The 56150-nt window shown below is 59.3% G+C and carries 54 protein-coding genes and 3 tRNA genes (2 of these 57 running past the window's edge); 24 read left to right on the forward strand and 33 right to left on the reverse strand.

The features are described 5' to 3' along the window. From IFT59_RS08965 to IFT59_RS08985, 5 genes are all read right to left on the reverse strand, one after another. Nucleotides 1-1209: the 5' portion of an OmpP1/FadL family transporter gene (locus tag IFT59_RS08965; protein WP_092662102.1), read on the reverse strand. Its footprint begins 27 nt before the window's first position; only the first 1209 of its 1236 coding nucleotides appear in the window; the start codon lies at nucleotides 1207-1209; its stop codon lies beyond the left edge, outside the window. A gap of 376 nt (nucleotides 1210-1585) precedes the next feature. Further along, nucleotides 1586-4501 (reverse strand): valine--tRNA ligase, encoded by a 2916-nt coding sequence (locus IFT59_RS08970; protein ID WP_192086658.1) that lies wholly within the window; start codon nucleotides 4499-4501, stop codon nucleotides 1586-1588. A gap of 120 nt (nucleotides 4502-4621) precedes the next feature. Then, the gene (locus tag IFT59_RS08975) at nucleotides 4622-5572 is read right to left on the reverse strand and encodes a DUF2497 domain-containing protein (RefSeq protein ID WP_192086659.1); all 951 of its coding nucleotides are present in this window, start codon (nucleotides 5570-5572) and stop codon (nucleotides 4622-4624) included. A gap of 241 nt (nucleotides 5573-5813) precedes the next feature. Next, on the reverse strand, nucleotides 5814-6461 hold the full coding sequence (locus IFT59_RS08980) for a protein-L-isoaspartate O-methyltransferase family protein (protein WP_192086660.1): 648 nt from the start codon (nucleotides 6459-6461) through the stop codon (nucleotides 5814-5816). 132 nt (nucleotides 6462-6593) lie between these two features. After that, complete coding sequence (locus tag IFT59_RS08985; RefSeq protein ID WP_062457584.1) at nucleotides 6594-6791, reverse strand: hypothetical protein; 198 nt, start codon at nucleotides 6789-6791, stop codon at nucleotides 6594-6596. Between the two features lie 307 nt (nucleotides 6792-7098). Here IFT59_RS08985 and IFT59_RS08990 point away from each other — a divergent pair. Beyond that, nucleotides 7099-7172, forward strand: a tRNA-Cys gene (locus IFT59_RS08990). A gap of 194 nt (nucleotides 7173-7366) precedes the next feature. Here the strand turns inward: IFT59_RS08990 and IFT59_RS08995 are convergent. Both IFT59_RS08995 and IFT59_RS09000 read right to left on the reverse strand, forming a co-directional pair. Beyond that, the gene (locus IFT59_RS08995; protein ID WP_062580327.1) at nucleotides 7367-7555 is read right to left on the reverse strand and encodes a hypothetical protein; all 189 of its coding nucleotides are present in this window, start codon (nucleotides 7553-7555) and stop codon (nucleotides 7367-7369) included. A gap of 139 nt (nucleotides 7556-7694) precedes the next feature. Further along, on the reverse strand, nucleotides 7695-8390 hold the full coding sequence (locus IFT59_RS09000) for a hypothetical protein (RefSeq protein ID WP_139283852.1): 696 nt from the start codon (nucleotides 8388-8390) through the stop codon (nucleotides 7695-7697). A 308-nt stretch (nucleotides 8391-8698) separates the two neighbouring features. Here IFT59_RS09000 and IFT59_RS09005 point away from each other — a divergent pair, with 308 nt between their 5' ends. After that, entirely contained in the window at nucleotides 8699-8875 is a 177-nt protein-coding gene (locus tag IFT59_RS09005; protein ID WP_192086661.1) for a hypothetical protein, read from the forward strand. Nucleotides 8876-9683: 808 nt separating this feature from the next. Continuing rightward, the gene (locus tag IFT59_RS09010) at nucleotides 9684-10325 is read left to right on the forward strand and encodes an exopolysaccharide biosynthesis protein (RefSeq protein WP_062580325.1); all 642 of its coding nucleotides are present in this window, start codon (nucleotides 9684-9686) and stop codon (nucleotides 10323-10325) included. 63 nt (nucleotides 10326-10388) lie between these two features. Here the strand turns inward: IFT59_RS09010 and IFT59_RS09015 are convergent, their stop codons facing one another. Next, nucleotides 10389-10652: a PGPGW domain-containing protein gene (locus tag IFT59_RS09015; protein WP_062457597.1), complete on the reverse strand. Its 264-nt coding sequence runs from the start codon at nucleotides 10650-10652 to the stop codon at nucleotides 10389-10391. Nucleotides 10653-10833: 181 nt separating this feature from the next. On the opposite strand from IFT59_RS09015, the gene IFT59_RS09020 reads away from it, so the two are divergent. Next, nucleotides 10834-10908 (forward strand) — tRNA-Asn (locus IFT59_RS09020). A 230-nt stretch (nucleotides 10909-11138) separates the two neighbouring features. On the opposite strand, the gene IFT59_RS09025 is transcribed toward IFT59_RS09020, so the two are convergent. After that, nucleotides 11139-11423, reverse strand: coding sequence for a hypothetical protein (locus IFT59_RS09025; RefSeq protein ID WP_156461830.1), 285 nt, complete (start codon nucleotides 11421-11423; stop codon nucleotides 11139-11141). Between the two features lie 330 nt (nucleotides 11424-11753). Here IFT59_RS09025 and IFT59_RS09030 point away from each other — a divergent pair, with 330 nt between their 5' ends. Further along, nucleotides 11754-11996 carry a DUF982 domain-containing protein gene (locus tag IFT59_RS09030; protein WP_062457603.1) on the forward strand — a complete coding sequence of 81 codons (243 nt, stop codon included), beginning with the start codon at nucleotides 11754-11756 and terminating at the stop codon, nucleotides 11994-11996. Nucleotides 11997-12079: 83 nt separating this feature from the next. Here IFT59_RS09030 and IFT59_RS09035 read toward each other — a convergent pair whose 3' ends face one another. Next, complete coding sequence (locus IFT59_RS09035; RefSeq protein ID WP_245341494.1) at nucleotides 12080-12631, reverse strand: cupin domain-containing protein; 552 nt, start codon at nucleotides 12629-12631, stop codon at nucleotides 12080-12082. A 401-nt stretch (nucleotides 12632-13032) separates the two neighbouring features. On the opposite strand from IFT59_RS09035, the gene IFT59_RS09040 reads away from it, so the two are divergent. The 5 genes from IFT59_RS09040 to IFT59_RS09060 all read left to right on the forward strand — a co-directional run bounded on the left by IFT59_RS09040 (nucleotide 13033) and on the right by IFT59_RS09060 (nucleotide 16875). Next, entirely contained in the window at nucleotides 13033-14070 is a 1038-nt protein-coding gene (locus tag IFT59_RS09040) for a cysteine synthase A (RefSeq protein ID WP_192086663.1), read from the forward strand. A 24-nt stretch (nucleotides 14071-14094) separates the two neighbouring features. Beyond that, the gene (locus IFT59_RS09045) at nucleotides 14095-14832 is read left to right on the forward strand and encodes an alanyl-tRNA editing protein (protein ID WP_192086664.1); all 738 of its coding nucleotides are present in this window, start codon (nucleotides 14095-14097) and stop codon (nucleotides 14830-14832) included. A gap of 66 nt (nucleotides 14833-14898) precedes the next feature. Continuing rightward, nucleotides 14899-15780, forward strand: a complete 882-nt coding sequence (sseA, locus tag IFT59_RS09050; protein WP_192086665.1) for a 3-mercaptopyruvate sulfurtransferase — start codon at nucleotides 14899-14901, stop codon at nucleotides 15778-15780. A gap of 2 nt (nucleotides 15781-15782) precedes the next feature. Beyond that, the gene (locus IFT59_RS09055; protein ID WP_192086666.1) at nucleotides 15783-16340 is read left to right on the forward strand and encodes a GNAT family N-acetyltransferase; all 558 of its coding nucleotides are present in this window, start codon (nucleotides 15783-15785) and stop codon (nucleotides 16338-16340) included. Between the two features lie 70 nt (nucleotides 16341-16410). Beyond that, nucleotides 16411-16875 (forward strand): DUF1203 domain-containing protein, encoded by a 465-nt coding sequence (locus IFT59_RS09060; RefSeq protein WP_192086667.1) that lies wholly within the window; start codon nucleotides 16411-16413, stop codon nucleotides 16873-16875. Nucleotides 16876-16885: 10 nt separating this feature from the next. Here the strand turns inward: IFT59_RS09060 and IFT59_RS09065 are convergent, their stop codons facing one another. After that, complete coding sequence (locus IFT59_RS09065; RefSeq protein WP_192086668.1) at nucleotides 16886-17587, reverse strand: PadR family transcriptional regulator; 702 nt, start codon at nucleotides 17585-17587, stop codon at nucleotides 16886-16888. Nucleotides 17588-17859: 272 nt separating this feature from the next. Here IFT59_RS09065 and IFT59_RS09070 point away from each other — a divergent pair, with 272 nt between their 5' ends. Then, nucleotides 17860-19860 carry a bifunctional 2',3'-cyclic-nucleotide 2'-phosphodiesterase/3'-nucleotidase gene (locus tag IFT59_RS09070; RefSeq protein ID WP_192086669.1) on the forward strand — a complete coding sequence of 667 codons (2001 nt, stop codon included), beginning with the start codon at nucleotides 17860-17862 and terminating at the stop codon, nucleotides 19858-19860. Between the two features lie 35 nt (nucleotides 19861-19895). Here the strand turns inward: IFT59_RS09070 and IFT59_RS09075 are convergent, their stop codons facing one another. Continuing rightward, entirely contained in the window at nucleotides 19896-20864 is a 969-nt protein-coding gene (locus IFT59_RS09075) for a LysR family transcriptional regulator (RefSeq protein WP_062457631.1), read from the reverse strand. Nucleotides 20865-20998: 134 nt separating this feature from the next. Between IFT59_RS09075 and IFT59_RS09080 the strand changes: the two genes are divergently transcribed. Beyond that, the gene (locus IFT59_RS09080; RefSeq protein WP_062458121.1) at nucleotides 20999-21616 is read left to right on the forward strand and encodes an FMN-dependent NADH-azoreductase; all 618 of its coding nucleotides are present in this window, start codon (nucleotides 20999-21001) and stop codon (nucleotides 21614-21616) included. A 2-nt stretch (nucleotides 21617-21618) separates the two neighbouring features. Here the strand turns inward: IFT59_RS09080 and IFT59_RS09085 are convergent, their stop codons facing one another. The 6 genes from IFT59_RS09085 to wrbA form a co-directional block, all read right to left on the reverse strand. Then, on the reverse strand, nucleotides 21619-22905 hold the full coding sequence (locus IFT59_RS09085; RefSeq protein WP_192086670.1) for a GGDEF domain-containing protein: 1287 nt from the start codon (nucleotides 22903-22905) through the stop codon (nucleotides 21619-21621). 129 nt (nucleotides 22906-23034) lie between these two features. Next, nucleotides 23035-23355: an HlyU family transcriptional regulator gene (locus IFT59_RS09090; protein ID WP_092662072.1), complete on the reverse strand. Its 321-nt coding sequence runs from the start codon at nucleotides 23353-23355 to the stop codon at nucleotides 23035-23037. Nucleotides 23356-23423: 68 nt separating this feature from the next. Next, nucleotides 23424-24674: a threonine ammonia-lyase gene (gene ilvA / locus IFT59_RS09095; RefSeq protein WP_371816176.1), complete on the reverse strand. Its 1251-nt coding sequence runs from the start codon at nucleotides 24672-24674 to the stop codon at nucleotides 23424-23426. 159 nt (nucleotides 24675-24833) lie between these two features. After that, nucleotides 24834-25733 carry an alpha/beta hydrolase gene (locus tag IFT59_RS09100; protein WP_192086671.1) on the reverse strand — a complete coding sequence of 300 codons (900 nt, stop codon included), beginning with the start codon at nucleotides 25731-25733 and terminating at the stop codon, nucleotides 24834-24836. Between the two features lie 74 nt (nucleotides 25734-25807). Then, nucleotides 25808-25893: transfer RNA gene (locus tag IFT59_RS09105), tRNA-Leu, on the reverse strand. A gap of 121 nt (nucleotides 25894-26014) precedes the next feature. Then, nucleotides 26015-26614: an NAD(P)H:quinone oxidoreductase type IV gene (gene wrbA, locus IFT59_RS09110; RefSeq protein WP_192086672.1), complete on the reverse strand. Its 600-nt coding sequence runs from the start codon at nucleotides 26612-26614 to the stop codon at nucleotides 26015-26017. Between the two features lie 284 nt (nucleotides 26615-26898). On the opposite strand from wrbA, the gene IFT59_RS09115 reads away from it, so the two are divergent. From IFT59_RS09115 to gpt, 3 genes are all read left to right on the forward strand, one after another. After that, nucleotides 26899-27687: a competence/damage-inducible protein A gene (locus IFT59_RS09115; RefSeq protein WP_192086673.1), complete on the forward strand. Its 789-nt coding sequence runs from the start codon at nucleotides 26899-26901 to the stop codon at nucleotides 27685-27687. Nucleotides 27688-27807: 120 nt separating this feature from the next. After that, entirely contained in the window at nucleotides 27808-28647 is an 840-nt protein-coding gene (locus tag IFT59_RS09120; RefSeq protein ID WP_062457648.1) for a universal stress protein, read from the forward strand. 94 nt (nucleotides 28648-28741) lie between these two features. Beyond that, complete coding sequence (gpt, locus tag IFT59_RS09125; protein ID WP_092662062.1) at nucleotides 28742-29239, forward strand: xanthine phosphoribosyltransferase; 498 nt, start codon at nucleotides 28742-28744, stop codon at nucleotides 29237-29239. A 59-nt stretch (nucleotides 29240-29298) separates the two neighbouring features. On the opposite strand, the gene IFT59_RS09130 is transcribed toward gpt, so the two are convergent. Then, entirely contained in the window at nucleotides 29299-30939 is a 1641-nt protein-coding gene (locus IFT59_RS09130; RefSeq protein ID WP_192086674.1) for a M10 family metallopeptidase C-terminal domain-containing protein, read from the reverse strand. 1248 nt (nucleotides 30940-32187) lie between these two features. Here IFT59_RS09130 and IFT59_RS09135 point away from each other — a divergent pair. Together IFT59_RS09135 and IFT59_RS09140 are read left to right on the forward strand one after the other, a co-directional pair. Next, a complete protein-coding gene (locus tag IFT59_RS09135) occupies nucleotides 32188-36012 on the forward strand; it encodes a vitamin B12-dependent ribonucleotide reductase (protein ID WP_113110991.1) in 3825 nt (1274 codons plus the stop codon). A 401-nt stretch (nucleotides 36013-36413) separates the two neighbouring features. Then, nucleotides 36414-37814: a DUF882 domain-containing protein gene (locus IFT59_RS09140; RefSeq protein WP_342366083.1), complete on the forward strand. Its 1401-nt coding sequence runs from the start codon at nucleotides 36414-36416 to the stop codon at nucleotides 37812-37814. 223 nt (nucleotides 37815-38037) lie between these two features. On the opposite strand, the gene IFT59_RS09145 is transcribed toward IFT59_RS09140, so the two are convergent. Further along, nucleotides 38038-38664 (reverse strand): outer membrane protein, encoded by a 627-nt coding sequence (locus IFT59_RS09145; protein ID WP_062457663.1) that lies wholly within the window; start codon nucleotides 38662-38664, stop codon nucleotides 38038-38040. A 302-nt stretch (nucleotides 38665-38966) separates the two neighbouring features. On the opposite strand from IFT59_RS09145, the gene IFT59_RS09150 reads away from it, so the two are divergent. The 3 genes from IFT59_RS09150 (at nucleotide 38967) to IFT59_RS09160 (ending at nucleotide 40907) form a co-directional block, all read left to right on the forward strand. Continuing rightward, nucleotides 38967-39185, forward strand: coding sequence for a hypothetical protein (locus tag IFT59_RS09150; protein WP_062457666.1), 219 nt, complete (start codon nucleotides 38967-38969; stop codon nucleotides 39183-39185). Between the two features lie 82 nt (nucleotides 39186-39267). Continuing rightward, entirely contained in the window at nucleotides 39268-40272 is a 1005-nt protein-coding gene (locus tag IFT59_RS09155; protein ID WP_192086675.1) for a ketopantoate reductase family protein, read from the forward strand. Nucleotides 40273-40586: 314 nt separating this feature from the next. Continuing rightward, nucleotides 40587-40907, forward strand: a complete 321-nt coding sequence (locus IFT59_RS09160; RefSeq protein WP_062457672.1) for a DUF1883 domain-containing protein — start codon at nucleotides 40587-40589, stop codon at nucleotides 40905-40907. Nucleotides 40908-40910: 3 nt separating this feature from the next. Here IFT59_RS09160 and IFT59_RS09165 read toward each other — a convergent pair whose 3' ends face one another. Then, nucleotides 40911-42227: a replication-associated recombination protein A gene (locus tag IFT59_RS09165; RefSeq protein WP_062457675.1), complete on the reverse strand. Its 1317-nt coding sequence runs from the start codon at nucleotides 42225-42227 to the stop codon at nucleotides 40911-40913. A 13-nt stretch (nucleotides 42228-42240) separates the two neighbouring features. Further along, nucleotides 42241-43668, reverse strand: coding sequence for a DegQ family serine endoprotease (locus IFT59_RS09170; protein ID WP_192086676.1), 1428 nt, complete (start codon nucleotides 43666-43668; stop codon nucleotides 42241-42243). Between the two features lie 314 nt (nucleotides 43669-43982). Here IFT59_RS09170 and IFT59_RS09175 point away from each other — a divergent pair, with 314 nt between their 5' ends. Continuing rightward, the gene (locus IFT59_RS09175) at nucleotides 43983-44348 is read left to right on the forward strand and encodes a lysozyme inhibitor LprI family protein (protein ID WP_062580282.1); all 366 of its coding nucleotides are present in this window, start codon (nucleotides 43983-43985) and stop codon (nucleotides 44346-44348) included. Between the two features lie 110 nt (nucleotides 44349-44458). Here the strand turns inward: IFT59_RS09175 and ilvD are convergent, their stop codons facing one another. Both ilvD and IFT59_RS09185 read right to left on the reverse strand, forming a co-directional pair. After that, a complete protein-coding gene (gene ilvD / locus IFT59_RS09180) occupies nucleotides 44459-46294 on the reverse strand; it encodes a dihydroxy-acid dehydratase (protein ID WP_192086677.1) in 1836 nt (611 codons plus the stop codon). A 269-nt stretch (nucleotides 46295-46563) separates the two neighbouring features. Further along, nucleotides 46564-46986, reverse strand: a complete 423-nt coding sequence (locus IFT59_RS09185; RefSeq protein ID WP_062457688.1) for a DUF4112 domain-containing protein — start codon at nucleotides 46984-46986, stop codon at nucleotides 46564-46566. Nucleotides 46987-47176: 190 nt separating this feature from the next. Between IFT59_RS09185 and msrP the strand changes: the two genes are divergently transcribed. Together msrP and msrQ are read left to right on the forward strand one after the other, a co-directional pair. Further along, a complete protein-coding gene (gene msrP / locus IFT59_RS09190; protein ID WP_062580278.1) occupies nucleotides 47177-48124 on the forward strand; it encodes a protein-methionine-sulfoxide reductase catalytic subunit MsrP in 948 nt (315 codons plus the stop codon). Between the two features lie 2 nt (nucleotides 48125-48126). Further along, nucleotides 48127-48774 (forward strand): protein-methionine-sulfoxide reductase heme-binding subunit MsrQ, encoded by a 648-nt coding sequence (msrQ, locus tag IFT59_RS09195; RefSeq protein ID WP_192086678.1) that lies wholly within the window; start codon nucleotides 48127-48129, stop codon nucleotides 48772-48774. 9 nt (nucleotides 48775-48783) lie between these two features. Here msrQ and IFT59_RS09200 read toward each other — a convergent pair whose 3' ends face one another. From IFT59_RS09200 to IFT59_RS09210, 3 genes are all read right to left on the reverse strand, one after another. Continuing rightward, a complete protein-coding gene (locus IFT59_RS09200; RefSeq protein WP_192086679.1) occupies nucleotides 48784-49164 on the reverse strand; it encodes a DUF779 domain-containing protein in 381 nt (126 codons plus the stop codon). A gap of 79 nt (nucleotides 49165-49243) precedes the next feature. Beyond that, a complete protein-coding gene (adh, locus tag IFT59_RS09205) occupies nucleotides 49244-50752 on the reverse strand; it encodes an aldehyde dehydrogenase (protein WP_062580275.1) in 1509 nt (502 codons plus the stop codon). Nucleotides 50753-50884: 132 nt separating this feature from the next. Continuing rightward, on the reverse strand, nucleotides 50885-51838 hold the full coding sequence (locus IFT59_RS09210; RefSeq protein WP_192086680.1) for a helix-turn-helix domain-containing protein: 954 nt from the start codon (nucleotides 51836-51838) through the stop codon (nucleotides 50885-50887). A gap of 170 nt (nucleotides 51839-52008) precedes the next feature. On the opposite strand from IFT59_RS09210, the gene IFT59_RS09215 reads away from it, so the two are divergent. Next, on the forward strand, nucleotides 52009-52881 hold the full coding sequence (locus IFT59_RS09215) for a DUF817 domain-containing protein (RefSeq protein ID WP_192086681.1): 873 nt from the start codon (nucleotides 52009-52011) through the stop codon (nucleotides 52879-52881). Here IFT59_RS09215 and IFT59_RS09220 read toward each other — a convergent pair. The 6 genes from IFT59_RS09220 to IFT59_RS09245 all read right to left on the reverse strand — a co-directional run. Further along, nucleotides 52853-53266: a ribosomal maturation YjgA family protein gene (locus tag IFT59_RS09220; protein ID WP_249407521.1), complete on the reverse strand. Its 414-nt coding sequence runs from the start codon at nucleotides 53264-53266 to the stop codon at nucleotides 52853-52855. The genes IFT59_RS09215 and IFT59_RS09220 overlap by 29 nt on opposite strands. 87 nt (nucleotides 53267-53353) lie before the next feature. Beyond that, entirely contained in the window at nucleotides 53354-53779 is a 426-nt protein-coding gene (rplQ, locus tag IFT59_RS09225; protein WP_062457711.1) for a 50S ribosomal protein L17, read from the reverse strand. A 46-nt stretch (nucleotides 53780-53825) separates the two neighbouring features. Beyond that, nucleotides 53826-54836: a DNA-directed RNA polymerase subunit alpha gene (locus tag IFT59_RS09230; protein WP_062457714.1), complete on the reverse strand. Its 1011-nt coding sequence runs from the start codon at nucleotides 54834-54836 to the stop codon at nucleotides 53826-53828. A 174-nt stretch (nucleotides 54837-55010) separates the two neighbouring features. After that, a complete protein-coding gene (rpsK, locus tag IFT59_RS09235) occupies nucleotides 55011-55400 on the reverse strand; it encodes a 30S ribosomal protein S11 (protein ID WP_007766864.1) in 390 nt (129 codons plus the stop codon). A gap of 115 nt (nucleotides 55401-55515) precedes the next feature. Next, nucleotides 55516-55884, reverse strand: a complete 369-nt coding sequence (gene rpsM, locus IFT59_RS09240; RefSeq protein ID WP_062457717.1) for a 30S ribosomal protein S13 — start codon at nucleotides 55882-55884, stop codon at nucleotides 55516-55518. 242 nt (nucleotides 55885-56126) lie between these two features. Then, nucleotides 56127-56150: the 3' end of an adenylate kinase gene (locus tag IFT59_RS09245; protein WP_062580269.1), read on the reverse strand. Its footprint extends 627 nt past the window's final position; 24 of the gene's 651 nt are visible here — the last part of the coding sequence; the start codon falls outside the window, past its right edge; the stop codon is at nucleotides 56127-56129.

Here is a 56150-nt window from a genome sequence, read left to right on the forward strand (position 1 = left end):
AAGTGCTGCAACCAGGTCGCTATCGTATTCGTAGCTCGCTTCGTCGCCGACGGGGATGCCGTCAATGGACGATGCGCTGGACTCGCCACCCGTCAGGATGCCGAGCACGCCGCCAAGGCGAATCTCGACGTGCTGGGTCGGGGCATAGGAAACGCCGGCGCTGAATAGCCAGGTATCTGTCTGCGTTCCGAATTCCTGCGATGTGCCACGATCCCAGGTGAGGCTCAGGGCCCCACTCCACTGTTCGTTGAACTTGTGACCGATGCCGCCGGTGATCGTCCAGCCGTCGCGATAGCCGAGATCGAGCGATGTGATCTCAACACCGTTGTTGTAGAAGGGAATGCGCTGCAACTGGCTCCAGTCGGTCCACTTGACCGAACCGAAAGCAAGCCAGTCCGGTGCGATACCCGACTGAAGCTTCAGCTCGAGGGCATCCGGCATAGCAGTCGAGCCTTCAACCGGCACGACGGTACCGGCGTAGACGCTGCCGACCGGGACCTGCGTCAGATCGACCGTACCGGTGACCTCGTCGAGCTTCACCTGGCTATAATACATCAGGCTCGCGCGGAATGCGTATTCCGGGATTTCGTAGGCCGCACCGGCACGCCAGCCCCAACCGTCGCCTTCCAGGTCCAGACGACCAACACCGCTGAACGCGAAGCCAAGCGCTTCAGGGGCGATCAACAGCCGTTCCTTGAAGCCATCCATGCGCAGATAGTTCGCGCCGCCGATCAGGCGAAGCTGGCCTGGGCCGGCATCGAAGCGGTAGGAACAGGTGGCTGCGTAGTTGTCGCTGTCGACCTTCGTCTCGATGTTGTCGTTGGCACCCGCCCAGTTGGCGCCGGGATTGGTATGCGCACCATAGGGCTGAGAATAATCGAACATGCAGTCGACGGAATCGCCGATACCCGCCTTGATGCCGATCCGCGGCGACCAGTAGCTCTCGCTGTCGTCAGCAGTGCTCGAATAGGAATAGCCGGGTGTCGTGCTGAGGTTGCCGTCCGGTCCGGTGATGGTGTCTTGCGCGTTCTTCAGCTTCCGCTGCGGCATGACGTAGGTTGCCGTCGCTTCGGCGGCATAGGGCGACCTGTCAAACAGAAGGTCGATATTGTATCCCCCACGTTCCAGTCCGCCCGCTAACGCTGGCGAATAAACGCTCCATCCAGCCATCAGAACAAAGGCGCCCTTGGCGATGTAATTGCTTTGCATCTCGTCTCCCACTCCCAGGCAAGTCATTGAGACAATTCTAAATACTCTGCCCAAAATAACAACTTTCGGCTGTCCCCGATCTTGCGCTGCAAAACGGTCGCTAATTTACGTAAGCGGAGGAACAATCGCCACCGAATCGGTGGTTGGGAACAAAATTACCTAATCTGGGGCCGTACCGTAGCTGGAATTAGAACACCATCCCGCATGGGCGCGGCGATGTGACAATGCGGCAACATTGCGGCTTTCTCCCGTTGTGCATGTGCACGCAAACGGAACTTCTGGATCGAAGCGCAGCGAAAAGCCGCGGTCACAGGACCGCGGCTTTCAGAGATTCGTTCGTTGGCGCCGGCCTAGAGCACGGCGGAGACCTTGGTCATCAGCCGGCTTCGATGACCCGCTGCAGAGCGATCTTGAGGCTTTCGAGCTGAACTTCCAGTTCGGCATGGCGCTCCCGGTCAGCCGCAACCACGTCCGGATCGGCATTGGCAATGAACTTCTCGTTGGAGAGCTTCTTGCCGAGACGGTCCTTTTCCTGCTCGTTCTTGACGATCGCCTTCTCGATTCGGGCCTTCTCCGTGCCGAGATCGATCAGGTTGCCGAGCGGCAGGCAGGCCGTCGCCTCGCCGACGATGATCTGTGCCGCACCCTTCGGGGCGACGTCAGCTGTCGAGATGCTCTCGACACGCGCGAGCCGGCAGATTGCCGCCTCGTGACGCGCGAGCCGCGACGAGGTGACCGCATTGGCACCAACCATGATGAGCGGTGCTGTCGCCGATGGCGGGACGTTCATTTCGGACCGTGCAGAGCGGAGACCGGATACCAGATCGACAAGCCAGTTGATCTCGTCGGCAGCGTCAGCGTCCGCAAAACCGGAGACCGGCCACTCGCCATGGGCGAGCAATCCGTCACGGGCTGCCGTGTGAGCCCAGAGCTCCTCGGTCATGAACGGCATGAACGGGTGGAGAAGCGCGTAGCTCTGCTCCAGGACATAGGCCATGCAGGCCTGCGCCTCGGCCTTGGCGGCTTCATCCTCGCCCATGAAGATCGGCTTCAACAGCTCGACATACCAATCGCAGACCTGGTTCCAGACGAAGCGGTAGAGCGATGCCGCAGCCTCGTTGAAGCGCTGCGTCTCGATCGCGGTGGTAACGTCAGAAACGGTCTTCGACAGTTCCGTGAGGATCCAGCGATTGACGGTCAGCTTCGCATTCTTTGGATCAAAGCCCGCATCACGCTTGACGCCGTTCATCTCCCCGAAGCGCGTTGCGTTCCAGACCTTGGTGCCGAAGTTGCGGTAGCCGGCGATACGGGCGGGGTCGAGTTTAACGTCGCGTCCCTGCGCCGCCATGATGGCGAGCGTGAAGCGCAGGGCATCGGCACCGTATTCGTCGATCAGGTCGAGCGGATCGATGACGTTGCCCTTCGACTTCGACATCTTCTGGCCGTTCTTGTCGCGGACCAGCGCGTGAACGTAGATGGTGTGGAACGGCTCGACAGGCTCGCCTTCCCCGTCCTTCATAAAATGCATGCCCATCATCATCATCCGGGCAACCCAGAAGAAGATGATGTCAAAACCGGTGACGAGAACGCTGGTCGGGTAATAGCGCTCCAGTTCCGGCGTCTTGTCCGGCCAGCCTAGCGTCGAGAAGGGCCACAGTGCCGACGAGAACCAGGTGTCGAGCACGTCCTCGTCGCGGATCAGGATCTCGCCAGGCTTGAAGTTCTCGAGCTTCTCCTGAACCCAGGCCTTCCATGGGCCTTCGTGTGCCAGATAATGCTGGATGGCCGCGTCGAGTGCTTCTTCCTCGGACTTTTCGACGAAGCACTGACCATCAGGACCATACCAGGCAGGAATCTGGTGTCCCCACCAGAGCTGGCGCGAAATGCACCAGGGCTCGATATTTTCCATCCAGTCGAAATAGGTCTTTTCCCAGTTCTTCGGGACGAAGCTGGTGCGGCCTTCGCGAACCGAAGCAATCGCCGGTTCGGCCAGCGTCTTGGCGTCGGCGAACCACTGATCGGTCAGCATCGGCTCGATGACGACGCCGGAGCGGTCGCCGAACGGCTGCATGATCTTCTTTGCCTCGACATACGGAATGTCGTTGCCCTCGCTGTCCTTGACGGTAACGGCAAGGCCTTCGGCATTGATCGTCTCGATGATCTTCTTGCGGGCGACCATGCGGTCGAGGCCGCGATACTCTTCCGGAACCAGATTGATCTCGTCGATATCGGCTTCGCCCGGCAGTTCGCCGGACTTGGCTATCTCCAGCGCCTTGGCCGCATAGACAGAATAAGCGTCGCCATCGTCGCGCATCGAGGCGGTGGTATCCATCAGGCGATAGAGCGGGATCTTGTTGCGCTTGGCGACCTGGTAGTCGTTGAAGTCATGCGCGCCGGTGATCTTGACCGCGCCCGAGCCGAAATCCGGTTCCGGATATTCGTCAGCGATGATCGGGATCAGGCGGCGATGCTCCTTCGGGCCGACAGGGATTTCGCACAGCTTGCCGATGATCGGCGCATAGCGCTCGTCCGACGGATGGACGGCAACCGCACCATCACCCAGCATGGTTTCGGGACGCGTCGTGGCGATCGAGATATAATTGCGCTCTTCGGAAAGCACGATATTCCCGTCCGCATCCTTCTCGACATAGGTATAGGTCTCGCCGCCGGCCAGCGGGTATTTGAAGTGCCACATGTGGCCTTCGACTTCCCTGGACTCGACTTCAAGATCGGAGATCGCCGTTTCGAACTTCGGATCCCAGTTGACCAGCCGCTTGCCGCGGTAGATCAGGCCTTCCTTGTAGAGCGTGACGAAGACTTCGAGAACGGCCTTGGACAGACCCTCGTCCATCGTAAACCGTTCGCGTGACCAGTCGCAGGATGCGCCAAGGCGCTTCAACTGGTTGAAGATCAGGCCACCCGACTCTTCCTTCCATTCCCAGACGCGCTCGACAAAGGCCTCGCGGCCCATCTCGCGGCGGCCGGGAAGCTTTCGCTCGGCCAGCTGGCGCTCGACAACCATCTGGGTGGCAATGCCCGCGTGGTCCATGCCCGGCTGCCACAGCACGTCCTTGCCGCGCATGCGCTCGAAGCGGACCATGATATCCTGCAGCGTGTTGTTGAGCGCGTGCCCCATGTGCAGCGACCCGGTCACATTCGGCGGCGGAATGACGATGGTGAAGCTTTCCGCACCAGCCTTTGCGTTGGCACCGGCACGGAAGGCGTCCGCATCGTCCCAGGCTTTGGCGATCTTCGGTTCGACGGCGGCGGAATCGTAGGTCTTTTCGAGCATTTCCTGACCCGTTTTTCTTTTTGAATGAGATGGTGCGGTGTTAAAGACGTGGAGGCCGTGAAGTCAATAAAAAAGCCGCCCCGTGTGGAGCGGCCCTTGATGACAGGCATTGGAGGCGATTTAGCGACGCGGGCCGCGGGCAACGCGCTCGATTTCCTCGCGCACGAGACGTTCCACCAGTGTCGGCAGGTTGTCGTCCAGCCATTCCTGCAGCATCGGACGCAGCATTTCCTGCGCCATATCCTCGACAGAGCGACGCTCGAGCCCATCGAAGACGGCTGCAAGTTCGTTGAACGATTTTGTCACCTGCGCGCCCGCTTCGACCGAAAGGAGCGTTGCAGCGGCCTCCTCGATCATCGCCGGAAGATTTTCCTGCTGAGCCGGTTGCGCCTTCGGTGCCGCCTGCTCGACCGGCTCGGACATCTCCGGCTGCTGCGCGACTGCCGGTTGCGGCTTCAGCGCTGGAATGGGCGATGTTCCTGCAGGCTCGACGTCTTTCGCCATAGGGGTCTCGATCGGCTTGGATACCATTGCCGCAGGCCTTGTTTCGACAGGGGCGATGGTGTCACGCAGCGCGACGTCGGCAAAGGCCGAGATTGCAGCGGATGCCTTCTCGGCTGCGGGCATCGACAGGCGCGGCGCCGGTGCCGGGCGGCTCATCGCATTTTCCTGCTGGCGGGCCGAAGCGGCGCGGACGCGGGCCGCAACGTCGGCAAGCGAGAGCGAGCGCTCACCCGATGATGAAATCTCAGGGTCGACTGTCGATGCGGAAACAGGCTTGGGTGCGTCGTTTGCAGATGCGGGGGCGTAGGGTTCCGACTGGAACGGCATCGGGGCCGGTGAATGGGGACGAAGAGGAAGACCCGGGTCGTTTGCAGCGATGCCAGCGGCAAGATCGGACGCAAAGTCCGTATCGTCGATATCGTCGATCAGATCGTCATCCGCATAGGGCGAACGCGATGCCTGATCTGGTGAACCCTCGCCGACCGGCTCGTTGCTTTCGATGATCCGGCGGATCGAAGCCAGGATCTCTTCCATTGACGGTTCACGCGCTACACTTGGCTGAGCCATTTTCATCCCCGTTCTCGCCGACTGGGTGCCAGGTCGGCAGACGACCTCTTTTCAAAGGTCTGATTCGTTTTCACTTTACGAACCTCGTCTCGCGATACAACGACGGGCGCATCAACGACTCTAGCGATACACAGATTTGTTGCCGACGTGAATCCCCGCTGCCGATTTGTATCGCGCTGGAAAAACAAAAAGGAGGCCAAGGCCCCCTTTCTAAACTTCGCAAATCGTCAGCAAGCCGATTTTAGAATACGAAATCCTTCGCTCGGCGAAATCCCGGCAACGGTTTGATCGACGCGTTGAAGTGGGCGCTTTTTGACAGTGCACCCTGCTCTTTGACGAAGAGCGTCGCCTGCGCGGCATTTCCGTATCCGAGAACAGCGACCAGACGCCCGCCATCCTTCAACTGCGCACTAAGTTCAGCCGGCACGTCTTCGATCGAGCCAGCAATGAAGATGACATCGTAAGGGCCCTGATCCGAAACGCCTTTTTCCATGTCGCCCGTGACGACAGTCACGTTATGGGCGCCCGCGAGGTTGGCGATTGCCTGCTCGGCGAGCGCTTCATCGGATTCGATCGACACGACCGATTTCGCAAGAAGCGACAAAAGCGCAGAAATGTATCCGCTGCCTGTGCCGACCTCGAGCACCGTATCCGACTTGGTAATCGCAGCCAACTGCAAAAGCTTGGCCAGAGGCGAGGCTTCCATCAGGAAGCGACCGGGACAGATTTCAACATCGTTGTCGATATAGGCCAGTGACTTCGACTTGGCCGGAACAAAGTTTTCGCGCTGTACCGTGAGAAACGCCTGAAGCACGGAATGTGCCGTGACGTCTGTCGTGCGGATCTGGTTCTCGACCATCTTCACACGGGCTGCTTCGAAATCAATCATGTCACCTGCCTCACAGCGCCGGCGTACCGGCCAATCCTTCAGCCGTGTTACTTGCCTCTCGCTGCGCTTTCAAGATAGCGCGCGCATCGATTGGAAAAAACACGGTGATGCAGGCGCACGTGCAACTCTTGCTTAGTGCAGGATAAGGGTCGGAAGCTCGCGCTTCTTGGCGAGGACGACATCGTGTCCGTAGGATTTGCGCAGGCTGTGGCTGCGATCGAATGCCAACTGCTCGGCAGCACTCAGATGAAAGGCTCCATCTGCAAACGTGCCAGTCGCATCATCTTCGGTGACGGGTCTGTAGAGTGCGGTGATCAATCGGTTCAGCATTTTTCACTCCCTGGGCTTCGCTCACTAAAGTCGGAAGAGCTCGGTTCCGTTCCCCTGACCGCGAGGAATATTCGTGAAATATTTACCATAGGATCAACACAGCCAGATGACGCGAACACGCTGCATACAGCCTCCCCGCAAGGGTATCTTCCGAGGACGCCGCGTTTTGCGGGCGCTCTTCATCACCGGTACAGACAGGCGCCGCTGATGAAGTGGATAAAAACGTCGAGGATTGCACAGAAGGGTATTGCACCCATCGGAGATTCGTTCTAATTCGGCGCCACCACTCGCTTTTTTAGCACCGGATGGCCTCGTGGCGGAGTGGTGACGCAGAGGACTGCAAATCCTCGTACCCCGGTTCAATTCCGGGCGAGGCCTCCATCCCTTTCTTGATATATCGCAATGGGTTAGCATCGGCGTCAGCCGATCGACACGATATGTCCGATCGCAACCGGTCGCGCACATTCCTCGGTATTATTTAGGTATTGCGACTGGTGCACGAGAACGCCAGCGGATCGTCTTTCACGCCCGCCAGCCTTCCGCCAATTCGCGATTGGACCTGTCGTCTGTCCGGATCAGCCCACCGGCCGCACCAGTTCTTCGACCAAGCCACGATACGCCTCTGCGGCCAGTTCCAACTCCGCGATGAGGGTCTCGTTCGACGTCGTCTGCGTCCTGAACCCGCTCGTGGTCAGCCACTCAATGTCCGCACGAAGGATTTGGATAGTGTCTTTATAGCGTTGGACGCGATTTTCCGGCTGCATGTTCGGCTCCTGTGAACCGGAACAACTACCGCGCTTTGCGTTCGAGGCAATAAGCGGGATGCCAGAGACCGGACGTTTATCGGCACCGGTCGCTGGTTTGTGTCAAGAATGCAAGGATTGGGCGCGAAGCGTGATGATGTCAGAGAGCAGACGCCGCGGCGGGCTTGCGTCCCCTGGCTGCCGCGGAAAGATCGATGGAGCTTATAGTCGCCACCAGGAACATGACCGGAATGCCGAATTCCAGCACTTCTTCGACGATACCCAACAGAAGATTGGTGTGATCGCTGACAATGACGCCAAAAGGCGCAAGCTTGCGATCCAGCCCATCGATCGACTTGGACACAATGGCAAGACCGATCGCCGCGATGATGTTCCAAGCCCAGGACGCGCGATACCTGACGCCGGAGAGAAGCTCAGGGCCGTTGCGAACGATCAGCCGGAACGCGACGGTTGCCACGAACAGGATCACCAGAACGCCAAAGACGCGCTCGACAGGTTGCGCCATGTTCGTCAGGTAGAGGTTGCTCTTGAGCATGCCGACACTGGTCAGCCGCTTGTCGAGGTCGAGTTCTCGCCCCATCATCAACAGCATGATGGCCGCAACCTGCCAGTCCCGCCGCCATATGTCGCCGGTACGCGTCCACAGCCACACCATTGCGGTATAGGCGTAAAGAAGGGCCGTCGAAATCTCGAGCGCGCCGGTTTCCTTCGTCAGTGCTGTCGTAAAACCGTTACTCGCAAGGTCTATAGCGAACAGAACGGCAGCCCCGACCAATGCCAGTGTCAAAAGATACCAAGGACGGGAAGTAACAGCGTAGGCGTGGTGTGGGAGCATTTCGATTCTCAAAATTCATGTCGACGAGTGTGGATTGAGGGCGTGGACCGCTTAGCGGCCCGCTGACCGGTGCCGTGCGCGCCGATTCTGGATGAAAACGGTCTACTACTGGAGAAGCCGGTAGTCCATGTCTTTGACGGCGGACAGATTCTGCTAGGCCCCCGTTTCCAAGGAAACCGGCAAACCCGGAAAACTGTAGAGCAGTCCTTTACGCCGTTGATTTATTGCTTCTATTAGCAAAATTCCTTTACATTTCTGCAGGCGCGACTATTTCCGGCCCCTCACGGAATGATCGCAGCGAGGCCGATTTGAAGGATGATCCCGCCACACAACTCGCAGATATTGCGCGGCAACTCGCACTGCTTGCGGAGGCAGCCAAGGCATTGTCGCAGACGCCGCTGGTGGAACTGTCCGGTCAGCTTCTGCCGGCCGGCCGCGAGAAGCCGGACGAGCCCAAAACCCCTCTTCCAAACAACGTCAATTAGACTTGAACGACTCGTATCGGACAAGGCTTGCGCCCGTGGTCGCGTGATCACATGGTCGCGCAGCGGTATGGGGTCTGCGCGGGTGCCGAGAGAGCCCCGCCCATAGCATCGACACGATGCCGCAACATTTCACGATCGGGTCGTAACCAGATATTAACGTTCCTCCATAGGGCTGCGTTAAACTATTTGTCCTAGAAATAGGCAGACGGCGATGTTGCCGCCATACCCTTGTCAGAGGATCGCCATGACGGCGATGGTTCGATATGAAGCTCTCATCTTCCGACGCCGTCATGGCGTTCACGACTATTATATCCCTCGTCAGCATCATTTATGTGGGGCATCTTTTCGTTGCCCTGTTTTGACGGTCTCACCGAGACAAGCTGACTGACGGCTCTCCTCGTCCCCCACAAGCCGCACGCTCGCCCTGATCAACATTCTCGCTCACGGATCAAAATCGTGTTAGAGTGTCTGAAGTCAGGTGTGGGAGACATCTGGCGGCTTGGGTAACGGGAAGAGGAGACCGTTATGCAGTATCTCGATTTTGTAGCCGCGTTGAATCCATTCGTTTTGTGCACTCTTGCTGTCGTGGTGGCCTGCGGCCTCTACGACCGCTGGGCGCAACCGAAATAGTGGATTGCATGCGCAGCCGGGAAATCGCGACGCGTTGCTCGTGTCGATAACCGGTACATCTGGAGACGGCTTGATGGTCGACTGACGCGCCGCGCGTCGCGCGAGTTCGTTTTGTTGCCTTTGAGTTGCTTGTTTCTGCTGTTATTCAGACTGCATTTCTTATGATAGAGGTGCAGCTTTGCAGGATAACGCGGAATTCGAAGATACATCGGCAGGTCTCAGCGAAACGCTGAGGAAATTGATCGGTCGGATTGACGGCGGCACCGTGACGCTGCGTCAGTTGATGGATGGCGTCGGTGAACAGGGTCTTCTGCTGATCTGCGCGGTCACATCCCTCCCCTTTCTGCTGCCCGTTTCGATCCCGGGTGTTAGCACCGTGTTCGGCGCGGCCATCATAATGATCAGCATTGCTGTGGTGCTGAACCGGATGCCTTGGCTTCCTCGTGCGATTCTCGATCGGGAACTCGACAGCGCAAAGCTGGTGCCGACCCTTGAGAAAGGCGTGAAAATCGTCTCTAGGCTCGACAAATATCTGAAGCACCGCATGGCCGGCATCACGACCGGGCCCATTGCCAACAGGGTCAATGGCCTCGCAATCACGTTCGCCGGTGTGCTGCTGATGTTTCCGCTCGGCCTCATCCCCCTGTCCAATACGCTGCCCGGCATTGCTATTCTGCTTCTGTCGACAGGCATGGTTCAGCGGGATGGTCTCGTCGTTCTCGGCGGTTATTTCTTCAACCTTGCAACGATCGTCTATTTCGGGGCGCTTGCTTATGGCGCGTTCGCCGCCGGGCAGGGCCTGGCGTCACTCGCCGGATAAGACTCATCCCGGGAGAAGCTCTCGCACCAGGCGACAGCTTCTCCCGGTCTGGTTGACGTCATGTCATTTCCGAAGCGAAGCTGCTTGTTTCTCGCGGCGTCTGCGACCCCACCAGACTTCCAGACGACGACGACGACGTCTGACGAAAGCGAGATCCTGCGACAGGATCAAGATACCCAGCGGCACCATCCAGAAGCCTAGAATCGGCAGGAAGCCCAGAATGCCGCCGACGATAAGAACGGTTCCGATGCAGAGCCGCGCCACGCGCGAGCGCGGCATCGGAATGGACCGCCCTGCGATGAAGAGACGACCCTGCCCCGGATCCATTCCAAACCGCCTGCCTTTAGGTTTTTCCACCACGTATACGGCTCCAACTAAACGCTTTTTTGTAGGGGCGAGATGGGGATGCATGGGGATAAAACAAGCCGGACCTAATTTTTTTGAAAAAACCGCTTGGCAAATGCGTGAAGCATTTGTATTACCCCGCTCACACCGCAAGCGCGGTTGTTCCCTGGTAGCTCAGCGGTAGAGCATTCGACTGTTAATCGACAGGTCGCCGGTTCGAATCCGGCCCGGGGAGCCAAATTCTGCGATAAGCGCCTGTTTTTGTTGATCCGTATCCGAAGACAGGCGCTTTTCCACTTCCCCTATTTTGACAAAGCAAAAAATCACGTTGATGTCGCGAGAGGTTTCGCGTTCGGGGATGTGTAACACTGTTGCGTGCTGTTCCATTGCTAAAGAAGCAAGCCGGTCGCGATCCGCCCAGTTGCAACGTGAGTCTTCTGTTTGCTCGCGCTCATCTCAAAGTCGTCTTCACTTCTGATCCGAGGGTGCGGGCGTGCCGGGAAGCGCGTTTTCGCGGGATGGGGCAGCCGGCGTATCGTAATGCGTGCCCTGCGGATCGGGCGGCACACTGTTGGCGGTCGGAGCCTGCGTGACGCCGATGCTAACCGCGACGCCGACGGCGATCGCAACGGCCAAGCCGGCCAACGGAATCAGAGAGCGATGTCGGCTCTCCTTGTAGGAACCGTACGCAAGTGCGAGCCCAAGCATTGCTGCTCCGCCTGCGACGACGATAAACCACATGTAATTAGCCATTATTTTTCCTCCTGAAACCAGAACATGCGTATCTGGCCGAAGTTCCGCGTCCAGCGGAGACGCCAGAACCGGCGCGACTGTTGCCGGCAGATGCCGCGGACGTTGCGAGTGGCGACAGTTGGTCTCATGCCTTGAAGTGAGCACAGACTGGCTGATTCGATCGCGTACGTTGGGGCGGTGTCACGACGACCCGTCCCCGGACACAGTGCCCGGCGATGCCGGCCCTCAAATGCCCCCAACACACATCCGAACCCGGAAAATCCGCTTGTCCTAATGGAACATTGCGCTAGGCTGGAGGTAGAGGACAGTTGACTTAGGGAGGAGACAACTATGCCGCAGCCGAACTGGCAAAAACCGGTCAAAGTCGCGTTTGGGAATCTTGGGACCGAGGTAATCAATGGGCCATCCGAGGCCCTCATCCTGCTACTGGACCACTGGCCGGATCTTCGGGGTCCGCATTTCGTGCGGGCGCGCAGTGCCTGCCGGGCTGCGCTCGACGGCCGTCGTTCGCCGGAGGACGCACGACAGTTTTTCGAGCAGGCCGTGAGCGAAGCGCAAATGCACGTAAACTGATTGGTCTGACTGCTGCGTTTTCAGTTGTGGCCGATTGACGAATGGTTGGCAGCGGACCAACCATTCGATGACAGTGTTCGGCTTTAAAGTCCGATCATATCGCCCATGAGCTGGATCGGCGATCCGCTGAGAGCGATCGGTGCAAACAGGACGGAAAAGCAGACGCACGGCCCCGAATCACCAACGATCGGCCGGTGATCGAGCGTCTCGTCAGCGACCGATATGTCGCCCTGCGTGAAGTTTCCGCGGTGATCGTGGAATTCGCCTTCGATCACCAGCGTGAGTTCGAGACCGTTGTGGCCATGGTTTGGAAGTGCCCTCCCAGGACGGGCCCAGAGAAGACTTGCTTCCACGTCGGGCGACCGTTCGATAACATGCTCGCGCAGTCCCGGCAGCTTGCGCCGCCACGGAATAGAGGTCAGGTCCTTCCCCGTATAATCCCGCAACAGGGCCGGCAACTGGGAACCTTGCCCCGGTGGCAACACGCTCCATGCCGGCGGGTCCGATCTGACAATATCGCTGATGGCCCTGTCTCGAAATTCACGGGACAACGTCTCATCGCAGGTCATGTCTTCCAACCCATCGCCGGCCAGTCGTTGAAGGGCATCGACAAGCTGGGCATTGGGTTTCTGCATCTGCAGATGGGAACCTAACAAGACGTGGGCTGCCTTTGGCAGAGAGCCGGCTACGTATTGCGAGATCAGAAAATCGACTCTCTCAATATTCAGATGCATAAACTAAGCCGCAATCGTTGGCGTGAACGAAATTCAGTTCTCAAAATCAATGCCATCAGGTCGAATCGTCTGAAACCAAAACCGAGCGCTCCACTCTGCGTAGTGCAGGGCGAAGGATGTATTATACAGTTGCATCCGAGCCATGTCGATAAACCCGCCGGTATTGTCCGGTAGATGACAGTCCTCGGTATGCGGGGGCGATCCCATCGCGCGCGATGCGCGGAAAGGATTTTCTTGGCGCGGATGCCTTGCCCGCCGAATGCAGCCTGATTACATGATCCTTGAAAAAGAAGGCATTTCCCATGGCAATACAATCTTCTGTTCTCGACCTCATCGGCAATACGCCGCTCATCAGGCTGGCGTCTGCATCCGATGCAACCGGATGCGAAATTCTCGGCAAGGCCGAATTTCTCAATCCCGGTCAGTCGGTCAAGGATCGCGCAGCGCTCTATATCATTAGAGATGCCGAGAAGAAGGGGCTTCTGAAGCCGGGCGGAGTGATCGTCGAAGGGACCGCCGGCAATACCGGTATCGGTCTGACCCTGGTCGCAAAGGCATTGGGGTATCGAACCGTCATCGTCATTCCGGAGACCCAGAGCCAGGAGAAGAAGGACGCGCTGAGACTGATGGGCGCCGAGCTCGTGGAAGTACCAGCCGTTCCCTACAAGAACCCGAACAACTATGTGAAGGTTTCCGGTCGCCTTGCCGAGCAGCTTGCCAAGACGGAACCTGCGGGCGCGATCTGGGCGAATCAGTTCGACAATGTTGCCAACCGGCAGGCCCATATCGAGATGACGGGCCCGGAGATCTTCGAACAGACGGGCGGCAAGGTGGACGGCTTCGTCTGCGCAGTCGGCTCCGGCGGTACGCTGGTCGGTACAGCCATGGCGTTGCGGGCGCTTAAGCCCGGCGTCAAGATCGGCATCGCGGATCCGGAAGGCGCGGCACTCTATGAATTTTATGCGCACGGCGAGATGAGATCCGAGGGAAGTTCGATCACCGAGGGCATTGGTCAGGGACGTATCACCGCCAATCTTGAAGGGTTTGCGCCTGACTATTCCTATCGCATCTCGGACGCTGAAGCGCTGCCGATCGTGTTCGATCTGATTGAGAACGAGGGGCTTTGCCTCGGCGGCTCTTCCGGCATCAACATCGCGGGCGCGATGCGCCTGGCGAAGGATCTCGGCCCCGGCCATACGATCGTGACGATCCTTTGCGACTACGGCAACCGCTATCAGTCCAAACTTTTCAACCCGGATTTCCTGCAGTCCAAGGGCCTGCCGGTTCCGGGCTGGCTCACGAAGAAGACAAAGATCGATATTCCGTTCGAAACCGTCTGAAACCGACCGCAGAGAACAGAACCGATGGAAACCGAACTCCTCTATCGCGACGACTTCTATCTCTCGACACTGGAGGCGGTTGTTACCGTGATCCACGAGGATGGCGGCATCGAATTCGACCGCACCTGCTTCTATGCGACATCTGGAGGGCAACCTGGTGATACCGGCAGTCTGGAACGCGCCGACGGAACCAGTATCAAGCTTGGTCAGACACGGCACGGCGAGACGAAGGACATCGTCGTCCACGTTCCGCTGGAAGGCGAACCGCGGCCGACGGTCGGCGAAACTGTTGTCATGCATGTCGACTGGGACAGACGGCACAAGCTGATGCGGATGCATACGGCCTGCCACCTGCTGTCGGTCGTCTGCTCCTACCCGATCACCGGTGCCGCAGTTGGCGAAGACGAATCGCGTGTCGATTTCGACATGACGGCCGTGATCGACAAGGATGAGGTCACCGCCGGCTTGATGGATCTCGTTGCGCAGAACCATCCGGTCTACCTGCAATGGATCACCGACGCGGAACTGGCAGCCAATCCCGGCATCGTCAAATCGAAGAACGTCCGGCCGCCGGTCGGGCACGGACGCGTCAGCCTTGTCTGCATCGGCGAGGATTCGAGCGTTGACAGCCAGCCGTGCGGCGGCACACATGTTGCAAACACCGGGGAAGTGGGCGCTATCCACATTTCCAAAATCGAGAAAAAGGGCAAGGAAAATCGTCGCTTCCGGATCCGGTTCGGCGATATCGCCACGGATGCCTGAAGACACTCGTTTGTCCGGACCGGTTTCTCACCGAATACCGCGTTTTATCAAGGTAGGAGTTTTGACATGAGCGACACCAGCCGTTTCGTCGTTTCGTCCGAGTGGCTCGAAAACGAGCTCGGAAGCCCGGATTTGAGAATCGTCGACGCCTCCTTCTACCTGCCTGCCCACAACCGCGATGCAGATACCGAATATGCGGCAGGGCATATTCCCGGTGCCGTGCGTTTCGATCACGACAAAGTCGCGGATCATTCCACCGGTCTCCCGCATATGGTGCCCTCGCCCGATGTGTTTGCCGATGCTGTCGGCAAGCTCGGCATCAGCGAGAATGACCGCATCGTCATCTATGACGGTCCGGGCATCTTTTCTTCGCCGCGTGGCTGGTGGCTGTTCCGCATCATGGGTGCGAAACAGGTGTTTATCCTGGACGGTGGCCTCGATGGCTGGAAGGCGGAAGGGCGCGCGCTCGAAACCGAGATCCCCTCGCCGGTTGCGTCCATTTTCGATGCGGAGCTTCGCCTCGACAAGGTCATCGACTACCATCAGATGATGTCGATCGTCAGCGATCGTACAAGCCAGATTGCGGATGCACGGCCGGCCGGACGCTTTACCGGCACAGAGCCGGAACCCCGCGCTGGCATGCGCTCCGGTCATATGCCGGGTGCCGTCAACGCTCCCTCCAGCAGCTTTTCGACAAACGGCAAGCTGAAGACGATACCCGAACTGCGCCAGGCTATTGAAGCCGCGGGAATCGATTTGGGGCGCCCGGTCGTGACGAGCTGCGGTTCGGGCATTACCGCTGCGATCATCACGCTTGCGCTGGAATCGCTCGGGCATGAGGACAACGCGCTTTATGACGGGTCTTGGACGGAATGGGGCGGACGCTCGGACACGCCGATCGAGACAGGACCGGCTAAGCCTACCCCTGCAATCTCGTCGCAGGCGTAACGATGGCGAAAAAGCCCGTACCGCTGAAGGCGCGCGTCACCGTTCTGGAAATGACGGCCGCGCCCAAGACCAGCATACCGATTCCGGCCAACATTCAAACCGCCATCATACGCGCTACCGAAGTGCCGTTGCATTTCTACCGGTACCTATACCGCCAAGTCGGCAAACGCTGGCACTGGTACGATAGGCTGCGGCTGTCCGACGCCGAGCTTGCGGCCGCGATCCACAACCCGCGCTGTTCGATCACGATCCTTCTGGTCGACGGATCGCCGGCCGGCTTCTACGAGCTGAACTCTGCTGACGACAACGTCGTAGAGCTGTCCTATTTCGGCCTGTTCGAACGGGCCCTCGGGCTCGGCATCGGCAAGTGGTTCCTGACGCAAGCTCTTTATTCTGCGTGGCAGAACAACCCGGAGAAGGTCACCGTCACCACCAATTCGCTCGACCATCCCCGAGCGCTGCAGCTCTACCAGATGATGGGTTTTTCGCCCGTCTCGACATACGAGGCCGAGATCGTGCCGATGACCAGCGCGGAACTGGTAAAGGTGCTGGACAGCTAGCTCGCGCAAGGATCGGGTGGCGCTTCAAAGCCCGACGGGTCATCTCCTATATATAGAAAAGGAGACGACCATGCCAATCTTCAACGCGATCCCGGGTGACCACGCAGAGCATCTATGGAACGGAGGCAGCAATTCCTACGGACACCAGCCGGAGACCATTATCTCGGATGGTCCCGGATATCCCTGCCGCCATTGCCTCAGGAATATCGGAGAGGGCGAAAGCCTGTTCGTTCTTGCCTATCGACCGTTTCCGACAACGCAGCCCTATGCCGAAACCGGTCCCATCTTCCTGCATAAGACGCCCTGCCCACGGTTTATCGCGGAAGAGGTTCTACCGCCAATTCTGGTCAGTCCGGATTACATCGTCCGGGGTTATGCAGAAGATAACAGGATCGTCTATGGCACGGGTGCGGTGACCCCGACGTCCGAAATCATGCGGCGCGCCGACGACCTGCTTCAACGCGCCGATATCGCCTATGTCCACGTTCGCTCGGCCCGCAACAACTGTTTCCAGTGCCGGATTGACGCGGCTTAGCAGGAGCCCCTTATGCCTGCGGGTCTCCGCCGTCCCGCTCCAGCTTTTCGGCAAAATCGAGGAGCTGCCGCACGAGATCGCCCGCAGCCTTGTCGTTTTGTTCGATCCTGCGAGCCGACACTTCTCTCAGGTTGAGAAGCGCCGCTTCCACACTGCGCGGCAGAGCCGGGCCGCGGTCATGATGTGGCCCCCTGTCGTGATCGCGGTGGTGTTCGTGCCGTTCCTGCTTCTGCTTGATCTTTTCAGCCAGCTCGGACAAGCGCTCGAGGATGGTCGTTGCGAAACTGCGGTTCTCATCGAGATGCGCACGGCCCTCGTCAGTGATGGTGTAACGCTTCTTGTTGCCATCCGCTACAGCCGTCACGTAGCCGGCTTCCTCAAGATAGGTCAGCGTCGGATAGATGACGCCGGGGCTGGGTGCGTAAAAACCATACGTCATATCTTCGATATGTTTTATGATCTCGTAGCCGTGGCGGGCTTCTTTCTCGATCAAGGCCAGGACGACCAGTCTGAGATCGCCCTGCATCAGAAAGCGACCGATACGTCCCTCGCCATCGTCGCCGAAGCCACGACCACCGCCCGGCCCGCCTTTTCCGCCAAAACCCCTACCCGCAAAGCCTTTGCTGAACGGAGCGCCCCGCATGGTAAATAGTCCCTCGAAGCCCGAGCGATCGGCGTTGCAGCTTCTGTGGCTTTCAAGTCGTTGAAACATCTTACTCTCCTTTAGAGTATCTTTCGATATATCTAAAGCTAGCACATTTCCACAACGCTGCAAGCTGCCAGATATATCTAAGTCATATCCTTTTGGTTTTTGTGGCGGATTTTTTTCGAGCTATCTGCGGCGCGCGGTGCGGCCGATCCGGATTGACCGTCGCGTCATTACCCGGCAGTCACCGAACTTTCGCCGACCGTCATTTAAGGGATGCGTCCTTGGGCGATTGTGCCTAAGCTCGCCTCCATCAGTGATCCGGAGGGAGATATTAGATGTCGCTTTTTACCAAAGACCTTTTCGAAAATCATGCGGTCTCGCGCCGATCCCTTCTCGGTGGCATTGCGGCCACATCGGCGCTGGTCATGCTCCACCCGTTTGCGGCACGCGCGGCCGCCAACCAGGCGCATCTGCGGCTGATGGAGACGACAGACATCCACGTGCATGTCTTCCCTTATGATTATTATGCCGACAAGCCGAACGACACACTTGGACTGGCCCGTACCGCCTCGATCATCGATTCGATTCGAGCCGAAGCCGGAAATTCGATGCTGATCGACAACGGCGACTTCCTGCAGGGCAATCCGCTTGGGGACTACATCGCCTATGAGCGTGGCATGAAGGAGGGCGACAAGCATCCGGTGATCACTGCGATGAACGTGCTGGGCTATGACGTCGGCACGCTTGGAAACCACGAATTCAACTACGGCCTCGATTTCCTGTTCAAGGTTCTTGCAGGATCCGGCTTCCCGCATGTCTGCGCCAACCTGACCAAGGGCCAGCTTGCCTCCAGTGCCAAGGACGACGATCTCTTCTTCAAACCCTACGTGATCATCGAAAAGCAGATCCGCGACGGTTCCGGCCAGTCGACCCCGATCAAGGTCGGCTTCATCGGCTTCGTGCCGCCACAGATCATGACCTGGGATAGCAAGAATCTTGAGGGCAAGGCGCAGACGCGCGATATCGTCGATGCTGCCAAGGCCTGGGTGCCTGTCATGAAGGAGGAAGGCGCCGACATCGTCATCGCCCTATCCCATTCCGGCATCGATGGTTCCGGCCAGAGCGATCGGATGGAAAACGCGTCTCTTTATCTCGCAGGGATCGAGGGTATCGATGCGATCTTCACCGGTCACCAGCATCTGGTTTTCCCGGGTCCAAAGGATTTCGAGGGCATTGCCGGCGCTGATGCCAAGAAAGGCACGCTGATGGGCAAGCCCGCCGTCATGGCCGGGTTCTGGGGCTCCCATATGGGTCTGATCGACCTGTTGATCGAAAAGGATGGCAGCGGCTGGAAGATCGTCGATTCCACCTCGGAAGTCAGACCGATCTATCACCGCGACGAAAATCGCAAGGTCGTTGCCGACGTCAAAGACAAGCCTGAGGTCACCGCGGCCATCAAGCCGGAACACGAGGCGACGCTTGCCTATATCCGCCGCCCGGTCGGCAAGACATCTGCGCCGCTCTATTCCTACTTCGCGCTGGTCGCGGATGATCCGTCGGTGCAGATCGTCTCAAATGCGCAGACCTGGTACATCAAGGACATGCTGAAGGATGGCGAGTACAAGGACCTCCCGGTGCTATCCGCCGCCGCTCCCTTCAAGGCCGGCGGTCGCGGCGGTGCGGATTACTTCACCGACGTCCCGACCGGCGACATCGCCATCAAGAATGTCGCGGATCTCTATCTCTATCCCAACACGGTTCAGGCCGTGCTGATATCGGGCGCGCAGGTCAAGAACTGGCTGGAAATGTCGGCTGGCATGTTCAACCAGGTCAAGCCGGGATCAAAGGATGTTCCGCTGCTCAACGCCGGTTTCCCGTCCTACAATTTCGACGTGATCGATGGCGTGACCTACCAGATCGACCTGTCCCAGCCGTCGCGCTTCGACAAGGACGGAAAGGTACTGGACGAGAATGCTCACCGTATCGTCGACCTGAAGTTTGACGGCAAGCCGATCGATCCGGCGCAGAAGTTTGTCGTCGTCACCAATAACTACCGTGCCGGCGGTGGGGGCAAGTTTCCGGAGATCGCCAGCGACAAGGTCATTTTCGTCGCCCCCGACACCAACCGCGACGTCGTTGTTCGCTACATCATCGATCAAGGGACGATCAATCCTTCGGCCGACGACAACTGGTCGTTCAAGGCGCAGCCCGGATCCACGGCCCTGTTCGAGACCGGACCCAAGGCGCGCCAGTTTGCCGGCAGCCTGAAGGGGACGAAGATCGAGGATGCAGGCGACGGCGAGAACGGTTTCGCGAAGTTCAGACTGGTTCTCTGAGGCGTCCCATCCAGTCGTCCGGCCGAGGACCCGCGTTATTCGGCAGCCTGCCAATACGTCCTTTCCGGCTCCTGCTTCAGGAGTTCGGGAAGGTCATCATGGTTTGGACATGAGGACAGCTTGGCTGCAAACGATTCGATCAACCACTGTCCCGCGGGTCCGGGCGGATTGGATGCCTTTCGCAAGGCGTAGATCGGATATTGTCCCTGCTCGTACGCGTCGATATCCAACGCGACCAGATCGCCGTTGCGGATGTCATCGAGCACCAGGGAGGCTGGAAGCCCACCCCAACCAAGCCCACCCTTGATCAGCTGATACTTGGTGGCGATGTCGCTGATGCGCCAGATCTTGTAGGACAAGACATTGAAGTTACGCCCTGCGGTAAGCCCTGACGCGTCGGTCACGACCAGTTGCGTCTCGTCGCGCACATCGGCAAGGGTGAGTGTGCGGTTGAGCTTCACCAATGGATGATCCGGCGCTGCGACCGGCAAGAGGTATGAATGACCGATCCTTTCGGCAATCAGCGAATCGTCCTGCTTAAGGAGAGCGCCACCGATGCCGATGCCGGCCCGTCCACTGATGACCTGGCCCATCACCATGCCGAGTTCCCCGACGCTGAGGTTGAGGGCGACACTTGGAAATTTCTCTCGGAATTCGCGTAGCTGGCTGACCACCGCGTCGGCCGGCACCATCACGCTGACGGCCAGCGTGATCTCGGCTTCCAATCCCTGAGTGATGCTCTTTGCCCGAGACCGCATGATCTGCAGGTCGGCAACGATCCGCCGCGCATCCATCAGCATCGCCCGCCCGGCCTCGGTCAGTTTTGGCTGACGCGCCCCGGCCCGGTCGAACAACTGAATCTCAAGCTGCGTCTCGAGGTTGGCAATCGTGTAGCTGACAACCGACTGAGCCCGGTTCAGCAGGCGTGAGGCTGCCGAAAAACTGCCGCTTTCGGCAACTGCGATGAAGACCTGCAGCTGATCGAGGGTGGGATTCGCGTCCATGTGACCTATCCAGATTTTAGATGGAAAGCTTCGACATTATCCCCATTCCATCGATTGCCGTCTACTCCTATTTGTCTTCTCAGACAGGCGACCTCCAGTCTCCCACCGTCGAGAAATTCATAGGAAACAAAGCAATGCCATCCATCCTTCTCGTGACATCCAGCCCTCGCGGCACCGAATCGCTGTCGACAAAGATTGCGACGGAATTTGTCGACAAGCTGAAGGTCCAGCATCCGGGCGCGACCGTTGTGACCCGTGATTTAGGTCAGAACCCGATCGCCCATCTCGACACCGTGACCACATCTGCGATCCGCAAGCCCGCAGATGCTCGCAATTCCGAGGAAGCGGCAGCAGCGAAACTGTCCGACGAACTCGTCGCCGAGTTGCTCGCCGCCGATACGGTCGTGCTTGCCACGGGCCTGATCAATTTCAATATCTATTCGACGCTGAAAAGCTGGATCGACAACGTTGCCCGCGCCGGCATGACGTTCCGCTACACAGCCGAAGGTCCGCAGGGACTTGCGACCGGCAAGAAGGTCTATGTCGTTCTGTCGGCCGCCGGCATCTATTCGGAAGGCCCGGCCATGGCGATGAACCACGCCGTTCCTTACCTCAAGACGGTTCTTGGCTTCATGGGCATGACGGATGTCGAAGTGATCTACATTGAAGGTACCGCATTCGGTCCGGAAGCGTATGAGAAGGCGATTGCCGCCGCACAGGATCGCACGCAGCAGCTTGCACTGGCCGCCTGATCCTAGACGTCCACACCGGTCGGTGAGACGAGACGCCCCTGACGGCCGTGGACATTGTCCCGGCCGTCTTTCTTTGCGTGATAGAGGCGTTGGTCCGCAACGCCGAACAGCGTGGCGAATGTGTCGCCATCGTCTGACGTGGTCGCCACTCCGATCGATACGGTGATGCACTTGCCATCCGGCCTGATGACAGACGCACAGATATCCTGGCGAAGCCGCTCGGAGAGCGCCAAGGCTCCTTCGTGGTTCGTGTTCGGCAGGATCAGCACGAACTCCTCGCCGCCGAACCGCGAGAGATGATCGCGCGGCCGCGTTCGGGCCTTGAGCTGCGTTGCCACGTCCTTGAGCACCTCGTCCCCCTTCATGTGACCGAAGAGATCGTTCACGTCCTTGAACCGGTCTGCGTCGATGATCACGAGACTGAGCTGCTGCCGCATGTCGATACTTTGCTTGATCATCGCCGGCGCATCGGCTTCCAGCCGGTTGCGATCGAAAACGCCGGTCAACCGATCGACGCCGCTTGTGGCAAGCAGCGCCTGATACCGCTCGCGAAACGTCAGATCATGAAAAATGTCGGCAATTTCGCGCCGCGACAAGGCAAGCCTCGGGATCTGTTCGACCCTGAGATAGGCGAGCAGCAGCACGGAATAGATGATCACCGCGAGCATTTTGGCGTACCAACCGCCGAACAGGACCGACAGCGGCGCGTCGAACAGCAATCGCAGTCCGGAATAGAAGGCAAGCTGGTCAAAGCTTAGAACGATCGCACCGCTGACGGCAAATCGCAGGATGATATGGCGCCTGAAGATCCGGCCGAAACGCTCATAGAGAAGAATGATGGCGATGGCGTCGATATAGAGCAGCGCCGTGCCCCATACCATGAGTGAGCCCATCTCGTTGAGAAAGACCATGTCGGCAGGCCGTCCCGCAGGAAGGGTGACGACCGGATGCGCCTGCAGAATCTGCGCGATGAGAACCGTCAGGAGATTGCCGAGAAACAGTCCGTAGATGGGCTGGCGCACCGTCGAGGCATCCTCTTTCAAGTACAAGAGGAGGATCATCATCAGCTTGCCCGCGAAGAAGACGGACGATCCGGGCGATACCAGCCCGAACGGCAGCTCGACATAGAAGACCGCCGCGAGGTAGGTCTCCATGAAGTGCATCACACCGAGCGCAGCCAAGAACACGCCAAGGCCAAGCTGGCGCCTGAAATGCAGGAAGGCGGCCATGATCGTGAAATAGACGATCGCTTCTGCAACGAACAGAAAGAGGTTCAAAACCTGCATCATCACGCCTTTTAAGCCTGGCGGACCTCGCGTTCACATCCCAAAGCCATGACTTTGTTAGCTAATCGCAACACCAGTTATGCCGGTAAATTGCTGCGGCGCAATAGAGGATCTCGCGGGACGGACGAACAATCAGGCAGAGCGCGAAACGGCGCCATCCGAGAACAGCGAGGCGCCGTTCTGATCAATGATCTGCTGTGCCTTGCGAACGGCATATTCGGATGCGTCCTCCGCAGAGGTGAACATGTCTGCCCGCACGAAAGTGCGGATGAGTGTCTCGCCGGCGACATCTTTTTCGATGCGGCCGGCAAGCCGGAACTGGCTGCCTTCCTTGATCGGTGCAGGATAGATGCGGCATTCGCCATGCATCTGCGGCTCGGCTTCCCGTGCGGGCGCGGTTTCGGATTTCGGGCCGGAAAATATCGAAAGAAGAGAGGAAAGAAACGAAGCCATGGATGAGTGCTACCCTTTGCTCGGCACCGGCGGAATCCGAAGACCATTCCGGTGCGATTTCGACAAAATCATATGATCAGGTTGGCAAGGATCTCGTTTTCGGTGATGTCCTCGTAACCAAGCCCCGCCGCCTCGAAGCGCTCGTGCAGACCGGCAAAGTTTCCGGACGCGGTCGTTTCAATACCGATGAGGATCGAGCCAAAGTTGCGGGCCGACTTTTTCAGGTATTCGAAACGCGCGATATCGTCTTCCGGACCGAGCAGGTTAAGAAAGTCTCGCAGGGCGCCCGGACGCTGCGGAAGGCGCAGGATGAAGTATTTCTTCAACCCCGCATAGCGCATCGCCCGTTCCTTGACGTCCGGAAGGCGTTCGAAATCGAAGTTGCCGCCGGAAACGATGCAGACTACCCGCTTTCCGGCCAGCTTCTCGCGGCCGAGCATCTCGAGCGCGGTGATCGACAGAGCACCGGCGGGCTCCAGCACAAAGCCTTCGAGGTTGAGCATCTCCGTGAGCGTCACGCAGATCGCGTTTTCGGGAACGAGCAGAACCTGATCGGGAGAAAATCCCTTCAGCATCTCGAAATTCAGTTCGCCGATCCGCGCAACCGCAGCGCCATCCACGAAGTTGTCGACCTTCGGAAGTGTGACGAGCGACCCGGTCTGGAGGCTGGTCTTCAGGCTTGGAGCACCTGTCGGCTCGGTGAAAATAAAGTTTTCCTTCGCCACCACGTCGGAAAGATAGCCGCTCAGTCCTGACGCAAGCCCACCACCGCCGACCGGCATGATGACGAGATCAGGCGTTGCGCCTTCCGGCAGTTGCTCGAGGATTTCGGCAGCGACTGTCGCCTGCCCCTCGATGATATGAGCCGCATCGAACGGTGGCACCATCATGCCACCGGTCTCCTCCACATGGGCGCGTGCCGCGGCATAGCACTGGTCAAAGATGTCGCCGACGAGCTTGATGGTGATGTACTGGCCGCCGAAGATCCGCGTCTTGTCGATCTTCTGCTGCGGCGTCGTTACCGGCATGAAGACGACGCCCGGCACTTCGAAATGCCGGCACACGAAGGCAAATCCCTGCGCGTGATTGCCGGCCGAGGCACAGACGAAGGTGCGATCCTTTGCCCCGTCGGCGATCGCCTTGCGAAGAAAGTTGAAGGCGCCGCGGATTTTGTAGGAGCGGACCGGAGACAGGTCCTCGCGCTTCAGCCAGATCTCTGCGCCGTATTTACGGCTCAGATGTTCGTTGAGCTGAAGCGGCGTCTCCGGAAAGATCGTCCGCATTGCGGCTTTTGCTTCGTCGACACCGAGCTTCGTCACGCTAAACATCCCAATTCTTCACGATTTCATCCGCTATGCCACACGTGCCGTAACAAGACCAAGGCCGTTTTGCAGACTTTCCGTTCTGTGCGCGTTTTTGGGAACAAAAACATCGATGCCCCAGAATCTTCGGGCAATGGCGACGCGCTCTGCGCGGCACTATTGATGCAGGAGTTTGCCGATGAACCGGGTCGCTTCCGGCAGACCCGAGCGCCAATAGGTCCAGTCGTGGCCACCTTCACGCGCCATGAAGCGGTGCGGCACGCCGAGCTTCTGCAGCTTGACCGTCAGTTCCGCATTGCCCACGAAAAAGCTGTCGGACGATCCGCAATCGATGAAGAGTTCGGTTTTGCGGATTGCGTCTGGAGGCGTCTTGTCAACGAGATCGAGAACGCTGTTGGCGTAGTAAGGCTGGTTCAGCCGATCCGTGGCACTCAACCCCTCACCCCAAGCCTTGCCGTACCGACGGTCATAGCCTGCCTGATCCATCGCTACAATCTGCTGATCGGTTCTGAACGCAGCACTCAGCGCTGCAGCACCGGCGAACAGATCCGGATATTTCAGCGCGTAGGCCATGGCTGCATAACCACCCATGGAAAGGCCCAGAATGCCGCGCGACTTCTTGCCTGCGATCACCGGGAACGAGCCCTCAACGTGCGGAATGAATTCCTTCACGAACATATCCTGCCACAGATATTTTCCGTCGGCATCGTTCATATAATAGGTGTTGAACTTGTTTTCCTCGTCCCGCCGACCCTCAGGCGTCACGGCTATGAAGGGCGGTACTTCGCCGCTTTCGATCAGTTTGTCGAAGATCAGGTTGGCATTCCCATACCGGTACCAGTCCTGATTCTTTCCATCGCCACCACCGTGCATCAGATAGATGACCGGGTATCGCCGTTCGTCGGATCCGTAGCCTGGAGGAAGATAGAGCGTAAACTCGACATTCTTGCCAAGGATCCGGCTCGCCATCACCTGGCCTTCCTTTACGACGCCAGCCGCGAATGCATTCGCGCTGACGAATAGACCGGCCACAACGATCAAAATTGCCCTGAGCATACGTTTTTCTCCTACCGCTCCTGATGGAAATAGAGGGCAAGGAGATCAATTCAATTTGGAAAGGTTAAGAATGATGGTGCGGACGACGGGGGTCGAACCCGTAAGACCTGAGGTCGGCAGATTTTAAGTCTGCTGCGTCTACCAATTTCGCCACGTCCGCCTGGGTTCCTGTTTCGTGAAGTTCGCCTTCGACGTCAAGGACGGAAATTGCAGGCGGCGGCAGGCGCGCAACAAAAAAGCGCGGAGCCGAGGCCCCGCGCTTTTCACTTGAAGTGGGCAGATCAGACGCAGAGCTTGGCTGCAGTCTTTGCAACGTGGGCGCCCTGGAAGCGTGCGCCTTCGAGTTCAATCTCGGAAGGCTGGCGCGAGCCGTCGCCGTTGGTGATGGTCGTGGCGCCGTAAGGCGAGCCACCCATGACTTCTTCCGTGCCCATCTGGCCCTGGAAGGAGTAAGGCAGACCAACCACGGCCATACCCTGGTGAAGGAAGGTCGGGATGAAGCCGAGAATCGTCGATTCCTGGCCGCCATGCTGGGTGGCCGACGAGGTGAACACGGAGCCGACCTTGCCGATCAGCTTGCCGGCGAACCACAGGCCACCGGTCTGATCCCAGAAATTGCGCATCTGCGAGGCAACCGAACCGTAACGGGTACCGGCACCGACGATGATCGCATCGTATTCAGCGAGCTCGTCCGGTGTGGCGATCGGAGCCTTCTGATCAAGCTTGAAGTGCGATGCCCTGGCAACCTCTTCAGGAACCAGTTCCGGAACGCGCTTGACGGTCACTTCGGCACCGGCCGAGCGAGCGCCTTCGGCGACAGCATACGCCATCGTCTCGATATGGCCGTACGAGGAATAGTAGAGAACCAGTACTTTTGTCATTGTTTTCAATTCCTTTGCAGGTGCTGGAATGATGATCGCAAGGCGGCGACGGACCACGTCACGATCATGGCAAGCAGGACGCTTTCCGTTAACAGGCCTCGAGGCTTAGCTAGCGCAGTGTCACGGCACCGGCCAGAGGGCGATCTCTGCACGGACTGTCCACAATTGCTGAACGCGATCGAATGTTTGTCGTTTCATTCGCACGTCAGTTTTTGGATTGAACGATTGCAATCGTTTCCCGGCGCGCGCTAACGTTCCCGTGCAATGAGAAAGCGAGCGCCTCCATGTCCGATACCCTGTCATCCTCACCTACCCTCGTCAGCGCGGCGATGCTCGCCATCGGCGACGAGCTTCTTTCCGGCCGGACCAAGGACAAGAATATCGGCCACCTCGCCGACCTGCTGACGCTTTCAGGCATCGACCTGAAGGAAGTGCGCATCGTTGCGGACGAAGAAGACGCGATCGTTGAGGCTCTGAACGCTTTGCGTGCCCACTACGATTACGTTTTCACATCCGGCGGCATCGGCCCGACCCATGACGACATCACCGCGGATGCAGTCTCAAAAGCATTCGGAGTGCCCTGCATTCACGACCCGGAAGCGATGCGGTTGCTCGCCGAGATGTACAAGCGCCGCGAAATGGAATTCACCGAGGCCCGCCAGCGCATGGCGCGGATGCCGCAGGGTGCCACGCATATCGCCAATCCGGTTTCAACGGCACCCGGCTTTGTCATCGGCAATGTCCACGTGATGGCCGGTGTACCGCAGGTGTTCCAGGCGATGATGGACAATGTTCTGCCGACGCTCAAATCGGGCTCGAAAGTGCTGTCGCGCGCAATTGCCTGCCCCTATGGCGAGGGCGATATCGGGACCCCGCTTGCGGCTGTGCAGAAGGCGCATCCGGAGACCAGCATCGGCTCTTATCCGAAATACGACGGCAAGCGCTTTTCAACCGAGCTGGTGGTCCGCGCCCGCGATCCGCAGGTTCTGGACGCGGCCGCGCAGGCTGTCGCGGACATGATTGCCAATATCGACGGCACCCGGATTGCCGACAACCCGACGGCGGACGCCTGAGAGAGACCTGCGCGAGCTGGCCTTCCCCAAGTCGATCGACCAAGCCCGATCTGGGCATCACGTAACAATTAGAGACCGGATTTCGGCTCCCCGGCGCCGGTCAACAAGGGAGATGACGCCATGGCTTACAAAACCATTCTTGCTGTCCTCGACATTCCGCAGAACGCCCGGCAAATGGCGGATTTTGGCGCGGCCCTGGCTGAAACGTTCTCCGCCCACCTGATTGGCGTGCATGCCGAGACGCTTGCCGCCGTGCCGTTGATCGCGCCGATGGAGATCCCCGATCCCGCAGCGGTCCAGGTCCTGCAGGAGGTTGCCCAGAAGGAAACGGCCATGGTCGCCGACATCTTCAACACGGTGTCCACGCGTGAGGGACTGTCGCGCGAATGGCGCAGTTTCGTCTCCTCTGCCGGATATGGCGCGAGTTCGGTGATGGAGACTGCCCGGACCGCGGACCTCATCATTGCAAGCCAGAGCGACCCTTCGCATTCGGATCACCGGGCCGATCTCGAAACATTCCTGTTCGAGAGCGGTCGCCCGATGTTGCTCGTTCCCCACCGGATGACCGCCTTCAAGCCGATCGAGCGTGTTCTGATCGGTTGGAACGGTTCCAAGGAAGCGGCCCGCGCGACCTTCGACGCCCTGCCCTTCCTCAAGACCGCCGCAAGTGTGGAAGTGCTCGTCGTCGACCCGCCGGAGCGCGGCGACCAGACGGCCGAGTTTGCGGGAACCGAGATTGCCACAAGTCTTGCGCGACATGGCGTCAACGTCACTGTCACCACGCGGATCGGTAGCCGCGAGACGCCAGCCAAGGCCATCGAAAACCGGCTTTTGGACGACAGTATCGATCTGCTGGTCATGGGTGGCTACGGCCATTCCCGCTGGTGGGAAATGCTGTTCGGAGGGACGACACGCAGCGTTCTGGATTCAATGACCGCGCTGACGCTTCTGTCGCGGTGAAGGGTCGGGCGGAAGTCGTTCTACCCACCTTGCCAGAAACATCCGTTTCCCGCTATTAGCGAGAGCCAAAGCAGATCTAAGCCAAGGCTCTCCAATGTCTCTTCCCGAAAAAGCTTTCCCCGTCTCCTGGGACCAGTTCCACCGTGATGCGCGCGCGCTGGCGTGGCGTCTCGCCGGTTTGGGTCAGGAGTTCAGAGCGATCGTCTGCATCACGCGCGGCGGCCTTGTGCCGGCGGCGATTATTTCGCGCGAGCTGAACATCCGCCTGATCGAGACCGTCTGCATCGCGTCCTACCACGACTACGTCAACCAGGGTGAGATGAACCTTCTGAAAGGGATTTCGCCCGAGCTCTGCGAAGACGGTGGGCTTGGCATACTCGTGATCGACGACCTGACCGACACCGGCAAGACAGCCTCCGAGGTGCGTGCCATGCTGCCAAAGGCGCATTTCGGCTGCGTCTATGCAAAGCCGTCGGGCGTGCCGATGATCGATACGTTCGTGACCGAGGTCAGCCAGGATACGTGGATCTATTTCCCCTGGGATATGGGCTTCACCTACCAGGAGCCGATCGCCAAGGGCCACAAGGGCTGAATTGCCATACGACATCCAGACCGGCCCACCCGTGCCGGTCTGTCTTCGCGCAACCGGTTTTAGACGATCAGGAAATCCTGATAGCTCAGCGCCAGGCTCTTATCGAGATGCGCGATCATGATCGAGCCGCCGGACTTGCTGCCGTTGGCATCGTAGAACAGATTTCCGGTATCGGTTTCGTAGACCAGAAAATCGTTGCTGTCCTTGGCCGTTGGCGACGTGCTTTTCAGGAAATTGCCGCTGGAAATCGCTCCGTTCTTGGTGAAGGCGGTGAAGATCGCGTTCTCCAGATGGATCAGATCGTCCACGACCGAGAAGTCGGTGATCGTATCGACATTCGTTGAGCTGTTCAGCGCCGAACTGAAGACGAACGTGTCCTTGCCGCTGCCACCGGTCAGGGTATCGTTTCCGGTACCACCGATCAGCTTGTCGTTGCCGCCGTTGCCGATCAGCTTGTCTTGTCCAGCCCGACCTTCGAGGATGTTGGCGACCGCGTTGCCGACGATGACGTCCACGCCCTTGCCGCCGATCGCGTTCTCGATCACCGTGCCCCGCGACAGCGAGAGATTGTTGATCCCGCCCGAGACGCTCGAGAATTCCTCAGCATTGAGGTCGATCCGCTGGTTTCCCGACGCCCAGCTGAAATTCAGCGTATCGCTGCCGCCGGTATCGACCAGGTTCATCGCGACATCCTTGCCGAGGAAGTCGGACTTCAGGTCGTAGGTCGTGTTGCCCGAACTGATCGCCGTGGTCCCGTAGAGGTTGCGGATGGCAAGGACGTCCACCATCATCGGCGTGATGGAAGTGGTGCCGGAGCCACCGGCCCAGACACTGACCTGATCGTCGAAATAGGACATCACCGTCAGTTGTGAGGAATCGTTTTCGAACCGGTTGTCTATGCCCCAGGTGGCGTTGCCGTCATAGTTGCCCGCATGGCCGAGCCCCAGCGCATGACCGATCTCGTGCACATAGGTGGACATCGTGTAGCTGTCTGCGCCCGCGCCGTAGTCGGTGATCCAGCTTGCCGCCACATTGACGAAAGACGCCGTGGTGAAACCGCCGATGATCGACGTCGATCCGCCGTAAGCGCCGCCCTCCTTGTCGTCGAAGGAGATCTGTGCCGAACCGGACACGAACTTGAACTTGATGCCGGAGGCTTCCGTCCAGGCAGTGAGAGCCCACTTGGCCAGCTGCTGGCCCTGGGTGGTCAGCGCACCGATGTTGACGGTCAACGTGCCGCCGGCCGCGATATTGAACTTGAAGGGCGTGCCGCCGTCGCTGGTCCAGAAATCCGTGGTCAACTGCTTGGCGATCGTATCGTAGCTTGCGAATTTCGGGGCGGTAACAACCGTCGTCTTCAGCGCATAGTCGCCTGACCATTCGTCGTCGTGACTGCCGACGCGGATATAGTAGGTGCCGCTCTTTTCGGCAAAGACGCTGAGCGTCGACTTCTCGAAGTCCGTGTCGAGACTGTTCTCGTCGATATCAATCGCGATGCCGTCCGCGTCCATGACCTGGAGACCGGCCCAGCCGACCGTCCCCGACATGTCGAACTGATAGGCTTTGCCTGCAGTGAGCGAGACCTTGATCCAATCGGCATCTCCGGTCGCCAGCGCGCCGGTGAACGTGTCGCCGGCAGCGATCTTGTAGGCCGTGGAACGGCTAGCCGCTGCGTCAGTCTCTTCCGTGTAAGTCGCCATTCAAGTCTTCCCCGGCCTTCCTGTGGCCATTCAAAATCCTGATGCCTCGACAAGCTGCCGGGCAAATGCCTTCAGAATATCGTCATTCAAAGCTGCGTCCGAGACGACGGTCGTCACGACCGGTCCGGAACGCCAGCCAGCAGCTCCGTCTGCCTTCCAGCGCAATCTCGCAGACACGCTGTTTGTGCGAGCGCGCGTCACCTCGAAGACGAACTGTCCATAACCAGGTCCTCGACCCGTCATCTGCTGGACTGTGGAGCGGACAGCATTACAGGCGGACCTCGAAACTGCAGTATCCATGGTATGCGCAAATTCGCAACGATACGAAGGTCGTTGCGTCGCATCGGCAAACGCGGCGAGCGAGCCGGAGGTACAGATCACCGCGAGCCCGAGTGTACGAAAGATTGCCTGACGACTATGCCGCGCAACGACGTCGCCGAACATCATGGGCTCCCTCTTTTGAACTCGCTTTTTGCGAAACCTACTTGCATCCCGGTTAGATATACGAAAACCGTTTACGGTACATTTGCGGAATACGAGGGATGAGAAATCGGAGCGATGGACTTACCCCTGCAAGACGTGCCGTTTGGAAACATTTCCGGCTGTCAACAGAGCGAACCGCATTTTCCCAACCTCGAAAATAATCCGAAATTGTCGCCGGTGTCACACAGATGCTTCAGAGCATAGGCAAAGTCCCTGCTTTACAGGCGTCGCACTGTCGAAGCAGTCCTGATCGCGAACGCCGTCCAATTGCGTGAACTTTGCGCAGTCCGGTACTTGACGTCGTAAATCACTGAGATTCCTCAACGTTTTTTCTTCCCCGTTATCCACAGCCAAACCTACAATATCTTGTGGTTACGAAACCACTAACAACTACGGCTTGACGAATCTCCCCTGGAGGTCGACATTGCCATCAGGTTGCGGCGGCGACTGGACCGGGAGTAACGAGGCCGGTTCTTTTTCGAGTCAAAATGGGTTTCCTGCAGGTCGTGGCGGTTCTTGAGGATCGCCTGGTGACGGATTTCCATGGCCGCTCGATGGTCTGCTGAAACGGTGCTGGCGCTGGCGGAAAGAAACTGTTAATACTATATTTAGTGTTTGCAGCCACCATCCATCACAAGATACAGACATGCCATCCATGATGTTTCACTGGGTGATAAAATTTTGACCGGCTGCCCATGATGGCGAGCAGCCGGCATGAACACGTGCGCCCCATCGAGTGGCGCCTCACTGACGAGGGATTAGGCAATGCGCATCGAACGTCGTTTCACCAAGCCGGAAACGGGCGCCTACGGAGAGATCGAATTCCGCAAGGCAACCAGCGAGATCCGTAATCCGGATGGCTCGATCGTCTTCCGGCTTGCGGATATCGACGTGCCCACGCAGTTCTCGCAGGTTGCGACGGACGTTCTGGCGCAGAAGTATTTCCGCAAGGCCGGCGTGCCTGCGCGCCTGAAGAAAGTCGAAGAAAACGACGTTCCGTCGTTCCTCTGGCGTTCGGTTGCCGATGAAAAGGCGCTGCGCGATCTTCCCGAAGGCGAGCGCTACGGTTCGGAAATCGATGCGCGCCAGGTATTTTCGCGTCTTGCCGGTACCTGGACCTACTGGGGCTGGAAGGGCGGCTATTTCACGTCGGAAGACGACGCGTCCGCGTTCATGGACGAGCTTGCCTATATGCTTGCCACCCAGCGCGTTGCGCCGAACAGCCCGCAGTGGTTCAACACCGGCCTGCATTGGGCCTATGGCATCGACGGTCCCGGCCAGGGCCATTTTTATATCGACCCGTTCACCGGCAAGCTGACCAAGTCGAAGTCGTCTTACGAGCATCCGCAGCCGCATGCCTGCTTCATCCAGTCGGTCGGCGATGACCTCGTCAACGAAGGCGGCATCATGGACCTGTGGGTTCGTGAAGCCCGTCTGTTCAAGTACGGCTCCGGCACCGGCTCCAACTTCAGCCATCTGCGCGGCGAAGGCGAAAAGCTTTCGGGCGGCGGTCGCTCCAGCGGCCTCATGAGCTTCCTCAAGATCGGTGACCGTGCAGCCGGCGCCATCAAGTCGGGCGGCACGACGCGCCGCGCGGCCAAGATGGTCGTGGTCGATATCGACCATCCGGATATCGAGGAATACATCAACTGGAAGGTCAAGGAAGAGCAGAAGGTTGCCGCCCTCGTCACCGGTTCCAAGATCGTCAGCCGTCATCTGAAGGCAATCATGAAGGCTTGCGTCAATTGCGAAGCCGATGGCGACGAGTGCTACGACCCGCTGAAGAACCCTGCCCTGAAGCGCGAGATCAAGGCCGCCAAGAAGGACCAGGTTCCGGAAAACTACGTCAAGCGCGTCATCCAGTTCGCCCGTCAGGGCTACAAGGATCTCGAGTTCAAGACCTACGACACCGACTGGGATTCGGAAGCATACCTCACTGTCTCCGGCCAGAACTCCAACAATTCCGTTTCGCTGAAGGACGACTTCCTCAAGGCGGTCGAGAATGACGGCGACTGGAACCTGACCGCTCGCAAGGACGGCAAGGTCATGAAGACGCTGAAGGCCAAGGACCTGTGGGAACAGATTTCCTATGCCGCATGGGCGTCTGCCGATCCGGGCATCCACTTCAACACGACGATGAACGACTGGCACACGTCGCCGGCCGGTGGACCGATCCGCGGCTCGAATCCGTGCTCGGAATACATGTTCCTCGACGACACGGCCTGCAACCTTGCCTCGCTGAACCTTCTTCAGTTCAAGAACCCCGCGACGAAGAACATCAACATTGCCGATTACGAGCATTCGGTCCGCCTGTGGACCGTCGTTCTCGAAGTCTCGGTCATGATGGCGCAGTTCCCGTCCAAGGAAATTGCCGAACTCTCCTACCAGTACCGCACGCTCGGCCTCGGCTATGCCAACATTGGTGGCTTCCTGATGTCGTCGGGCATTCCGTATGACTCGAAGGAAGGCCGCGCCATTGCCGGCTCGCTGACCGCGATCATGACCGGCGTTGCCTATGCGACGTCTGCCGAGATGGCCGGCGAACTCGGACCGTTCGCGAATTTCGCACCGAACCGCGAAAGCATGCTGCGGGTCATCCGCAACCACCGCCGCGCGGCTTACGGCGAAACCTCCGGCTACGAGCAGCTGTCGGTCGATCCGGTTGCGCTGATCCACTCGGAAAACCCGGACCAGGATCTCGTCATCCATGCAAAGGCTGCCTGGGACAAGGCGCTGCAGCTGGGTGAAAAGCACGGCTACCGCAACGCCCAGACAACCGTGATTGCGCCGACAGGCACGATCGGTCTGGTCATGGACTGCGACACGACCGGCATCGAGCCCGACTTTGCACTGGTCAAGTTCAAGAAGCTTGCCGGTGGTGGGTACTTCAAGATCATCAACGGTGCCGTTCCGGAAGCGCTTCGCAGCCTCGGCTATACCGAAAGCCAGCTTGCGGAAATCGAGGCCTATGCGGTTGGTCACGGCAACATCAACCAGGCTCCGGGCGTCAACCCCGGCACACTGAGGGCAAAGGGCTTCTCCGACGAGAAGATCGCTGCCATCAACGGCGCAACCAAGGCTGCCTTCGACATCAAGTTCGTGTTCAACCAGTGGACGCTCGGCACCGACTTCCTCAAGGAAACCCTGAAAGTTTCCGACGAGCAGCTGGCCGACATGAGCTTCAACCTGCTCGAGCATATCGGCTTCTCGAAGAAGGACATCGAAGCTGCCAACATCCACGTTTGCGGTGCGATGACGCTGGAAGGCGCGCCGTTCCTCAAGGACGAGCATCTGCCGGTATTCGATTGCGCCAACCCGTGCGGCAAGATCGGCAAACGCTACCTGTCGGTTGAAAGCCACATCCGCATGATGGCGGCGGCCCAGCCGTTCATCTCCGGCGCGATCTCCAAGACGATCAACATGCCGAACGAGGCGACCGTCGAAGATTGCGGCGCAGCTTACATGCTGTCCTGGAAGCTGGCTCTGAAGGCGAACGCCCTCTACCGCGATGGTTCGAAGCTGTCGCAGCCGCTCAACGCCTCGCTGATCGACGAAGACGATGCAGAGGACGCGATCGAGGACCTGATTGCAGCACCAACTGCCGCGCAGGCCGTGACGATCACCGAAAAGATCGTCGAGCGGATTGTCGAACGCGTCACCCGGGAACGGGAAAAGCTGCCGAACCGCCGTCAGGGTTACACCCAGAAGGCCAATGTCGGCGGACACAAGGTGTATCTGCGCACCGGTGAATTCGGTGACGGCCGCATCGGCGAAATCTTCATCGACATGCACAAGGAAGGCGCCGCCTTCCGCGCGATGATGAACAACTTCGCCATCGCCATCTCGCTCGGTCTCCAGTACGGCGTGCCGCTCGAGGAATATGTGGAGGCCTTCACCTTTACCAAGTTCGAGCCGGCCGGCATCGTGACGGGCAATGACGCGATCAAGAACGCCACGTCGATCCTCGACTACGTGTTCCGCGAACTGGCCGTGTCCTATCTCGGCCGTCACGATCTGGCGCATGTCGATACGTCGGACTTCTCGCAGACGGCACTTGGCAAGGGTATCGAGGAAGGCAAGACCAACCTTCTCTCCACCGGCTGGACGCGCGGCTACAAGCCGACCCTCGTCTCGGGTGGTTCCGACCGGTTGGCTGGCAACGAGCCGAAGGGTTCGGCAGGGGGCTCCGCGGCAAAGGCCTCGGTCGGCAGCGGCGGCGGCAACGTCACATCGTTTGCCGGCTCGGCTGCCCGCAAGCTCGAAACCACGCTTGCGATCTCCACATCGGAAGTCGTGTCCTTCAAGCGCGACTACGAAGAGCGGCCTCGCGAAGTGGCAGATGACATCGCCGACGAGCAGCTTGCCGACGAAGGCCAGCAGGTCGCAACCGCCCTCTTCTCCGACAAGGCTGAGGCAGACGCTGCCGCTGCCAAGGCGGAAGCCAAGAAGAAGGAAGCCGATCGCCGCATGAAGTCGATCATGCAGGGCTACACCGGCAACATGTGCACCGAGTGCCAGAACTTCACCATGGTCCGCAACGGAACATGCGAAAAGTGCGACACCTGCGGCGCAACGAGCGGCTGCAGCTGAGTTGAGACGGGATTGGTGAGCGGCTAGCCCTCACCTGAGCCAAATTAGTCTAATCTGATCCCCGCACTGATGATGTTCAGTGCGGGGATTTTTCTTGCGGCCTTTTCCTCAAACACTGAATAAACGCTGTTCGTAGCTGTTCCCTCGAAACAGTCTTTCCCGTGTAAGCCAAAAGCGAGGAACCGAGCTTAGAGCGCTGGCGACCCACGGCCAGCAACGGCATGACCTGCAATCCGGTTTGATCCTAGCGTGGCCCACCCCACTTCACAAAGCCGTGTCACCGCACTTCGCCTTGCGGCCATCAACCTCCCGTTAGCTTTTCGTTGACCATAATGGTCCCGTATTCGCCGGGCTGCGGTTTTCGCATCCCGCTGTCACAGTTTGCGTAAAGCGGGTTTGTCGTGTCCCAGTCTCTGTCGATTAAGTCTGTACCCGGTGCTGCACGCGCACTTGTGAACCTCGCCTCGCAAGCGGCCGGCAAGGCTGCACGGTCTGCGGGCGCAGCCGGGCTTGCGGTGGCGGCTTTGTTGGGATCGGCGTCGTTTGCCTTTGCCGAGGATCGGTCTCTCAAGCTCTATTTTACCCATACGGGCGAAAAGGCGACGATTACCTACAAGCGGGACGGCAGGCTGGATCAGAAGGGTCTTGCCCAGATGAACCGGTTCCTGCGCGACTGGCGCCGCAACGAGACGGCGCGAATGGATCCGAACCTGCTCGATCTCGTCTGGGAGATCTACGAGCGTTCCGGCACCAACAATTACATCCACGTCGTTTCGGCTTATCGTTCGCCTGCCACCAACAACATGCTGCGCGGTCGCTCACGCTCCACCGGGGTTGCGCGCAAGAGCCAGCATATGCTTGGCAAGGCGATCGATCTCTACATTCCCGGTGTCAAGCTTTCGACGCTGCGGGCCATCGCTGTTCAGATCCAGGGCGGCGGCGTCGGTTATTACCCGACATCCGGCTCGCCCTTCCTGCATGTGGATGTCGGCAATGTCCGGGCCTGGCCACGACTGTCGCGGCAGGAGCTGGCGCGTATCTTCCCGAACGGCAGAACCATTCATGTTCCCGCCGACGGAAGACCGCTCCAGGGCTATAGCGTCGCGATGGCCGATCTCAATCGCCGTGGCAGCGGCAAGTCGATCGCTATTGCGCGTGCGACCATAGATATCGAGGCCGACGATGATGCAGGTGCCGGAAAACGGGTCGGCAGCGGCCTGATCACCGCGATGCTGCCAACACCACGCAGCCGCGCGCTTGCAGCACTCGAAGAGCAGACGACGCCACGGCCATCGGCGCGTGCGACGGTTGCCGTGGCGCCGGTACCAGCCTTTGCCGATCTGGCATCTCTCGCAATTCCGGCGCCGGGCCTGCGTCCGGCGGCTGCAACCGCGTCATCGGCTCCTGCCGCCGTCATCGAAACCGCCTCGCTTGGTCCGGCACCGACGGTCGCATCGGCGTCCGCGCTCGGAAACAGCATGCCGATGCTGCCGCGCCCTGCACAGGGCTTCGTACCCGCCCTCGCCCTTGCTGCGCCGGCGAAAGGACTTCCAGAACCAAGACACTCGCTGGCATCGCTGCCGATCACCGGGCCGCAGATCGATCCGGAAGACGAGTTTGATGGCGAAGACGTTTTGATCTCCTGGGCGATTTCGCCCCCCGGCGCATCGACCGGAATGACCGCGCCGCTCGTCGTCGGCCGCACGCTGACGGATCTGACTGCCAAGCCGGACAGTGCCGAGCCTCTGCCGCTCGGTATTGCCGAAGAGTTCGATCACAGCCGGTTCTGGTCGGACGGCTGATCGGCCACCGGTTCAGACCCATCGTTTTCATAGCGATCATGAAAAAGGCCCGCGATTGCGGGCCTTTTGAGTTTATGTAATGAGCGATGGGGCAGAAGCTGTGGCTCGCAGCGTTTCCCGACAGACATCGATAGACAAACCGTTGAGGCGGCTAAGCCCAGATCCCCAACGAAAAAAGGCCCGCGTGAGCGAGCCTTTTCCGTTCCGGGTGTGACCGGATTAATCAGAACCTGTAGTTCACGCCAGCGGTAACCGAGTGGTCGTGAACGTCCTTACGGGTTTCGACGCCCTGGTAGGAGCTCTTGACGTTGTCGGTCATGACATAGTTGTACTCGACGCGGGCCGAGATGTTGCCGGTCAGCTTCTGCTCGATGCCGGCACCCAGCAGGAGGCCAGGCTTCCAGCCGTCCGGGCCGGTAACATTGTCGCCATCGCGATACTTCGTCATGGCAAGACCGGTCGTGCCGTAAAGCAGCGTCTGGTCGAGCGGAACACCAGCCTTGACCTTGGCGGCCATGCGATGACGCTCGGACAGCTTGCCGCCGCGGGCCTTCACATCGGCATCGCCGAGATAGGAGTAATCGAGTTCGCCACCAACGATAGCGCCGCCCAGGTCGTGGTTGTAGCCGCCGTGAACGCCGAGGTTGAGGCCCTTGCCGCTGGCAAACGGGTTGATCCTCGGCGACGTTACACCGCCGTGTCCACCGACATAAGCACCTGACCAACCGGCCGGTTCGCTCGCAGGTTCGCTGTAGGCGGGCGCCTCATAGGCGCTGGTGAGATCCGCAGCCATAACGGGGCTGGCGGCAAAGGCGGCGACGAGCGCCAGGGCAAGTGTCTTCTGGGTCATTGCGTTTACTCCATACAAAGCCTGCAAGTGGCGGATGCGCAGGCGATACAACCGGCTGAAAGCCGCGGGACGATCCAGGCAACCCAGCCCAGATAGCGAGGACAATCCCGCACCGTATTGCGATTTATTTTCACGAATTCATAAACGCATCGTTAACTGCGTCCGTCCGGAACGACCTTTGTGCGATATCTTCAGATCACGATATTGGGATGCCAGAAAGCCCGCAAAATCGACGTTTTTTGGGAACCTTTTCGGGGGTCGTTAAATTGGATAGATTCGACCATCACAGAGGAGAACCGCACATGCTGACGAATACCGCACGGCAGTCCGTCCCGTCGCCGGAGGAGAATGTCCTGACCGTCCAGGAAGCGCTCGAGCCGCTGTTTCTTGCGCTTGAGGAAGAGGCGGAAGTAAGGATGATTGCAGCGGCCCTGAAGGCCGGCTGGACCGCGGAAGAGGCTGTCACAGCAATCGACGAACTGCGAATGAACGAACTGCTGCCGAACAACCCCTCGCACTAGGACAGGCCGAAATTATCGGTCGCCTCGCTTCTACCGCTCCCCTACACTGCTTCCGACTTACGTCGGAATGCAGCGAGGACAGATGACGTTCAGAAGAATTTGCGTATATGGCGCGGGCGCGCTCGGAAGTGCATTTGCCGCAAAGATAGCGGCGGGATCAGGAGCCGACACGGAGCTGTCGGTTGTGGCGCGAGGCGCACAGCTTAAGGCAATCCGAGAGAACGGGTTAAACGTCGTTTATGAAGACACGGGCATCGATCCGGTCCGCGTACTCGTTGCCGCGACGGATGATCCGTTCAGTCTGCCTCCACAGGATCTTATAATTACCGGTTTGAAGGGCCATCAGCTCGCAGCCGCAACAGATGGTCTGGCGGCACTGCTTGGCGAAAGCACGCGCGTCGTGATGATCCTGAACGGAATTCCTTGGTGGTATTTCCATGGGGACATGGAAAGCGGCTTTGGAGGCCGGCAGATCCCCGAGCTCGACGCAGACAGTTGCATCTGGAACGCCATCGGTCCGGAACGCGTGATCGGTTGCGTCGCGTATCAAGGTGCAGAAATCATCGAACCCGGCAAGACACGCCTGAACGGCAAAGGCCACTTCTTTCTCGGAGAACCCAGCGGCGAGATGTCCGGCGACCTGTCGTCGATCGTGGACCTTTTCCAGCGCTGCGATCTCGATGCCAAGGCAACGCCGCGGATCAGAGACGAGATCTGGGCGAAGCTTCGTGGCAACGCCGCCTTCAATCCCATCAGCGCCCTCACCCGCGCCTTGATGATCGACATGATGTCAAACCCGGATATCGCCGAAATCGTTCGGAAAATCATCAACGAGGTTCAGGCCGTCGGCACCGCCTTTGGTGCGAGGTTCACCCAGACGGCCGATGAAATGTTTGCGAGAGCGCAAGGTTTCGGGCCAGTAAAAACCTCGATGCTTCAGGATCTACTTGCGGGCAAGGCGCTGGAGATCGTGCCGTTGACGGGCATGGTCGTGTCGCTCGGAAAACTGGCCGGCGTGCCAACGCCTGTGTGCGAAACCATCTTTGCGCTGACCGCTCAACTGGACCGCCAGCACCTCACAAACTGAATCAAATCGCTCTCGACCTGAGTCCGGAAATCGCTTCAAGTCTCTGTAGAGAAAGCTTTTTACGAAACCAGAAAAAGAAAAGTCCCGCTGCGGGGAGCAGCGGGACCAGGTAGATTGGAGGTCAAATATTTTGTCGTTTTTGGGCGACGCGGGGGGAAACATCGCCTTGCTTTATCTGTCTTGCCAGCGGGCTGGTGGCTCAGCGCGTCGGCATCATGCTTAAATAACACCCAGGAACGCAGTAGGTTCCATAGATCTTTAACCGGGTGTCTGTAGGATTGTTGTACCCATATACTGGCATGAATGAGGCAAGCATGGCAGGTCCGAATTTTCGCTACACGCATTATGATCTCAAACCGCAGCGCGCCGGCACGATCATTGAAGTCACGCTCAATGGGGTGAACAACGTCCGCCTGATGACTGCTGCGAACTACCAGCGGTTTACGGAACAACTCGATTTCAAGTTCGTCGGCGGCGTTGCGAAGAAATCGCCGCTGCGGATCGCCGTTCCGGAAAACGGCCACTGGCATCTGGTGGTGGATATGGAAGGGCATCACGCTCTCGCCGAGTCCTCGGTAAGGCTCGTCGCGGCACCGGGTCAGGCGCAGAAACCAGGCATCGCCAGGGCTTCCTGAGGCTTAGCTGCCGCCGCGCTCCTTGCGCAGTTTTGACCACCAGTCGAGACGCTTCCTGATGTCACGCTCGAAGCCACGCTCCGGGGGATCGTAATAGGTCTGGCGGCCCATTTTTTCCGGGAAGTAGTTCTGGCCTGAAAATGCGTCGGGCTCGTCGTGGTCGTAACGATACCCGTCATTATAGCCCTCTGCCTTCATCAGCTTGGTCGGGGCATTGAGGATATGCTTGGGTGGCAGAAGCGAGCCGTTTTCCTTGGCAGCCCGGGTGGCCGCCTTGAAGGCCATGTAGACCGCATTCGATTTCGGGGCTGTCGCCAGATAGACGCAGGCCTGGGCGAGCGCCAGCTCCCCTTCAGGCGATCCGAGATAGTCGTAGGCATCCTTGGCGGCATTGCACACGACAAGCGCCTGCGGGTCGGCAAGGCCGATATCCTCCACGGCCATCCGGACCAGACGTCGGCCGAGATAGAGCGGGTCCTCGCCGGCATCGAACATCCTCGCGAGGTAATAAAGTGCGGCATCGGGATCCGAGCCCCGCACCGACTTGTGGAGCGCGGAGATGAGATTGTAGTGGCCGTCCTGTGCCTTGTCGTAGACAGGGGCGCGGCGCTGGACGATCTCGGTGAGACCGACGGTGTCGAACACCTCACCCGTCCTTGCCGCACGCCAGATTTCCTCGGCGAGCGTCAGAACCGCACGGCCGTCTCCGTCCGCCATCCGGATCAGGCTTGCACGCGCGCCGTCGTCGAGCGGCAGCGGCTTTGCCTCCACCTGTTCTGCGCGTTCCAAGAGTTCGCTGAGACTGTCCTCGTCGTGACTGCGGAAAGTCAGAACCCGGGCACGCGACAAGAGAGCGGCGTTGAGTTCGAAACTGGGGTTCTCGGTGGTCGCACCGACGAGGATCACTGTACCGTCTTCCATGACGGGCAGGAAACTGTCCTGCTGGGCGCGGTTGAAGCGATGGATCTCGTCGACGAAGAGAAGCGTCTGCCGGCCCTGCATGCGTCTAAGGCGGGCCGATTCGAACACTTTCTTCAGATCCGCGACGCCGGAAAAGATCGCTGAAATCTGCTCAAAAGCGAGCCCCGCCTCGCCTGACAGCAACCGGGCGACGGTCGTCTTGCCGGTACCGGGCGGCCCCCAGAAGATCATCGATCCAAGCGAGCCAGAATCGATCATGCGACGAAGCACACCATCGTCACCCGTCAGATGAGCCTGACCTGTCACCTCCGAAAGCGTCTTCGGCCGCAACCGGTCGGCAAGCGGCCGCCGGCCGGCGACCTCTTCTGGGACTTTCGGTGCAAACAGGTCGTCGCTCATCAGCCCTCACCGTTCATCGGAAGAACTGCCGGATACGCTGTCCCTTGCGTTCGATCTCGACCCGCCAGAACCCCGGATCGGTGCGGAGCATCTTCTCCATTACAGTCGTCGAAGCGACCGCCTCGCCGTTCAGCGAGACGACGATGTCCTGTGGTTGGAAGCCGAGACGACCGGCAGGCGAGCCGCGCGAGACGTCGGTGACGACGACCCCGCTCTTGTCCGTGGGCATGCGCAGTTCCGTGGCGAGTTTCGGTGACAGGTTGGCAATCCGAAGGCCCGCGAAGGGATTACGGCCTTCCAGCACCCGCTCGTCGCGCGGCGTGCTTTCCGGCGCGGAATTGAGCGCAAGCTGGAGGTCGCGCATGCCGTCGGGCGTCTGGACGCTCAATTTCGCTCCCTTGCCGAGGCCCGCCGTCGTCAGTCGGTAGCCGAGCGCATCGGGATGTTCGACTGGAATGCCATTGACGGCCGTGACAACCTCGCCGGGCTTCAATCCTGCCTTGTCGGCCGGACCGCCTTCGACGACACGCGAGACCAGCGCGCCGCGGGCGGCCTTCAAGCCGAGCGCTTCGGCGACGTCAGAGGTCACGGCATCGAAAGTCGCGCCGACATAGGGACGGTCGAAGACCGACTTGCCTTCGGAGGCAGCCGCCAGGAAGACCTTGACAAGATTTGCCGGAATGGCGAAGCCGATCCCGTTCGATCCGCCACCGCGCGAGAAGATCGCGGTGTTGATGCCGATCAGTTCGCCATTCATGTTCATCAGCGCGCCGCCGGAGTTACCGGGATTGATCGACGCGTCGGTCTGGATGAAGAAGCCGAAATCTCCCGACGACACCTGGTTGCGGGCAAGCGCCGACACGATGCCGCTGGTGACTGTCTGGCCGACACCAAACGGATTGCCGATCGCGAGCACCAGATCACCGACCTCTGTGCGGTCCGAATCGGCCAGCGGCAGGACCGGGAAATTTTCCTTTGTCTTAATCCGCAACACGGCCAGATCGACGCTCTCGTCCTTCAGGACGAGTTCGCAGGGAAACTCCCGGCCGTCGGCCAAGGCGATCTTGATATCATCAGCGCCTTCGATGACGTGATTGTTGGTAACGACAAGACCGTCGCCGGAGAGAATGACACCGGAACCGAGCGAAGACTGCTTTTCCGAACGGTTCGGCATGCGCTGGCCGAAGAACTGCTCGAAGAAGGGGTCGCCGGAAAACAGGTTCGGGCGCTGAACGACGCGCTCGGCATAGACGTTGACGACGGCACCGGAGGTTTGCTTGACCAGCGGCGAGAACGAGAGCTGCATTTCCTGCCGGCTTTGCGGCACCGTCTTCTGGTCCTGCGCATAGGCGCCGGCGGGCGCCAATACCGCGAGCAGGACGACGCTGAGCGAGAGCTGCCTGAGAAGCCGTTCGAACGGTCGCTTGAGCGTACTGGACATGTGATTCCTCTTACAAATTGCTGGATGACGTTGTAGCGCCGCAAGCGGCAAAAGAAAGGTGCCCGGAACCCGATGCAGCGTCCTTGCGACCGCCTATATGGGTATCTGGCACAGGCAGGGAAAGACGGTACCCGACAAAGCCCGCGGGCGGGTGTTGCTGCTTCCAGCTGATCCGGAAAAAGCATCGGCTTTTCAGCACGATCCTAGCCTCCATCATCCTTGCCATCTGGCGCATGTGCATCATCTTTGTCCACGGGAGTTTACGATGCCTTCCAAGGATCGGCTCCGGAGACTGCACACAGGAGCGTTCCAGAATGAAAACCATATTCGCGGCCACCGGCGTGGCTGCACTTGTCCTGAGCGCCGGCCTTTCGCTTGCCCCTCACCCGGCGGCGGCGGCGAGCTTCGATTGCGAGAAGACCGATCTGGTCGCCGACGAGAAGGTGATCTGCGACACGCGCACGCTGAACGATGCCGATGTGAAGATGGTCACGACATTCGACATCCTGACCAGCCTGCTCGCCATGGGCAATCGCGACCAGCTGCGCCAGGAACAAAGCGACTGGTTGAAGAAGCGTCGGGCTTGCGAGGCAGACGTCCAATGCCTGACGACGGCCTATGCGGAGCGGATGAAGCAGTTGCAGGAAGCGTTTAGCGGACTGAGCAAAGAGCCGCTTTAGTCCTTAATCGACGTTCACTGGAAACGATCAAAGACAAAGGCCTCGGTGTTGTGCACCGAGGCCTTTGAAGTTTTGAGATCTCTGTCTGCGGGGTTGGTTCGACCCGAGACTTACTCAGGCAGAATCCGGACCGCGCCCTTGTCCGCACTCGACGCAAATGCCGCATAGGCTTTGAGGGCCGTCGTGACGTTGCGCTTGCGGGGCGCTGACGGCTTCCAGCCGAGTGCATCCTGCTCGTGGCGACGCGCCGAGAGTTCAGCATCCGACACCGCCAGATGGATGGTCCGGTTCGGAATATCGATCTCGATCATGTCACCCTGACGGACCAGTCCGATCGCGCCGCCCTGGGCTGCTTCCGGGGAAGCGTGACCGATCGACAGGCCGGATGTACCGCCGGAGAAGCGGCCGTCGGTGATCAGCGCGCAGGCCTTGCCGAGGCCCTTCGACTTCAGATAGCTTGTCGGATAGAGCATTTCCTGCATGCCCGGGCCGCCCTTTGGACCTTCATAGCGGATAACGACGACATCGCCGGCCTTGACCTCGTTGCTGAGGATCGCCTTGACGGACGCATCCTGGCTTTCGAAGACGACAGCGGGACCGCTGAACTTCAGGATCGACTCATCGACGCCCGCGGTCTTCACGATGCAGCCGTCGGCCGCGATGTTGCCGTAGAGAACCGCCAGGCCGCCATCCTTGGAGAAGGGATTTTCAACCGAGCGGATGATGCCCGTGTCGCTATCCGTATCGAGCTCGTCCCAGCGCGAAGACTGGCTGAACGCGACCTGAGTAGGAACGCCGCCGGGTGCTGCCTTGAAGAAGTTGCGGACGCTCTCGGAATTGGTGCGGGTGATGTCCCACCGGTCGATCGCATCGCCGAGCGTTGCTTCGTGCACGGTGTAGCAGTCCCGGTTGATCAGACCGCCGCGCTCCAACTCGCCCAGGATACGCATGATGCCGCCGGCGCGGTGAACGTCTTCCATGTGGACATCGCTCTTGGCAGGCGCGACCTTGGACAGGCACGGCACCTTGCGCGACAGCTTATCGATGTCCTCCATGCCAAAATCGACGCCGCCTTCATAGGCAGCCGCCAGGATATGGAGAACCGTATTGGTCGAGCCGCCCATCGCGATATCGAGCGACATGGCGTTTTCGAACGCCTCCTTGGTGGCGATATTGCGCGGCAGGACCCGTTCGTCATCCTGCTCGTAGTAGCGGCGTGCGATATCGACGATCAGGTGACCGGCTTCGACGAACAGGCGACGGCGGTCCGAATGGGTGGCGAGCGTCGAGCCATTACCAGGCAGCGACAGGCCGAGCGCCTCGGTCAGGCAATTCATCGAGTTTGCGGTGAACATGCCGGAGCACGAGCCGCAGGTCGGACAGGCGGCCTTTTCGATGGCGGTGACGTCTTCGTCCGACATCTTGTCGTCAGCGGCTGCCACCATGGCATCGACGAGGTCGAGCGCAACGGTCTTGCCGTGCAGGACCACCTTGCCGGCCTCCATCGGGCCACCGGAGACGAAGACGGCCGGGATGTTCAGGCGCATGGCGGCATTCAGCATGCCGGGCGTGATCTTGTCGCAGTTGGAGATGCAGACCATGGCGTCGGCACAGTGGGCGTTGACCATGTACTCGACCGAGTCGGCGATGATCTCGCGCGATGGCAGCGAGTACAGCATGCCGTCGTGGCCCATGGCGATGCCGTCATCGACGGCGATCGTGTTGAACTCCTTGGCGACGCCGCCTGCTGCCTCGATTTCGCGGGCAACCAGCTGGCCTAGATCCTTGAGGTGGACATGGCCCGGCACGAACTGCGTGAAGGAATTGACCACCGCGATGATCGGCTTGCCGAAATCACCGTCCTTCATGCCGGTGGCGCGCCAAAGGCCGCGCGCGCCAGCCATGTTGCGGCCGTGGGTCGTGGTTCTTGAACGATAGACTGGCATGATGTTTCCTCGATCGCGTTCAGCAATTGCTATTTACCGCGTTGGATGACGCGGCGCAAAGGACCTTGTTTTCTCCGTCCTACTGCAGGCTAAAGCCAGTGTCACTAGCAATGGGGCGAAAAACAGTACGGTACGGTACGGTTCTCACCAGCGCGGTAAAAATCTGCCCAGCGATGTAGGCGAGGCCGAAGTTTCATAGCGGTTCTGCTTCGGCGTGGCGCTTGAGGAGTGAGGCAACGTCACCGTCCCTCACCCTCTTCTCGTGTCCGCTATCGCTTCGCGCGGAGGTCGTCCGCCGTCACACCGAAATGGTCGAGAACGATGTTGAGGTTGCGGCGGTGCGACTTGAAGAAGACGTCGAACAGATCACCGGCCAGCGGCACGCTGCCGACGACAGAATCGACCGCAAGGTTGCCGATCATCTTTGCAAGCTTGTCGTTCGGCACACCCATGCGGCGGGCCTCGTTGACGATATAGAGGCCAATCAATGCGCCCCCGGCATCGCCCACGAGCGGAACAAGGCCCATGATGGAATCGGCACCAAACCGAAACCGGGTGCCGGGAATACCGATCGCCGTATCCATCATACGGGCGACGCCGTGGATACGCCGCAAACGCCGCAGTCGATCGATCCGGCCCGCATCGGTTTCCGTGAAGCGTTCGCTGGCAGCATCCCAGGTTTTCGTCGCCATACTCACTATCCTTGATTAATGTCAAAGCTGAAATGAGCATGCGATTTCCCGGTTCAAGGCTTAGCGTATGTTTCAACGCTAATTCTTTCACGCAAACGTGGTTTAATGCCTTTCCTCCGCCTCTGTGAAACCAAACCTGTCGGCGGTACGTATAAGCACAGGATAGGCTTTTGCCTGAAGGAGATCCGCCATGCCCGCATTTCGCCCACCCCACATTTCGCCGACTGAGATCACGCCGCGCGACATCTATCTGTCGCGCCGGAATTTCGTGGGCACCGTCGCCGCAGGCGCCGGCCTTTCAGTCCTTGGAGGCTCAAGCGCATTCGCTGCGGCTCTCAGCGCATCGCCCGGCCCCTACAAGCTGGACGAAAAGCTGACGCCTAAAGAAGCCGTCACCACCTACAACAATTTCTACGAGTTCGGCGTCGGCAAGGAAGATCCCTCGCAGAATTCCGGTGCGTTCAAACCGACACCCTGGACCGTCAAGGTCGAGGGCATGGTGGGCAAGCCGAAGGAATTCGGTCTCGACGAGATCCTCAAGATGAAGCTCGAGGAGCGGACATACCGCATGCGCTGTGTCGAGGGATGGTCGATGGTGATCCCGTGGATCGGTTTCCCCCTGGCGGCAATCCTCGACCAGGTCGAGCCGCTTGGCAGCGCGAAATACGTGGCGTTCGAGACGGTCGTGCGTCCCGAGGAAATGCCCGGCCAAGGCGGTCTCTTCCAGGCTCTACCCTGGCCTTATGTCGAAGGCCTGCGCCTTGACGAAGCGCGCCATCCGCTGACCATTCTCGCTGTCGGTCTCTACGGCGAAACGCTGCCCAACCAGAACGGTGCGCCGATCCGGCTCGTGGTGCCGTGGAAGTATGGGTTCAAGGGGATCAAGTCGATCGTCAAGATCAAGCTGGTCGAAGAGCAGCCACAGACCACCTGGAAGAATTCGAACGCCCGGGAATACGGTTTCTATTCCAACGTCAATCCGGCCGTCGACCATCCGCGCTGGAGTCAGGCGACCGAACAGCGGATCGGCGAAGGCGGCTTCTTCGGAACCAAGCGCGTCGATACCCTGCCCTTCAACGGCTATGCGAACGAAGTGGCGAGCCTCTATACCGGCATGGACCTGAAAGCGAACTACTGACCATGCTCTCGATCCCAGCCCTGCCCCGCCGATACCATGCCGCCAGCATCTGGGCACTTTACGTCGTGGGGCTTTGTCCCGCGGCGTGGTACTTCTATCAGGCCGCGACGGGCGGGCTGGGTTTCAATCCGGTCAAGACGTTCGAGCACCTGATCGGCATCTGGGCGTTGCGTTTCATCATCCTGACGCTCGCCGTCACGCCCCTTCGCGATATTCTCGGGATCAACTGGATCCGCTATCGCCGTGCGCTAGGGCTGCTCGCCTTCTATTACGTCGTGTTCCATTTCAGCGTCTATCTTCTGCTCGATCTGCAGCTGAACTTCGGCGCTGTTGGCAGCGATATCGTGCGGCGCCCCTATATCACAATCGGCTTTGCCTGCCTGCTGCTGCTGATCCCGCTTGCGGTGACATCCAACAACTGGTCGATCCGCAAGCTCGGACAGACCTGGGTGAAAATGCACAAGCTGATCTATCTCGTGGCACTGGGCGGCGCGCTCCACTATGTGCTCGCGGTGAAGTCGGTGACGCTCGTTCCGTTTATCCATATCGCAGCGATCGGGCTGCTCCTCGCCTACCGGCCGCTCAGAAAACCGTTCCTCAACTGGAAGCGCGGCAAGAGCCGCCCGGCTCGGCCCGCGCCTACGACATAGTGGGCGGCGTCAACGCATGGCAGGTATGGCGCAGGCCTCGCCGCCGCCGAACAGCCGAGAACGGGTGAGGAAGCGCTTTTCACGCCCATTGTCGAGCGAGAACATGCCGCCCCTTCCGGGCACGACATCGATAATCAGCTGTGTGTGCTTCCAGGCCTCGAACTGGCTCCCGCTGATATAGACCGGCACGCCGCCGATTTCGCCGAGCTTCACGTCGTGGTCGGCAAGCATGAAATCGCCCTTCGGATAGCACATGGGTGACGACCCGTCGCAGCAGCCACCGGATTGGTGGAACAGGATGTCCGGGTGGTCCGCCTGGATCTCGGCAATGAGGTTCAGCGCGGAATCCGTGGCCGTGACGCGCGGTTCGCCGTTGATTGTCGCATCCATCATGTCATTCCTGTTCGCATCGAGACATTGAAAGGCTCCCGACCCTGCAGCCGGGAGCCCACGCTTCGGTTGAGATCGATCAGAAGAACCCGAGCTTCTTCGGGCTGTAGCTCACCAGCATGTTCTTGGTCTGCTGGTAGTGGTCGAGCATCATCTTGTGGTTTTCGCGACCAATCCCGGACTGCTTGTACCCGCCAAATGCCGCATGCGCGGGATAGGCGTGATAGCAATTGGTCCACACGCGGCCGGCCTGGATCTCCCGGCCGAAGCGATAGGCGCGGTTGCCGTCGCGGGTCCACACGCCGGCGCCGAGCCCGTACAGCGTATCGTTGGCGATCTCCAGCGCCTGCTTTTCGTCCTTGAAGGTCGTTACCGACACCACCGGTCCGAAGATCTCCTCCTGGAAGATCCGCATCTTGTTGTGGCCCTTGAAGATCGTCGGCTTGATGTAGTAGCCGTTCGCCAATTCCCCGCCGAGATCGTTCTTGACGCCGCCAGTCAGCACTTCCGCGCCTTCCTGCTTGCCGATGTCGAGATAGGACAGGATCTTTTCCATCTGCTCCGAGGATGCCTGCGCGCCAATCATGGTCGAGCTATCGAGCGGGTTGCCCTGCGTGATGGCTTCGACGCGTTTGACCGCCCGCTCCATGAAACGATCGTAAACCGATTCCTGGATCAGTGCGCGGCTGGGGCAGGTGCAGACTTCGCCCTGGTTCAGCGCGAACATCGCAAAGCCTTCCAGCGCCTTGTCGAGGAAATCGTCGTCTTCATTCATCACATCGGCGAAGAAGATGTTCGGCGACTTGCCGCCAAGTTCGAGCGTGACAGGGATAAGGTTTTGGCTGGCATATTGCATGATCAGCCGCCCCGTCGTGGTCTCTCCGGTAAAGGCGATCTTGGCGATCCGGTTGCTGGTCGCAAGCGGTTTCCCGGCTTCGAGACCGAAACCATTGACGATATTCAGCACGCCGGGTGGCAGGAGGTCACCGACGAGTTCCGCCCAGACCAGAAGCGAGGCCGGTGTCTGCTCGGCCGGTTTGATGACGACGCAGTTGCCGGCGGCAAGCGCCGGTGCAAGCTTCCACGCGGCCATCAGAATCGGGAAATTCCACGGAATGATCTGGCCGACGACGCCAAGCGGTTCGTGGAAGTGATAGGCGACCGTATCGTGGTCGATTTCACTGATCGAACCTTCCTGGGCACGGATGCAGGATGCGAAATAGCGGAAGTGATCGATGGCGAGCGGGATGTCGGCGGCCATTGTCTCGCGGATCGGCTTGCCGTTGTCCCAGGTTTCGGCCTGCGCCAGAACTTCCAGCTTGTCTTCCATCCGCTGGGCGATCTTCATCAGGATGTTCGAGCGGTCAGCCGGCGCCATGCGGCCCCATTTTTCCTTGGCGGCGTGGGCAGCGTCGAGCGCCGCATTGACATCCTTTTCGTCAGACCGCGGGATCTCGCAGATCTTGCCGCCGGTGATCGGCGTGACGTTGTCGAAATACTTGCCGCTGATCGGTTCTTTCCACTCACCGCCGATATAGTTGCCGTATTTGAGCTTGAACGGTGACTCAACGATTTTCTGGTGCAGCATGTCATCCTCCCATGATGAACAGGTTCAAAGCGAACCCGATGGAACAGAATCTGCGCTTCTGGCGTGGTGAAAACAGGCCTCACCCGCGATACCGCGATGCACTCTGTCGCAAGTCTGCGACAAAACTCCCCGTCATTCAATGCCAAATCGCTTCATCTTGCGATGCAGGGTGGAACGGCTGACGCCGAGCACCTGGGCTGCCAGCGAGACGTTGCCGTGGACACGAGACAACGCCCGAAGAAGCGCCGAGCGCTCGGCATCGCCCAGGAGTTCGCGCGCATCCCTGCTCGATTCGTTAAGTAGATCGGAGGCCGGGATCCCTTCCGCAATCCGATCGTCGTCCAGACGCAGCGCCGATCGCGCAGCCCGCGTGGCACCGATCACAAGGTCGTCGCGATCTACAGCCAGGAGCGCCATTGGAGATCCCGTCTCACTCGGCACCATCACGAAGCGGGCACCTTGAAACGCGTTTCGGAACAGGTTCAGCTCGATCCGGGATGCCGCCTCACGCACCGTCTGCGACAGGATGGCGATCGTGCCTTCGTTTGCGTCACTTCGGCACGTCGAGACATCGAGCGCGCCGGCCAGAACTCCACGGTGATCACGAATGGGCGCAGTCGTGCAGCTCAGATCGATATTGGATGCAAAGAAGTGCTGGTCGCGGATGATCGATATCGGCCGGTCGTCGGCGATTGCGGTGCCGATCCCGTTGGTGCCGATACTCTCCTCGGTCCAGACCGAGCCGGTCCAAAGGCCGAGCACACGAAAATCCTTGTCGTCGCCCGCTGCGCCGCGACGGTCAAGCGCGATACCTTTGCTGTCGGTCATCAGGATGCAGCAGCCGGCGCGACCGACGACCATGAACAGCCGATCGAGCTCGTCCCTCGCCTGCCCGATAAGACGCTCCGACTGTTTTCGGGCGACGTCAAGTTCCTGCTCTGTCACCCGCTCCGGCATCCGCCGGTCCTCTGGCGCCAAGTGATGCATGGTCATGCAGCGGCGCCAGGACGCGACTACAGCTGAACTCGCGACAGGGGAATTGGCCGACGCGTAGACTTGGTCGGCATGGGAAACAGGGTCATGCATCGGGCTCCTCCCACCAAATGCGTCACGGCTCGATTGTCGCTAAAAAAACGGGATGTGGCAACAGCGATATAGGGAGCTTCAGTCATTCGGCAGGCCGGTCAGCCTGCCATCCCCCGGACTTGACAGTCACAGTCACCGCAGGCTTCAGTCCGTGCAGCGGAGATGTTTTGATGACACCAGAATCGACTGCGGACGGCGGACGACTATCCTTGCTGGATGTCTATCTTTGCAACCATCGGCCGTTTGGAGAGATCCACGGTATCACGCGTTTCGTCATCGAGTTTCTCTACTTCGGCATCAAAGAAGCGCGGGCCTGCCTGTTCGCCGGCCTGTTTTTTGTGTCGATCTTCATCGTTCCGCGAACGGGCTTGTTCGGCATCCCGCGCTACGACGTTCTGCTGATCATCGCGCTCGCCATCCAGTCCCTGATGATCTGGAGCAAGCTGGAAACCTGGGATGAGGCAAAAGCGATCGGACTTTTCCACGTGGTTGGCTTTGCGCTCGAAGTGTTCAAGACCTCCGGCAGCATCCAGTCATGGTCATACCCTGACTTCGCCTATACGGAAGTGCTGGGCGTACCGCTGTTTTCCGGCTTCATGTATGCCGCCGTGGGGAGCTACATCATCCAGGCCTGGCGGCTTTTCGATCTGCGGATCAACCACCATCCCAGCTACTGGATGGCTGGCCTGATCGCGATTGCGATCTACGCGAATTTCTTCACTCACCATTTCATCGGCGACTACCGCTGGTATATCGCCGCCTGTGCGCTCGGCCTTTACGCCCGCACGACCGTCACCTTCCGGCCCTACGATCGAGACAGACGGATGCCGCTTTTGGTCGCCTTCGTGCTGATCGGCTTTTTTATCTGGCTGGCGGAGAACATCTCGACCTTTTTCGGGATCTGGCAATATCCGAACCAGATCGGGGCATGGTCGGTGGTCCATCTTGGCAAATGGAGTTCGTGGTCATTGCTGGTGGTGATGACTTTCACGATCGTCGCCAATCTCAAGCATATCAAACAGAAGATCTACGTCCCCGTTTGAGGCGCCACGACTCGACGGCGCCAGCGATGCCGATACCGACGGCGTAAGCTGCGATATTCCTTAGGGAAAACACGCGTCCGAGCAACAGTTTGCCGGCCGTCGTCAGTCGAAACGCATCCAACTCGGGCGTGTGATAGAGCCTTGAGAGTTCAACGCTAAGGGCGATGAGGAATGCCGCAAAGGCGAGCCTGCCGATGTTCACCGATCCGGTCAGCGTGGCCAACGCAAGAAACACCATCGCACCCCAGAGAACCGACCCACCGTATTTCACGACAAAGAAGGAAAGACCGAGATCGTAACCGAAGCGGCGCAGCAGAAGCCCCGCGGAGATCACAAGCAGCGTGGCGAGGCATCGCTGAACGCGTATGGATCGTGGTGCAGTCATGCTCGAGCCCGCCCCCCTCATTTCCCAAAAGAAAAAGGCCGGGCGTTTCCACCCGGCCTTTTCGAAAAGTGCGATCCTCGGATCGAATTATGCGGCTTCGGCAGTTTCTGCTTCAGCAGCAACGCGAGCCTTGTCGGCTGCGCCCTTGGCATCGACGTCGCGTTCGACGAATTCGATGACCGCCATCGGAGCGTTGTCGCCCTGACGATAGCCGGCCTTCATGATGCGCAGGTAGCCGCCGTTGCGGGTTGCGTAACGCGAAGCGATGGCATCGAACAGCTTGCGAACAGCGTCCTGATCCTGGATCTGCGAGATCGCCTGACGACGAGCGTGCAGGTCGCCGCGCTTGCCGAGGGTGACGAGCTTTTCGACGATCGGGCGAATTTCCTTCGCCTTCGGCAGGGTTGTTACGATCTGCTCATGGGTGATGAGCGAAGCCGCCATGTTGGCAAACATGGCTTTGCGGTGGCTTGCGGTGCGGTTGAGCTTACGGCCCGAATTTCCGTGACGCATGGTGTGTCTCCTTCACTTGCAGGCATTCGCCTGCAGTCTGATCCTGTTAGTATTGGTCTTCGTAACGCTTGGCGAGATCTTCGATGTTTTCCGGCGGCCATGCAGGAACTTCCATACCAAGATGGAGGCCCATGGATGCCAGAACTTCCTTGATCTCGTTCAGCGACTTGCGACCGAAATTCGGAGTGCGGAGCATCTCGGCTTCGGTCTTCTGGATGAGGTCGCCGATATAGACGATGTTGTCGTTCTTCAGGCAGTTGGCCGAACGGACGGAAAGTTCCAGTTCGTCGACCTTCTTGAGGAGCGCCGGGTTGAACGCGAGTTCGGTGACGGCTTCCTCTTCTGCTTCCTTCTGCGGCTCGTCGAAGTTGACGAAGACCGACAGCTGGTCCTGAAGGATACGAGCGGCGAAGGCTACGGCGTCTTCACCCGAGACCGAACCATCGGTTTCGATGGTCATGGTCAGCTTGTCATAGTCGAGAACCTGGCCTTCACGGGTGTTTTCCACCTTGTAGGACACTTTCTTGACCGGGGAATACAGGCTATCGACCGGGATGAGACCGATCGGAGCATCTTCCGCACGGTTACGATCGGCAGGAACGTAGCCCTTGCCGTTGTTGACCGTGAATTCCATACGGATCTCAGCACCCTCGTCGAGCGTGCAGATCACGTGGTCGGGGTTGAGGATCTCGATATCGCCAACCGTCTGAATGTCGCCGGCGGTAACGGAGCCCGGGCCCTGCTTGCGCACGACCATACGCTTGGAATCGTCACCATCCATCTTGATGGCGATTTCCTTGATGTTCAGCACGATGTCCGTCACATCTTCCCGAACGCCGGGGATGGAGGAGAATTCGTGCAGAACGCCGTCGATCTGCACTGCGGTAACAGCAGCACCGCGCAGCGACGACAGAAGTACGCGACGAAGCGCGTTGCCGAGCGTCAGGCCGAAGCCGCGCTCGAGAGGCTCAGCAACAAGCGTTGCCTTTGTACGGCCGGAAGAGGAAAACTCCACCTTGTTCGGCTTAATCAGTTCCTGCCAGTTCTTCTGGATCATGACCTACTACCTTCCGTTCGTTACCACCATCCAATCGTGGTAACCGAGCACGAGGAACACCGGAAATACCCTTCCGGCTATACGGTGAAAGCCGCCTCGACTCTTTCAGGAGACGGAGCGGCTATTACCGGGTTCAGATGAAGATCGCTGCGAAGCGAGCTCCAAAAACGTCCATTAGACGCGGCGCTTCTTGCGCGGGCGGCAACCGTTGTGCGGGATCGGGGTCACGTCGCGGATCGAGGTGATCATGAAGCCGGCAGCCTGCAGAGCGCGCAGAGCCGATTCGCGACCGGAACCCGGACCGCAGACTTCGACTTCGAGCGACTTCATGCCGTGCTCCTGAGCCTTCTTGGCGCAGTCTTCGGCAGCGATCTGAGCTGCGAACGGGGTCGACTTGCGCGAACCCTTAAAGCCCTTGGCACCAGCAGACGACCAGGCAATTGCATTGCCCTGTGCGTCGGTGATGGTGATCATCGTGTTGTTGAACGTCGAGTTGACGTGGGCAACGCCCGACGTGATATTTTTGCGTTCGCGGCGGCGTACGCGTGTGGCTTCCTTGGCCATGGTATTCCTTTCGTTGATCTCTGCACCGCCGTAATGCCAGCGGCTCCACCTCAGATCAGACAGTCACGAAAAAGCGGACAGGAGCCCTGCCCGCTTTGCGACTATCGATCCAAAATTACTTCTTCTTACCAGCAATCGCCTTTGCCGGACCCTTGCGGGTGCGGGCATTGGTGTGCGTGCGCTGACCGCGGACCGGAAGGCCACGACGGTGACGCAGGCCGCGATAGCAGCCGAGGTCCATGAGGCGCTTGATGTTCATCGCGGTTTCGCGACGAAGATCACCTTCGACGCGATAATCGCGGTCGATGGTTTCGCGGATCTGCAGGACTTCAGAGTCGGTCAGCTGATGGACGCGCTTTTCAGCGGCAAGACCAACCTTCTCCATAATTTCCTGTGCGAATTTCGGGCCGATCCCGTGAATGTAGGTCAGCGCGATGACAACGCGCTTCGCAGTCGGGATGTTGACGCCAGCGATACGTGCCACGTCTATTCTCCTTGCGTTCCGGTTGCCATCCGGCAAGCGGTACTTCTTCCATGAAAGCGACCTTTGGAACAGTCGCCAGTTCAAACTTCATACGAGACAGGCAAAATGATCGCCCCGGATGTCCTTGCGGGAATCCGCGCCGATCGCTGTAAAACTGTCGCGAGTTGGCGCGGTGTGTAGCGGAATCAGTGCTTGAATGCAACTGCTCCACCCCAAGATTCTTTAACCCATCCAAGACAGTCTTAGAGACTGGCAAGGATCTTTTC

It is taken from the genome of Rhizobium sp. CFBP 8752 (genome assembly GCF_014842035.1).
GTDB classification, from domain to species: Bacteria; Pseudomonadota; Alphaproteobacteria; order Rhizobiales; family Rhizobiaceae; genus Neorhizobium; species Neorhizobium soli.

Bases quoted from the DNA above. Each gene is read 5' to 3' on its own strand.
- IFT59_RS08970 (WP_192086658.1), bottom strand. From the start codon at position 4,501: ATGCTCGAAAAGACCTACGATTCCGCCGCCGTCGAACCGAAGATCGCC.
- IFT59_RS08975 (WP_192086659.1), bottom strand. From the start codon at position 5,572: ATGGCTCAGCCAAGTGTAGCGCGTGAACCGTCAATGGAAGAGATCCTG.
- IFT59_RS08980 (WP_192086660.1), bottom strand. From the start codon at position 6,461: ATGATTGATTTCGAAGCAGCCCGTGTGAAGATGGTCGAGAACCAGATC.
- IFT59_RS08985 (WP_062457584.1), bottom strand. From the start codon at position 6,791: ATGCTGAACCGATTGATCACCGCACTCTACAGACCCGTCACCGAAGAT.
- IFT59_RS08995 (WP_062580327.1), bottom strand. From the start codon at position 7,555: ATGCAGCCGGAAAATCGCGTCCAACGCTATAAAGACACTATCCAAATC.
- IFT59_RS09000 (WP_139283852.1), bottom strand. From the start codon at position 8,390: ATGCTCCCACACCACGCCTACGCTGTTACTTCCCGTCCTTGGTATCTT.
- IFT59_RS09015 (WP_062457597.1), bottom strand. From the start codon at position 10,652: ATGGATCCGGGGCAGGGTCGTCTCTTCATCGCAGGGCGGTCCATTCCG.
- IFT59_RS09025 (WP_156461830.1), bottom strand. From the start codon at position 11,423: ATGGCTAATTACATGTGGTTTATCGTCGTCGCAGGCGGAGCAGCAATG.
- IFT59_RS09030 (WP_062457603.1), top strand. From the start codon at position 11,754: ATGCCGCAGCCGAACTGGCAAAAACCGGTCAAAGTCGCGTTTGGGAAT.
- IFT59_RS09035 (WP_245341494.1), bottom strand. From the start codon at position 12,631: ATGCAGAAACCCAATGCCCAGCTTGTCGATGCCCTTCAACGACTGGCC.
- IFT59_RS09040 (WP_192086663.1), top strand. From the start codon at position 13,033: ATGGCAATACAATCTTCTGTTCTCGACCTCATCGGCAATACGCCGCTC.
- IFT59_RS09045 (WP_192086664.1), top strand. From the start codon at position 14,095: ATGGAAACCGAACTCCTCTATCGCGACGACTTCTATCTCTCGACACTG.
- sseA (WP_192086665.1), top strand. From the start codon at position 14,899: ATGAGCGACACCAGCCGTTTCGTCGTTTCGTCCGAGTGGCTCGAAAAC.
- IFT59_RS09055 (WP_192086666.1), top strand. From the start codon at position 15,783: ATGGCGAAAAAGCCCGTACCGCTGAAGGCGCGCGTCACCGTTCTGGAA.
- IFT59_RS09060 (WP_192086667.1), top strand. From the start codon at position 16,411: ATGCCAATCTTCAACGCGATCCCGGGTGACCACGCAGAGCATCTATGG.
- IFT59_RS09065 (WP_192086668.1), bottom strand. From the start codon at position 17,587: ATGTTTCAACGACTTGAAAGCCACAGAAGCTGCAACGCCGATCGCTCG.
- IFT59_RS09070 (WP_192086669.1), top strand. From the start codon at position 17,860: ATGTCGCTTTTTACCAAAGACCTTTTCGAAAATCATGCGGTCTCGCGC.
- IFT59_RS09075 (WP_062457631.1), bottom strand. From the start codon at position 20,864: ATGGACGCGAATCCCACCCTCGATCAGCTGCAGGTCTTCATCGCAGTT.
- IFT59_RS09080 (WP_062458121.1), top strand. From the start codon at position 20,999: ATGCCATCCATCCTTCTCGTGACATCCAGCCCTCGCGGCACCGAATCG.
- IFT59_RS09085 (WP_192086670.1), bottom strand. From the start codon at position 22,905: ATGATGCAGGTTTTGAACCTCTTTCTGTTCGTTGCAGAAGCGATCGTC.
- IFT59_RS09090 (WP_092662072.1), bottom strand. From the start codon at position 23,355: ATGGCTTCGTTTCTTTCCTCTCTTCTTTCGATATTTTCCGGCCCGAAA.
- IFT59_RS09100 (WP_192086671.1), bottom strand. From the start codon at position 25,733: ATGCTCAGGGCAATTTTGATCGTTGTGGCCGGTCTATTCGTCAGCGCG.
- wrbA (WP_192086672.1), bottom strand. From the start codon at position 26,614: ATGACAAAAGTACTGGTTCTCTACTATTCCTCGTACGGCCATATCGAG.
- IFT59_RS09115 (WP_192086673.1), top strand. From the start codon at position 26,899: ATGTCCGATACCCTGTCATCCTCACCTACCCTCGTCAGCGCGGCGATG.
- IFT59_RS09120 (WP_062457648.1), top strand. From the start codon at position 27,808: ATGGCTTACAAAACCATTCTTGCTGTCCTCGACATTCCGCAGAACGCC.
- gpt (WP_092662062.1), top strand. From the start codon at position 28,742: ATGTCTCTTCCCGAAAAAGCTTTCCCCGTCTCCTGGGACCAGTTCCAC.
- IFT59_RS09130 (WP_192086674.1), bottom strand. From the start codon at position 30,939: ATGGCGACTTACACGGAAGAGACTGACGCAGCGGCTAGCCGTTCCACG.
- IFT59_RS09135 (WP_113110991.1), top strand. From the start codon at position 32,188: ATGCGCATCGAACGTCGTTTCACCAAGCCGGAAACGGGCGCCTACGGA.
- IFT59_RS09145 (WP_062457663.1), bottom strand. From the start codon at position 38,664: ATGACCCAGAAGACACTTGCCCTGGCGCTCGTCGCCGCCTTTGCCGCC.
- IFT59_RS09150 (WP_062457666.1), top strand. From the start codon at position 38,967: ATGCTGACGAATACCGCACGGCAGTCCGTCCCGTCGCCGGAGGAGAAT.
- IFT59_RS09155 (WP_192086675.1), top strand. From the start codon at position 39,268: ATGACGTTCAGAAGAATTTGCGTATATGGCGCGGGCGCGCTCGGAAGT.
- IFT59_RS09160 (WP_062457672.1), top strand. From the start codon at position 40,587: ATGGCAGGTCCGAATTTTCGCTACACGCATTATGATCTCAAACCGCAG.
- IFT59_RS09165 (WP_062457675.1), bottom strand. From the start codon at position 42,227: ATGAGCGACGACCTGTTTGCACCGAAAGTCCCAGAAGAGGTCGCCGGC.
- IFT59_RS09170 (WP_192086676.1), bottom strand. From the start codon at position 43,668: ATGTCCAGTACGCTCAAGCGACCGTTCGAACGGCTTCTCAGGCAGCTC.
- IFT59_RS09175 (WP_062580282.1), top strand. From the start codon at position 43,983: ATGAAAACCATATTCGCGGCCACCGGCGTGGCTGCACTTGTCCTGAGC.
- ilvD (WP_192086677.1), bottom strand. From the start codon at position 46,294: ATGCCAGTCTATCGTTCAAGAACCACGACCCACGGCCGCAACATGGCT.
- IFT59_RS09185 (WP_062457688.1), bottom strand. From the start codon at position 46,986: ATGGCGACGAAAACCTGGGATGCTGCCAGCGAACGCTTCACGGAAACC.
- msrP (WP_062580278.1), top strand. From the start codon at position 47,177: ATGCCCGCATTTCGCCCACCCCACATTTCGCCGACTGAGATCACGCCG.
- msrQ (WP_192086678.1), top strand. From the start codon at position 48,127: ATGCTCTCGATCCCAGCCCTGCCCCGCCGATACCATGCCGCCAGCATC.
- IFT59_RS09200 (WP_192086679.1), bottom strand. From the start codon at position 49,164: ATGGATGCGACAATCAACGGCGAACCGCGCGTCACGGCCACGGATTCC.
- adh (WP_062580275.1), bottom strand. From the start codon at position 50,752: ATGCTGCACCAGAAAATCGTTGAGTCACCGTTCAAGCTCAAATACGGC.
- IFT59_RS09210 (WP_192086680.1), bottom strand. From the start codon at position 51,838: ATGCATGACCCTGTTTCCCATGCCGACCAAGTCTACGCGTCGGCCAAT.
- IFT59_RS09215 (WP_192086681.1), top strand. From the start codon at position 52,009: ATGACACCAGAATCGACTGCGGACGGCGGACGACTATCCTTGCTGGAT.
- IFT59_RS09220 (WP_249407521.1), bottom strand. From the start codon at position 53,266: ATGACTGCACCACGATCCATACGCGTTCAGCGATGCCTCGCCACGCTG.
- rplQ (WP_062457711.1), bottom strand. From the start codon at position 53,779: ATGCGTCACGGAAATTCGGGCCGTAAGCTCAACCGCACCGCAAGCCAC.
- IFT59_RS09230 (WP_062457714.1), bottom strand. From the start codon at position 54,836: ATGATCCAGAAGAACTGGCAGGAACTGATTAAGCCGAACAAGGTGGAG.
- rpsK (WP_007766864.1), bottom strand. From the start codon at position 55,400: ATGGCCAAGGAAGCCACACGCGTACGCCGCCGCGAACGCAAAAATATC.